This window comes from Halopseudomonas sp. (assembly GCF_041579695.1).
Classification (GTDB): domain Bacteria; phylum Pseudomonadota; class Gammaproteobacteria; order Pseudomonadales; family Pseudomonadaceae; genus Halopseudomonas.
In genome coordinates, this window is the sequence record NZ_JBFGFI010000018.1 from 1 (window position 1) to 48210 (window position 48210).

At 57.7% G+C, this 48210-nt stretch carries 47 protein-coding genes, 3 tRNA genes and 1 pseudogene; 37 read left to right on the plus strand and 14 right to left on the minus strand.

From position 1 onward, the window contains the following. The 9 genes from ABYA88_RS05890 to ABYA88_RS05930 all read left to right on the plus strand — a co-directional run. On the plus strand, window positions 1–834 hold an 834-nt coding region (locus ABYA88_RS05890), incomplete at its 5' end, for a DHHA1 domain-containing protein (RefSeq protein WP_373186041.1). Between the two features lie 93 nt (window positions 835–927). Next, complete coding sequence (locus ABYA88_RS05895) at window positions 928–2169, plus strand: aspartate kinase (RefSeq protein WP_373186042.1); 1242 nt, start codon at window positions 928–930, stop codon at window positions 2167–2169. A 215-nt stretch (window positions 2170–2384) separates the two neighbouring features. Continuing rightward, window positions 2385–2570, plus strand: coding sequence for a carbon storage regulator CsrA (csrA, locus tag ABYA88_RS05900; RefSeq protein WP_092386879.1), 186 nt, complete (start codon window positions 2385–2387; stop codon window positions 2568–2570). 60 nt (window positions 2571–2630) lie between these two features. After that, window positions 2631–2722: transfer RNA gene (locus ABYA88_RS05905), tRNA-Ser, on the plus strand. A gap of 96 nt (window positions 2723–2818) precedes the next feature. Continuing rightward, window positions 2819–2895: transfer RNA gene (locus ABYA88_RS05910), tRNA-Arg, on the plus strand. Window positions 2896–3081: 186 nt separating this feature from the next. Then, a complete protein-coding gene (gene mgtE, locus ABYA88_RS05915; protein WP_373186043.1) occupies window positions 3082–4512 on the plus strand; it encodes a magnesium transporter in 1431 nt (476 codons plus the stop codon). Between the two features lie 178 nt (window positions 4513–4690). Further along, window positions 4691–4945, plus strand: a complete 255-nt coding sequence (locus ABYA88_RS05920; protein WP_373186044.1) for an OadG family protein — start codon at window positions 4691–4693, stop codon at window positions 4943–4945. Window positions 4946–4994: 49 nt separating this feature from the next. Then, window positions 4995–6779 carry a sodium-extruding oxaloacetate decarboxylase subunit alpha gene (oadA, locus tag ABYA88_RS05925; protein WP_373186045.1) on the plus strand — a complete coding sequence of 595 codons (1785 nt, stop codon included), beginning with the start codon at window positions 4995–4997 and terminating at the stop codon, window positions 6777–6779. 10 nt (window positions 6780–6789) lie between these two features. Next, on the plus strand, window positions 6790–7926 hold the full coding sequence (locus ABYA88_RS05930; protein ID WP_373186046.1) for a sodium ion-translocating decarboxylase subunit beta: 1137 nt from the start codon (window positions 6790–6792) through the stop codon (window positions 7924–7926). 115 nt (window positions 7927–8041) lie between these two features. Here ABYA88_RS05930 and ABYA88_RS05935 read toward each other — a convergent pair whose 3' ends face one another. Further along, a complete protein-coding gene (locus ABYA88_RS05935; RefSeq protein ID WP_373186047.1) occupies window positions 8042–8365 on the minus strand; it encodes an Arc family DNA-binding protein in 324 nt (107 codons plus the stop codon). Between the two features lie 340 nt (window positions 8366–8705). On the opposite strand from ABYA88_RS05935, the gene ABYA88_RS05940 reads away from it, so the two are divergent. Beyond that, a tRNA-Arg gene (locus tag ABYA88_RS05940) sits at window positions 8706–8782 on the plus strand. Window positions 8783–8853: 71 nt separating this feature from the next. Here the strand turns inward: ABYA88_RS05940 and coxB are convergent. Next, window positions 8854–9864, minus strand: coding sequence for a cytochrome c oxidase subunit II (gene coxB / locus ABYA88_RS05945; protein ID WP_373186048.1), 1011 nt, complete (start codon window positions 9862–9864; stop codon window positions 8854–8856). A 420-nt stretch (window positions 9865–10284) separates the two neighbouring features. Between coxB and ABYA88_RS05950 the strand changes: the two genes are divergently transcribed. From ABYA88_RS05950 to ABYA88_RS05970, 5 genes are all read left to right on the plus strand, one after another. After that, window positions 10285–11313, plus strand: coding sequence for an amino acid ABC transporter substrate-binding protein (locus tag ABYA88_RS05950; protein WP_373186049.1), 1029 nt, complete (start codon window positions 10285–10287; stop codon window positions 11311–11313). Window positions 11314–11407: 94 nt separating this feature from the next. Next, window positions 11408–12592 (plus strand): amino acid ABC transporter permease, encoded by a 1185-nt coding sequence (locus tag ABYA88_RS05955; RefSeq protein WP_373186050.1) that lies wholly within the window; start codon window positions 11408–11410, stop codon window positions 12590–12592. A gap of 9 nt (window positions 12593–12601) precedes the next feature. Beyond that, window positions 12602–13696, plus strand: a complete 1095-nt coding sequence (locus tag ABYA88_RS05960) for an amino acid ABC transporter permease (protein WP_373186051.1) — start codon at window positions 12602–12604, stop codon at window positions 13694–13696. A gap of 10 nt (window positions 13697–13706) precedes the next feature. Beyond that, window positions 13707–14471: an amino acid ABC transporter ATP-binding protein gene (locus tag ABYA88_RS05965; protein WP_373186052.1), complete on the plus strand. Its 765-nt coding sequence runs from the start codon at window positions 13707–13709 to the stop codon at window positions 14469–14471. 211 nt (window positions 14472–14682) lie between these two features. Further along, window positions 14683–15741 carry a GGDEF domain-containing protein gene (locus tag ABYA88_RS05970; protein WP_373186053.1) on the plus strand — a complete coding sequence of 353 codons (1059 nt, stop codon included), beginning with the start codon at window positions 14683–14685 and terminating at the stop codon, window positions 15739–15741. 42 nt (window positions 15742–15783) lie between these two features. Here ABYA88_RS05970 and ABYA88_RS05975 read toward each other — a convergent pair whose 3' ends face one another. Continuing rightward, window positions 15784–15930 (minus strand): hypothetical protein, encoded by a 147-nt coding sequence (locus tag ABYA88_RS05975; protein ID WP_373186054.1) that lies wholly within the window; start codon window positions 15928–15930, stop codon window positions 15784–15786. After that, window positions 15917–16435, minus strand: a pseudogene (locus ABYA88_RS05980) (hypothetical protein). Before ABYA88_RS05980 ends, ABYA88_RS05975 begins: the two are co-directional and overlap by 14 nt. A gap of 208 nt (window positions 16436–16643) precedes the next feature. Between ABYA88_RS05980 and ABYA88_RS05985 the strand changes: the two are divergent. Beyond that, window positions 16644–17231: a YqaA family protein gene (locus ABYA88_RS05985; protein ID WP_373186055.1), complete on the plus strand. Its 588-nt coding sequence runs from the start codon at window positions 16644–16646 to the stop codon at window positions 17229–17231. 245 nt (window positions 17232–17476) lie between these two features. On the opposite strand, the gene ABYA88_RS05990 is transcribed toward ABYA88_RS05985, so the two are convergent. Next, window positions 17477–18310 (minus strand): inositol monophosphatase, encoded by an 834-nt coding sequence (locus ABYA88_RS05990; protein WP_373186056.1) that lies wholly within the window; start codon window positions 18308–18310, stop codon window positions 17477–17479. Window positions 18311–18478: 168 nt separating this feature from the next. Here ABYA88_RS05990 and ABYA88_RS05995 point away from each other — a divergent pair, with 168 nt between their 5' ends. The 3 genes from ABYA88_RS05995 to ABYA88_RS06005 are packed head-to-tail and all read left to right on the plus strand — an operon-like array spanning window position 18479 to window position 21681. Then, on the plus strand, window positions 18479–19666 hold the full coding sequence (locus ABYA88_RS05995; protein WP_373186057.1) for a porin: 1188 nt from the start codon (window positions 18479–18481) through the stop codon (window positions 19664–19666). 9 nt (window positions 19667–19675) lie between these two features. Next, on the plus strand, window positions 19676–20101 hold the full coding sequence (locus ABYA88_RS06000; RefSeq protein ID WP_373186058.1) for a hypothetical protein: 426 nt from the start codon (window positions 19676–19678) through the stop codon (window positions 20099–20101). 11 nt (window positions 20102–20112) lie between these two features. Further along, complete coding sequence (locus ABYA88_RS06005) at window positions 20113–21681, plus strand: diguanylate cyclase (RefSeq protein WP_373186059.1); 1569 nt, start codon at window positions 20113–20115, stop codon at window positions 21679–21681. 19 nt (window positions 21682–21700) lie between these two features. Here the strand turns inward: ABYA88_RS06005 and ABYA88_RS06010 are convergent, their stop codons facing one another. From ABYA88_RS06010 to ABYA88_RS06025, 4 genes are all read right to left on the minus strand, one after another. After that, the gene (locus ABYA88_RS06010; RefSeq protein WP_373186060.1) at window positions 21701–22429 is read right to left on the minus strand and encodes an ROK family protein; all 729 of its coding nucleotides are present in this window, start codon (window positions 22427–22429) and stop codon (window positions 21701–21703) included. Between the two features lie 34 nt (window positions 22430–22463). Next, window positions 22464–22715, minus strand: coding sequence for a hypothetical protein (locus ABYA88_RS06015; RefSeq protein ID WP_373186061.1), 252 nt, complete (start codon window positions 22713–22715; stop codon window positions 22464–22466). Between the two features lie 36 nt (window positions 22716–22751). Further along, window positions 22752–23261, minus strand: coding sequence for a hypothetical protein (locus ABYA88_RS06020; RefSeq protein ID WP_373186062.1), 510 nt, complete (start codon window positions 23259–23261; stop codon window positions 22752–22754). A gap of 151 nt (window positions 23262–23412) precedes the next feature. Further along, window positions 23413–25053, minus strand: a complete 1641-nt coding sequence (locus tag ABYA88_RS06025; RefSeq protein ID WP_373186063.1) for a histidine kinase famiy protein — start codon at window positions 25051–25053, stop codon at window positions 23413–23415. 304 nt (window positions 25054–25357) lie between these two features. Between ABYA88_RS06025 and ABYA88_RS06030 the strand changes: the two genes are divergently transcribed. After that, the gene (locus tag ABYA88_RS06030) at window positions 25358–26680 is read left to right on the plus strand and encodes an MFS transporter (protein ID WP_373186064.1); all 1323 of its coding nucleotides are present in this window, start codon (window positions 25358–25360) and stop codon (window positions 26678–26680) included. Window positions 26681–26697: 17 nt separating this feature from the next. On the opposite strand, the gene ABYA88_RS06035 is transcribed toward ABYA88_RS06030, so the two are convergent. From ABYA88_RS06035 to flgA, 4 genes are all read right to left on the minus strand, one after another. Beyond that, window positions 26698–27447, minus strand: coding sequence for a flagellar brake protein (locus ABYA88_RS06035; protein WP_373186065.1), 750 nt, complete (start codon window positions 27445–27447; stop codon window positions 26698–26700). Between the two features lie 67 nt (window positions 27448–27514). After that, the gene (locus ABYA88_RS06040; protein WP_373186066.1) at window positions 27515–27967 is read right to left on the minus strand and encodes a flagella synthesis protein FlgN; all 453 of its coding nucleotides are present in this window, start codon (window positions 27965–27967) and stop codon (window positions 27515–27517) included. Between the two features lie 77 nt (window positions 27968–28044). After that, window positions 28045–28356, minus strand: a complete 312-nt coding sequence (gene flgM, locus ABYA88_RS06045) for a flagellar biosynthesis anti-sigma factor FlgM (protein WP_373186067.1) — start codon at window positions 28354–28356, stop codon at window positions 28045–28047. A gap of 143 nt (window positions 28357–28499) precedes the next feature. After that, a complete protein-coding gene (gene flgA, locus ABYA88_RS06050) occupies window positions 28500–29210 on the minus strand; it encodes a flagellar basal body P-ring formation chaperone FlgA (RefSeq protein WP_373186068.1) in 711 nt (236 codons plus the stop codon). 118 nt (window positions 29211–29328) lie between these two features. On the opposite strand from flgA, the gene ABYA88_RS06055 reads away from it, so the two are divergent. The 13 genes from ABYA88_RS06055 (at window position 29329) to flgL (ending at window position 42302) form a co-directional block, all read left to right on the plus strand. Further along, window positions 29329–30255 carry a chemotaxis protein CheV gene (locus tag ABYA88_RS06055; protein WP_373186069.1) on the plus strand — a complete coding sequence of 309 codons (927 nt, stop codon included), beginning with the start codon at window positions 29329–29331 and terminating at the stop codon, window positions 30253–30255. 45 nt (window positions 30256–30300) lie between these two features. Then, window positions 30301–31128, plus strand: a complete 828-nt coding sequence (locus tag ABYA88_RS06060; RefSeq protein WP_373186070.1) for a protein-glutamate O-methyltransferase CheR — start codon at window positions 30301–30303, stop codon at window positions 31126–31128. Between the two features lie 225 nt (window positions 31129–31353). After that, window positions 31354–31758, plus strand: a complete 405-nt coding sequence (flgB, locus tag ABYA88_RS06065) for a flagellar basal body rod protein FlgB (RefSeq protein WP_373186071.1) — start codon at window positions 31354–31356, stop codon at window positions 31756–31758. Window positions 31759–31761: 3 nt separating this feature from the next. After that, a complete protein-coding gene (gene flgC, locus ABYA88_RS06070) occupies window positions 31762–32202 on the plus strand; it encodes a flagellar basal body rod protein FlgC (RefSeq protein WP_373186072.1) in 441 nt (146 codons plus the stop codon). A 16-nt stretch (window positions 32203–32218) separates the two neighbouring features. Continuing rightward, window positions 32219–32905, plus strand: a complete 687-nt coding sequence (gene flgD / locus ABYA88_RS06075; RefSeq protein ID WP_373186073.1) for a flagellar hook assembly protein FlgD — start codon at window positions 32219–32221, stop codon at window positions 32903–32905. A 35-nt stretch (window positions 32906–32940) separates the two neighbouring features. Next, entirely contained in the window at window positions 32941–34296 is a 1356-nt protein-coding gene (gene flgE / locus ABYA88_RS06080; RefSeq protein ID WP_373186074.1) for a flagellar hook protein FlgE, read from the plus strand. 202 nt (window positions 34297–34498) lie between these two features. Beyond that, a complete protein-coding gene (gene flgF, locus ABYA88_RS06085; protein ID WP_373186075.1) occupies window positions 34499–35239 on the plus strand; it encodes a flagellar basal-body rod protein FlgF in 741 nt (246 codons plus the stop codon). 43 nt (window positions 35240–35282) lie between these two features. Continuing rightward, window positions 35283–36068 carry a flagellar basal-body rod protein FlgG gene (gene flgG / locus ABYA88_RS06090; protein WP_373186076.1) on the plus strand — a complete coding sequence of 262 codons (786 nt, stop codon included), beginning with the start codon at window positions 35283–35285 and terminating at the stop codon, window positions 36066–36068. Between the two features lie 71 nt (window positions 36069–36139). Continuing rightward, window positions 36140–36760 carry a flagellar basal body L-ring protein FlgH gene (gene flgH, locus ABYA88_RS06095; RefSeq protein WP_373186086.1) on the plus strand — a complete coding sequence of 207 codons (621 nt, stop codon included), beginning with the start codon at window positions 36140–36142 and terminating at the stop codon, window positions 36758–36760. An 11-nt stretch (window positions 36761–36771) separates the two neighbouring features. Beyond that, window positions 36772–37872, plus strand: coding sequence for a flagellar basal body P-ring protein FlgI (locus ABYA88_RS06100; RefSeq protein ID WP_373186077.1), 1101 nt, complete (start codon window positions 36772–36774; stop codon window positions 37870–37872). A 14-nt stretch (window positions 37873–37886) separates the two neighbouring features. Beyond that, window positions 37887–39041, plus strand: coding sequence for a flagellar assembly peptidoglycan hydrolase FlgJ (gene flgJ / locus ABYA88_RS06105; RefSeq protein ID WP_373186078.1), 1155 nt, complete (start codon window positions 37887–37889; stop codon window positions 39039–39041). A gap of 2 nt (window positions 39042–39043) precedes the next feature. After that, window positions 39044–41044: a flagellar hook-associated protein FlgK gene (gene flgK, locus ABYA88_RS06110; RefSeq protein WP_373186079.1), complete on the plus strand. Its 2001-nt coding sequence runs from the start codon at window positions 39044–39046 to the stop codon at window positions 41042–41044. Between the two features lie 13 nt (window positions 41045–41057). Next, window positions 41058–42302 carry a flagellar hook-associated protein FlgL gene (gene flgL / locus ABYA88_RS06115; protein WP_373186080.1) on the plus strand — a complete coding sequence of 415 codons (1245 nt, stop codon included), beginning with the start codon at window positions 41058–41060 and terminating at the stop codon, window positions 42300–42302. Window positions 42303–42309: 7 nt separating this feature from the next. On the opposite strand, the gene ABYA88_RS06120 is transcribed toward flgL, so the two are convergent. Then, entirely contained in the window at window positions 42310–44055 is a 1746-nt protein-coding gene (locus ABYA88_RS06120) for a potassium/proton antiporter (RefSeq protein ID WP_373186081.1), read from the minus strand. A gap of 114 nt (window positions 44056–44169) precedes the next feature. Between ABYA88_RS06120 and ABYA88_RS06125 the strand changes: the two genes are divergently transcribed. The 4 genes from ABYA88_RS06125 to ABYA88_RS06140 all read left to right on the plus strand — a co-directional run. Next, on the plus strand, window positions 44170–44823 hold the full coding sequence (locus ABYA88_RS06125) for a thiopurine S-methyltransferase (RefSeq protein ID WP_373186082.1): 654 nt from the start codon (window positions 44170–44172) through the stop codon (window positions 44821–44823). A gap of 78 nt (window positions 44824–44901) precedes the next feature. Next, a complete protein-coding gene (locus ABYA88_RS06130) occupies window positions 44902–45828 on the plus strand; it encodes an AEC family transporter (protein ID WP_373186083.1) in 927 nt (308 codons plus the stop codon). 207 nt (window positions 45829–46035) lie between these two features. Further along, window positions 46036–46314: a hypothetical protein gene (locus ABYA88_RS06135; protein WP_373186084.1), complete on the plus strand. Its 279-nt coding sequence runs from the start codon at window positions 46036–46038 to the stop codon at window positions 46312–46314. A 313-nt stretch (window positions 46315–46627) separates the two neighbouring features. Then, a partial coding sequence (locus ABYA88_RS06140) for a methyl-accepting chemotaxis protein (protein WP_373186085.1) occupies window positions 46628–48210 on the plus strand: 1583 nt, incomplete at its 3' end.

Genomic DNA, 48210 nt, shown 5'->3' on the forward strand with positions numbered 1-48210 from the left:
AGTCATTTCGAGTCGATCAGCGTCGAGCAACTGCGCGAGCTGGAGGATATGGTCAACCAGCAGATCCGCCTGAACACGCCGGTGGCTATAGAGGTAACCGACATCGAGACCGCTAAAGGTAAAGGCGCGATGGCCCTGTTCGGCGAGAAATACGGCGATCAGGTTCGCGTTCTGACCATGGGCGATGGTTTTTCGGTCGAGCTCTGTGGTGGTACCCACGTCAGCCGCACCGGTGATATCGGCCTGCTGAAAATCACCAACGAAAGCGGTATTGCCGCCGGTGTCCGGCGTATCGAGGCGGTTACCGGATCGGTAGCGCTTGAGTACATGCGCGAGGACGATGACCAATTGCGTCAGATCGGGCAGGTGGTCAAGGGCGGTCGTGAAAATCTGCTGGACAAGGTTGCTACCCTGGTAGAGCGTACCCGGCAACTGGAAAAGGACGTTGAGCAGCTCCAGGCAAAACTGACCAGCGCAGCGGGTAACGACATGGCCACCCAGGCGCAGGAAGTGGCCGGAATGCAGGTGGTGGTCAAGCGCGTCGACCGCCAGGACGGCAAGGCCCTGCTGGGCCTGGTCGACCAGCTCAAGAACAAGCTTGGCTCGGCAGTGGTCCTGCTCGCCGGCGAACAGGACGGCAAGGTGGTGCTGGTCGCAGGCGTGACCAAAGATCTGATTGGTCGGGTCAAGGCCGGCGACCTGATTCGCAATGCGGCTGCGGTCGTCGGCGGCAAGGGCGGCGGTCGTCCAGATATGGCCCAGGGCGGCGGTACCGATCCGGCCGCGATCGACAAGGCGCTCTCAGAGGCGGTTGACTGGCTGGGTCAGCAGTAGGAAGCACAGTAGAGTAACAAGGGACGGCTTCCGACTGGAAGCTGACAGAACTGTCGGGCAACCGATTTCTCATAGGGGTCTGGTGCAAACAAGATGGCACTCATCGTCCAGAAGTTTGGTGGTACCTCGGTTGGCAGCGTTGAGCGCATTTGCCAGGTTGCCGAGAAGATCAAGGGTTTCAGAGCCAGAGGGGTAGATCTGGTTGTCGTTGTGTCAGCCATGAGTGGCGAGACCAATCGGCTGGTCGCGCTGGCGCAACAGGTTCAGGCCGAGCCTGACGCGCGCGAGATGGATGTGATCCTGTCAACAGGTGAGCAGGTGACCATCGGTTTGCTGGCCATGGCTCTCAAGGCGATCGATGTGCCCGCAGTGTCCTACACTGGATCGCAGGTCCGCATCGTGACCGACAGCGCGCACAACAAGGCACGCATTCAACACATCGACGATGCCAATATTCGCGGTGAACTGGCCGCTGGTAAGGTGGTCATCGTGGCTGGCTTTCAGGGTGTCGACGAGCACGGCAACATCACTACGTTGGGCCGCGGTGGTTCCGATACGACCGGCGTTGCACTTGCGGCAGCGCTCAAGGCAGATGAATGCCAGATCTACACTGATGTCGATGGTGTCTATACCACCGACCCTCGGGTGGTCGAGAGTGCCCGTCGGCTCGAGCGCATCACGTTCGAAGAGATGCTCGAAATGGCCAGTCTAGGTTCGAAGGTGCTACAGATAAGGGCGGTGGAATTTGCCGGCAAATACAACGTGCCACTGCGGGTTCTGCACAGTTTCAAGGAGGGTCCGGGGACCCTGATCACGTTCGAGGATGATGCGTCAATGGAACAACCAGTTATTTCCGGTATTGCCTTCAATCGCGATGAAGCCAAGCTGACCATTCGGGGTGTGCCGGATGTTCCCGGCGTAGCCTTCAAGATACTCGGGCCGATAAGCGCCGCGAATATTGAAGTCGACATGATCGTGCAGAATGTCTCGCGCGATAACACCACCGATTTTACTTTCACCGTGCATCGCAATGATTTCCGCAAGGCCGAAGACATTCTTCGCCAGGTAGCTGAAAACCTCGGCGCGCGGGAAGTGGCGGGCGATAACAAGATCGCCAAGGTCTCGATAGTCGGCGTCGGGATGCGCTCGCATGCCGGCGTCGCAAGTCAGATGTTCGAAGCGCTGTCCGACGACGGCATCAATATCCAGATGATTTCAACTTCCGAGATCAAGATCTCGGTGGTCATTGACGAGAAGTATCTCGAGCTGGCTGTGCGCAGTCTGCACAGCGCCTTCGGTCTCGATGCCGATTCAGCCATCGAGGATTATCTCTGAGAGTTTGTGGTTGCGCCGAGTGCGCGGCCACGGGGGCGTGGTTTCTGGCTGTCGCGCCCCATCTGTCTTTCAGTCACTGCTTTAGACGTCGCAACAACGGGGCGAACGACTTGTCCCTTACTGTTGTCATACGGATACCGCAGCGGCAGGGTGACAGGCAACATGCCGGTTTTTTGCAGACTGCTGTGTCCTGATCATGAGCAAGGAGAAATGGAATGCTAATTTTGACTCGAAGGGTCGGTGAGACCCTAATGGTAGGTGACGAAGTCACCGTAACCGTGCTGGGCGTTAAGGGTAATCAGGTGCGGATTGGGGTCAATGCCCCCAAGGAAGTGGCTGTCCATCGTGAAGAAATCTATCAGCGCATCCAGAAAGAAAAGGATGACGAACCAAATAGTTAATTTCATTGAGTTTTTGTTTGCATTAGTGGCTGCGCGCGGTTACTATTTTGCGCGTGTTACGGAGAGGTGGCCGAGTGGCTGAAGGCGCTCCCCTGCTAAGGGAGTATACCTGTTAAAGGGTATCGAGGGTTCGAATCCCTCCCTCTCCGCCACTTATGTGGTATAGGGTTGTTACACGTTAGTTTCTGAATCAAAAGGAAAAAAGCGTTTGACAGTTAACATTCAGTCCCTATAATACGCCTCACAATGCACTCGTAGCTCAGCTGGATAGAGTACTCGGCTACGAACCGAGCGGTCGGAGGTTCGAATCCTCCCGAGTGCACCATTTAAGAAACCCACTGGTTATCCGGTGGGTTTTTTTTTGCATGCCGGTTCTGCGCAAGCAGGTGCACGCGGCAGCGGAGAATGTAACGAAAGCCTGCTAGGCTTTGCAGCAATGGTTCTGTTTACCCTTTGGTAATCCCGTCCTTGGTTCTTGTCCGCCCATTGTGTCTTTCAGGGAAGCCCAGCCATGCCAGTGCCCGATAGAAAGTCTCCCGAAAGTCTCCAGGATCGCCTTGATCAGGTAACGGCTCTGCTGCGCCAGCATGAAGAAGCCGGGCGGCTGGAAGAGGGTGCCCGCGAGCGCGCGGGTAACCTGGGCGATCAGGTATCAAGCCGGGTCGAACTGCAGGACAAGCTTGAAGAGCTGCATCCTGCGGATGTTGCCTACATCCTCGAATCCCTGCCGCTCGAAGAGCGGTTGAAGGTCTGGCAACTGGTGGGTACCGAGCAGGACGGCGAGATTCTTCTCGAGGTCTCCGATGCGGTGCGCGAGACCCTGCTTGCCGACATGGACAACCATGAAATTATTGCCGCCGCGACCACTCTGGACGCCGACGAGCTGGCAGATCTGGCGCCGGACCTGCCACGGGATGTCGTCCGCGAATTGATGGACACCCTGGACGCCCAACAGCGCGAGCGCCTCAAGTCGGCCCTGTCCTTCGATGATGACCAGGTCGGAGCGCTGATGGACTTCGACATGGTAACCATCCGTGATGACGTTACGCTTGAAGTTGTCAGCCGTTATCTGCGCCGCTTCGAAACGCTGCCCGACCACACTGACAAATTGTTCGTGGTCGACCTGCAGGGCGTGCTCAAGGGTGTGCTGTCGGTGAACAAGCTGCTGGTAACCTCTGACGACCAGCTGGTGGCCGACGTAATGGCCATTGATCCTGTCATCTTTGATCCGCGCGACGACGCGGGCGAGGCAGTGCAGGCTTTCGAGCGTTATAACCTTGTTTCAGCCCCGGTAGTCGACAGCAAGGGGAAGCTGCAGGGCCGTCTTACCATTGAACAGATGCTTGACTATATCCGCGAGGAGGCTGAGACCGAGGCGCTGAACGCGGCGGGTCTGGTGGAAGAAGAAGATATTTTCGCTTCGGTCTGGAAATCGGTTCGCAATCGCTGGGCGTGGCTGGCAGTCAACCTGTGTACCGCTCTTATAGCCTCGCGGGTTATAGGCCTCTTCGAAAACTCAATCGAGCAACTGGTCGCGCTGGCGGCGCTGATGCCCATTGTTGCCGGCGTTGGTGGCAATTCGGGGAACCAGACGATCACTCTGATCGTCAGAGGCATTGCCACCGGCCAGGTTCAGATGGCCCATGGCGAGCGCCTGTTACGCAAGGAGGCCGGGGTAGCGCTGATCAATGGTCTGGTCTGGGGCGCGGCGCTTGGTGTGATTACCTGGTTTCTCTATTACAACGCGCCTTTGTCGATCGTGCTGATGTCCGCGATGGTGCTTAACATGATGCTCGCTGCCTTTATGGGTGTAGCCATCCCGTTGCTGCGCGTGCGTATGGGCGGGGATCCGGCGTTGGGCTCGAGTGTACTCATAACCGCTATCACAGACAGCGGCGGTTTCTTTATTTTCCTGGGGCTCGCAACCGTGTTTTTGCTCTAGGTTGATGTCGCGTGGTTTGCCAAAAATGTCACATCAGGCTACATTAGCCCGGTTTTGCGAGCAGAACGGATAGTGTGCGCGTCGCAGATTATCCATTCTGTATGGCTTGCGGTTTGAAAACCCGGCCAATCTTGCCGAAGGGCGTCCGTGATGCACCGTACTTATTGCAGGAGAGAAAATGACTTCGTCCGAACTGATTATGGAAGGCTTTGAACTGATGTTGCTGGGCATGGGCTCAGTTTTCGTCTTCCTGATACTTCTGGTGGCGGTAACAACCGGCATGTCTTCGTTTCTTAGCCGCTTCTTTCCCGAAGCACTCCCCGCTCCCAAGGCGCCCAAGCGCGCCAAGCCGACAGCCGGCGCTGCCGTTGATCAGGAAACAATCGCGGTCATCGGAGCAGCCATACAGCAACATCGCAGCCGTCGCGGCTGACACACCCTTTTTGCGCGTTTTTACTTAAAACTACAAAGGCCATAACACTATGACCGATACCAAGCAGCAGCCCTTGGGCATAACGGATGTCATTCTGCGAGACGCCCACCAATCCATCCTGGCGACGCGCATGCGTCTTGACGACATGCTGCCTATCGCCGGCAAGCTCGACCAGGTTGGTTTCTGGTCGGTGGAGTCCTGGGGCGGGGCCACTTTCGATGCCTGCATTCGCTATCTGGGTGAAGATCCCTGGGAACGTATCCGCGAACTGAAAAAAGCGATGCCCAATACCCGCCAGCAGATGTTGCTGCGGGGCCAGAACCTGCTTGGCTACCGCCATTATGCAGACGACGTGGTCGAGAAGTTTGTCGAGCGCGCTGCGGTCAATGGTGTGGACGTATTCCGCGTATTCGATGCGATGAACGATCCGCGCAACATGGAAACCGCCATCAAGGCAGTCAAGGCACAGGGCAAGCATGCCCAGGGCACGATCGCCTACACCACGAGCCCTGTACACACCCTCGAGATGTGGGTTGACCTCGCCAAGCAGCTCGAAGACATGGGCGCCGAATCGCTGGCGATCAAGGATATGGCCGGTATTCTCAACCCCTACATCGCCTTCGACCTGGTTACCCGTTTGAAGGAGACTCTGAGCATTCCGGTACACATGCAGTGCCACGCCACTGCAGGCCTGTCCACCGGCGCCATTATCAAGGCAGCCGAGGCCGGCATCGATAACGTCGACACGGCTATTTCTTCTCTGTCCATGACTTACGGCCATTCGCCAACCGAATCGATTGTTTCCATCTTCCAGAACACGCCACGCGATACCGGTCTTGACCTGGTACTGCTGGAAGAATGCGCGGCTTATTTCCGTGAGGTGCGCAAGAAGTACGCGAAATTCGAAGGCAGTCTCAAGGGCGTCGATGCGCGGATCCTGATTGCTCAGGTACCGGGCGGCATGCTGACCAACATGGAGAACCAGCTAAAGGAGCAGGGCGCCGAAGACAAGTTTGACGAGGTGTTGGCCGAGATCCCGCGTGTCCGTGAGGACCTGGGCTTCATTCCGCTGGTTACTCCTACCTCGCAGATTGTTGGTACTCAGGCGGTCATCAACGTGCTGACTGGTGAACGCTTCAAGTCGATCACCAAGGAAACCGCTGGTATCCTCAAGGGCGAGTACGGCGCAGCGCCGGCACCGTTCAATAAGGAGCTGCAGGATCGCGTTCTCGATGGCGCAGAGCCTGTTACCTGTCGTCCTGCAGATTTGCTCGAGCCGGAAATGGACAGGCTGACTGCCGAACTCAAGGGTATCGCCCAAGAGAAGGGCATCACGCTTGCCAGTGATGAAATTGACGACGTTCTGACCTACGCCCTGTTTCCGCAAATCGGCCTCAAGTTCCTCGAGAACCGTGGTAATCCGGACGCTTTCGAGCCTGTTCCTACCGGCAAGGAAACCATAGTGGCCAAGCCCGGCGAGCCCGAGGTGTACACGGTTACCGTTAACGGCAAGGACTTCGTCGTCCAGGTTGCCGATGGTGGCGACATCACTGGCATCAAGCCGGTTGGCGACGGGACATCAGCGGCTTCTTCAGCGCCTGCCCCGGCTGCCGCTGGTGATGGCGAGCCGCAAAAAGCGCCACTGGCTGGCAATATCTTCAAGGTGCTGGTTGATGCGGGTGATCACGTGGAAGAGGGTGATGTGGTGATCATTCTCGAGGCGATGAAGATGGAAACCGAAGTGCAGGCATTCAAGGCGGGCACCATCGGCAATATCAATGTCAAGGTAGGCGACGCAGTGAATGTCGGCGATACCTTGCTGACCATCGGCTGAGGGGAATTGAATGGATAATCTTCTTCAGCTTTGGCACAGCACGGGTATCTTCAAGATGGAGCCTGGCCAGGTCGTCATGATCCTGATCTGCCTGGGTATGATCTATCTGGCTATCCGCAAGGGCTTCGAGCCCCTGCTGCTGATACCGATCGGTTTTGGCGGCATTCTGGCGAACCTGCCGGTGGCGGGTATGGCTGATCCGGGCGGACTGCTCTACATGATCTACCAGGTAGGTCTGCCGACCACGGTCTTTCCGTTACTGATCTTCATGGGTGTCGGGGCGATGACCGACTTCGGTCCGATGCTGGCCAATCCGCGTACGTTGCTGCTCGGTGCTGCCGCACAGTTCGGTATCTTCGGCACGCTGCTCGGCGCATTGGCGCTGACTGCCTGGGGTATTCCGGGATTTGAGTTCTCGCTCAAGGAGGCTGCCTCGATTGCGATCATTGGCGGTGCAGACGGTCCGACCTCGATCTTTGTAACGTCCCAGTTGGCGCCGCAGTTGCTTGGCCCAATCGCCGTCGCAGCCTACGCTTACATGGCATTGGTTCCAATGATTCAGCCACCGATCATGCGGGCGCTGACCAATCAGAAAGAACGAGCGATCGTCATGACGCAGCTGCGCCCGGTGAGCAAGACCGAGAAGATCATCTTCCCGATCCTGCTGCTGCTGCTGGTCGCCATGCTGCTGCCTTCGGCTGCGCCGCTGGTAGGTATGCTGTGTTTCGGTAACCTGATGCGCGAAAGCGGCGTGGTCGATCGTCTGACCGACACTACCCGTAACGCGTTGATCAACATTGTGACACTGGGTCTGGGTCTGGCGGTAGGTTCCAAGCTGTCCTCGGAGTCCTTCCTACAGCTGACCACTCTGGGTATTCTGGTGCTGGGTATGGCGGCCTTCTGTGTCGGCACTGCATCCGGTGTGTTGATGGCCAAGCTGATGAACGCTGTCAGCAAGCAGGCAATCAATCCCCTGATTGGTTCCGCCGGGGTATCCGCGGTACCGATGGCTGCCCGGGTATCCAACAAGGTAGGCCTGGAGGCGAACCCGCAGAACTTCCTGTTGATGCACGCAATGGGACCGAACGTGGCTGGTGTTATCGGTTCGGCGGTTGCGGCGGGTGTACTGCTCACCTTCGTTGGCTGATCCGGAGTAATCTGCGCCCACAAAAAAACCGCTCTCGATCGAGAGCGGTTTTTTTTGCCCGAAGTGATGTGCTAACTGATCCTACACCCCCTCAATCATTCGATGAGGGGCCAGCTCAGGATGCGACTTCTTCGCCTGGAAGCAACGCCAGAAGTGCATTTTGCTGGCGCCGGCTCATTTCCCGGAATCGCAAGAGCAGTTCACGCTCGGGATGGCTCAGATTATCCATCTGTTTGTCGTTGAGCATCTGCCGTGAAGGTTGCGCTGGAAGCGTCGGCAGATCAAGCAGGCTGTGTTCGAGCCTGGCGATGATTTCGGAGTTCATGCTCCGGTGATGTTGCCGCGCTACCTCGGCGATATGCTCGCGCATACCGTCGGGCAGCCTGACGACGAATTTGTCGGCGGTGCGGCTGGTGTACTGTTGAGCTGCTGTTTTCATAATGGGCAACTTAATCGTCTGAGAGGGTGAACGCTACTGGCCGGTTGCACTACGCCAGATTGCCGAGTGCCAGTATAGCGTGAATGCGGCGTATCACAGGCTGTTACCGGCTTAACCGCTCAATTTTGATATTTCCTAGATCTGTTTTTTACCGGTACTTTCAACTGATGTCAAAATAATGCCTCAGTTTTGTGACGTAATTCCGACAGATGGCCATTTGCAAGCATTCCTACCGACTTGGGTCACGCTGGCCAAGGCCATGATCGATCAGGTAACATGCGCCGCTCCAGGCTACTCCTTGGTTGGAGAGCATGGCATTGAAGTAGTTCCTCCTTTCAGTGCGCTTGTAGCTCAGCTGGATAGAGCGACCGCCTCCTAAGCGGTAGGTCCCGGGTTCGAATCCCGGCTCGCGCACCATCTCGACCTTTCGGTGTTTACACTAAGCTCTGATCACAAAGGCGCGTCCGCAAAGCTGTGTCTGCGCAGCGTCATTCCAGTCCGCTCAGATAGGCCGCCAGGGCATCGAGCTTGTCCTCGCCGAGGACCGCGAACGGCGGCATATCTGCGCCGGGCTTTATATTCCGAGTGTGGTCGATCCAGCTAACGAAGCTTGCCGGCGCCATGGGTAGCGTGCCTGCAGCCAGGCTCAGGCGACTGCCGACATGGGTCAGATCCGGGCCGAGTCGGCCACTGGCGTCTGTGCCGCGTATTGTATGGCAGGTGGCGCAGCCATTGGACATGAATATCCGCAGGCCTTCGCTGGCGGCGGCGGTTGCTGGTGGTCTGGCAGGTTGCGCCTGATGGGTGAGCCAGTGCTCGAATGCTTGCTGCTTCATCACCTGTACCCGAAACCGCATGAAGGTATGGGAAGTGCCGCAATACTCTGCGCATGCGCCGCTAAAGATACCTGTGCGAGTAGGCTCGAGCAGCATTTGATTGGTCCGCCCGGGAATCATGTCAACCTTGCCACCCAGGGACGGAATCCAGAACGAATGGATGACGTTGTCACTGGTGAGGTTGAACAGCGCGGATTTGTCGACCGGCAGGCGAATTTCATTTGCCAGTTCTACCACCTCGCCCTCGGTGGTCTCGTATTGCACTCGCCACCACCATTGTTCGCCCGCAACGTTCACATTCAGGTCGGCTTGCTCGTTCAACCGCGAGTGGGGCATCAGCGAGAGGCCATATACCAGTAGTGCCGACAGTACAGCGGCCGGAAACAGAATGCCGCCGCCGACGATCAGCCACTGGTCCTTTCGGACCTGGCGCTCCCCGGGCTGTACCTTGATGACATAGAGGGCGGCCGCCACTACCAGTATCCATACCAACGCTCCGCCGCCGAACATCCACCAGAACAGCTTGGCTATGCTTGCTGCCTGCATGCCAGCGGGCTCCAGTATGGATTGGCTACCAGCACAGGCACTCATCGTCAGCGAGCAGGTGGCGAGAGCGCCGCGGCAGAACTGCCGCCGACGCTTGGCTGTCCAGGTCCAATCCATGATCCGGCCTTTTTAACGATTCAGTCAGGTTCGACAACACTCCAAGCGAAAAGTTGGCGGCGAGGGAGAGTGCTCCGCGCCTGCGGCAAAGCCGATGCATGGATTCGGTGCGTGCAGCCTGCGGGCATGCCCGTTTCCGGGCGCCATAACGGTGTCAATAAGACTATCGAGAAACTTTAATGTCGCAATTAAGACCATATTCGCCTGAAAAATTGCGAAGTATGCACTTAACTGTACTGGTACAGGCTTTGCAATGACTTGCAGGACTGTGGACTGGCGACATGCCAGCTGTCTCGCGTGGGACGTGAGATGTTCTCCTTTCCAGCATGACGGTTTTACTGTCATTGTGTCCCATGCCCGTAACGGGCAAGACAGGGAGAGTGAGACTCCATAATAATTATTCCAATCTGGAGATTTTCAATGAAGACGGTGAAAACTACCCTTGCAATAGTCGCTACTGCTGCTGCCATCGGCGCAAGCAGCTTCGTCCAGGCGGGCGTGACGCTTGATGCGGTGAAGAAAAAGGGCTTTGTCCAATGCGGTATCAGCGATGGTCTCCCCGGTTTCTCCTACGCGGACGAGAAGGGCAACTATCTTGGTCTGGATGTAGACGTATGCCGTGCCATGGCAGCAGCGCTGTTCGGCGACGCGAGCAAGGTGCGCTACAGCCCGCTGACCGCCAAGGAGCGCTTTACCGCGCTGCAATCGGGTGAGGTAGATGTGTTGTCACGCAACACCACCTGGACCAGTTCACGCGATGCCAGCCTGGGCCTGAACTTCGCAGGCGTTAATTATTACGACGGCCAGGGTTTCCTGGTGAATAAAAAGCTTGGCGTCACCAGTGCCAAGCAGCTCGATGGCGCTACCGTATGTATTCAGGCGGGCACCACCACCGAGTTGAATGCGTCCGACTATTTCCGTAGCAACGGTATGAGCTTCACCCCCATCACCTACGACACCTCGGATGAAAGCGCCAAATCGCTGGAATCCGGTCGGTGCGACGTGCTGACCTCGGACCAGTCACAGCTCTATGCCCAGCGTATCAAGCTCGCTTCGCCAGATGATTACGTAGTGCTGCCCGAGGTGATCTCCAAGGAGCCTCTGGGGCCGGTGGTACGCCATGGTGACGACGAGTGGTTCGACATCGTCAAGTGGTCGCTCTTTGCAATGCTCAATGCAGAGGAAATGGGCGTTACCTCGGCCAACGTCGATGAGATGGCGAAGAACCCGAAGAACCCCGATGTCGCCCGTCTGCTTGGTGTTGAAGGCGAGTACGGCAAGGAACTCAACCTGCCGAAGGACTGGGCTGTGCAGATCGTCAAGCAGGTGGGCAACTACGGTGAAAGCTTCACCCGTAACGTTGGCGCCGAAAGCGAGCTGAAGATTGAACGTGGCCTCAACGCTCTGTGGAACAACGGGGGCGTGCAGTACGCACCACCAGTGCGCTGACACTCCGGGCGATCAGCCCTGGTGGCTGATCGCATTGCTTCGCTGATGTAAGTTCCCCGCCTGCGTGGCGGGCGGGGCTTGCGAGAGGGTTTACATGCAAACTGCTGCAAAAGCGCCACGCCCAAAGGGATCGGTCTGGACCGATCCAAAGGCGCGGGCCTGGATTTTTCAGCTTATTGCCATTGTCGCTGTCGTGGCCATGGGCTGGTTTTTGTATAGCAACACCATGATCAATCTGGAAAAGCGTGGCATTACCACTGGTTTCGCTTTTCTGAACAATACCGCAGGCTTCGGTATTGCCCAGCATCTGATCGACTACACCGAAACGGACAGTTATGGCCGGGTGTTTGTCATCGGCCTGCTGAATACTTTGCTGGTATCGGTCATCGGCATTGTGATGGCGACCCTGCTGGGTTTCGTGCTGGGCATCGCACGACTCGCTCCCAATTGGCTTGTAAGCCGGCTGGCCACCATTTACATAGAGATATTCCGTAATATCCCGCCGCTGCTGCAGATACTCTTCTGGTATTTCGCGGTGATGCTCTCGTTGCCCGGGCCGCGGCAGAGCCTGGGCATTTTCGAGAACTTCTATCTCAACAGCCGCGGCTTGTACATGCCCGCGCCGAGCATCTCGGATATCTTCGGGTTGTTTCTCGCTGCGCTGGCATTGGCGATTGTTGCGATCATTGTGTTGGCCCGATGGGCCAAGGCACGGCGCGAGGCAACCGGCAAGATCTTTCCCGTGACGCTTGCATCCATAGGCATCCTGCTGCTGGTGCCGGGCCTGGCGGTGGTCATCGCCGGTAGTCCGATTGACTGGACTGCTCCCAAGCTGACCGGTTTCAACTTCACCGGCGGCTGGGTACTGATCCCCGAGCTCATTGCGCTGACGCTGGCGCTGACCATGTACACGGCTGCGTTCATTGCGGAAATCGTTCGCGCGGGAATTCAGTCGGTCAGTCACGGCCAAACCGAGGCCGCCAGCTCGCTGGGTTTGCCTCCGGGGAGGATCTTGCGCCTGGTGGTTATTCCCCAGGCCTTGCGAGTGATTATTCCGCCGCTTACCAGCCAGTATCTGAACCTGGCGAAGAATTCGTCGCTGGCTGCGGCGATTGGTTACCCGGAGATGGTCTCGCTGTTTGCCGGTACCGTGCTCAATCAGACCGGGCAGGCGATCGAAGTCATCGCTATTACCATGAGTGTTTATCTGGCCATCAGCATCAGCATTTCCATGTTGATGAACTGGTACAACAAGCGCATCGCGCTGATCGAGCGGTAAGGACAGCCCATGCAGACTCATGATTTCAAACCTGATCTTCCACCGCCACGGCAGAGTATCGGCGCCATGGCCTGGCTGCGGCAGAACCTCTTCTCCAGCTGGTTCAACAGCCTGCTTACGCTTGTCGCGCTGTACCTGCTCTGGCTTATCGTGCCACCGCTGCTGCAGTGGGCATTTCTCGATGCCGACTGGGTGGGTGATACCCGGGCTGACTGCGACAGCGGGGGCGCCTGCTGGGTGTTCATCAAACAGCGGTTCGGCCAGTTCATGTATGGGTTCTATCCCACAGAACTGCGCTGGCGGGTAGACCTGACGGTGGTTCTCGCCATTGTCGGCGCGGCGCCCTTGTTCATTTCGATGATGCCGCGCAAGGCGCTCTACGGTATCTGCTTTCTGGTTGTCTATCCGCTGGTCGCCTACTGGCTGCTGCATGGCGGCCTGGGACTTGAAGTGGTGCGGACCAGCCAGTGGGGCGGGCTGATGCTGACTTTGGTGATTGCCGCAGTGGGCATCGCTGGCGCCTTACCTCTGGGGATCGCTCTGGCCCTGGGACGTCGGTCAGATATGCCGGCGATCCGGGTTCTGTGCGTGACCTTCATCGAGTTCTGGCGCGGTGTACCGTTGATCACCGTATTGTTCATGTCCTCAGTCATGCTGCCGCTTTTTCTGCCCGAGGGAATGAGCTTCGACAAGTTGATCCGTGCGCTGATCGGGGTAATCCTGTTCCAGTCAGCCTACATTGCCGAGGTGGTGCGTGGGGGTCTCCAGGCAATCCCCAAGGGGCAATACGAGGCTGCAGAAGCTATGGGCCTGGGTTACTGGCGGATGATGGGTCTGGTGATTCTGCCCCAGGCGCTGAAAATGGTGATTCCGGGTATCGTCAATACGTTTATTTCACTGTTCAAGGACACCAGTCTGGTCATCATCATTGGACTGTTCGATCTGCTCAACAGTATCAAGCAGGCGACTACCGACCCCGCCTGGCTGGGAATGGCTACGGAGGGGTATGTATTCGCTGCCCTGGTTTTCTGGATTTTCTGTTTCGGCATGTCCCGCTACTCCATGCATCTGGAGCGCAAGCTGGATACCAGCCACAAGCATTAGGAGCAAGAACGTGAGCGAAGCAAAGGCAGAGCCAGTCATCAAGGATCGCATGATCGAGATGGTGGGCGTGAACAAATGGTATGGCACCTTCCACGTGCTCAAGGATATCAATCTGAACGTGCGGCAGGGTGAGCGGATCGTGATCTGCGGACCCTCCGGTTCTGGTAAATCCACGACGATTCGTTGTATCAATCGTCTCGAGGAGCATCAGCAGGGGCGCATCGTCGTTGACGGTACTGAGCTCACCCATGACCTCAAGCACATCGAGGCGGTGCGGCGCGAGGTGGGCATGGTGTTCCAGCATTTCAACCTGTTCCCACATTTGACGGTGCTGCAGAACTGCACACTGTCACCCATGTGGGTACGGCGAATGCCCAAACGCAAGGCTCATGAGCTGGCGATGCATTACCTCGAGCGGGTCAAGATTCCGGAGCAGGCGCACAAGTTTCCGGGCCAGCTCTCCGGCGGTCAGCAGCAGCGTGTTGCGATCGCCAGGGCCCTGTGCATGCAACCAAAAATCATGCTGTTTGACGAGCCTACCTCATCGCTGGATCCAGAGATGGTCAAGGAAGTGCTCGATACCATGGTCGGTCTCGCTGAAGACGGTATGACGATGCTCTGCGTTACTCACGAGATGGGCTTCGCCCGCACAGTGGCAGACCGGGTGATCTTCATGGACCGCGGCGAGATAGTGGAGGAGGCCGAACCGAATACCTTCTTCACCAGCCCGGTGAACGAGCGGACCAAGCTGTTTCTCAGTCAGATACTGCACTGACCCTGGCCTTCCCACCACTGGCACCATGCAGGTGCCAGTGCTCATGCGCCCGTGTCCACATTCGGCTGCTTCATGCAGCCTGATTGATGATGTCAATTGGCCCACCCAGGCCAGAACCAATCGGTCACATTTGGGTTATACTTTTGCCATCGTCAGCGTTGCGTCCTTGGAGGCCTTGCTGACCAGACCCCATGGAAGGAGTGGTTTGTCGATGGACAAGGCTAACATAGCGGGCGGGCAGGGTAGTGGCAGGCCACAATTCTGGCAGCTGGCCAGGTGTTGCTGCCAGCTGGCAGCGTCGGTTGATGTTGCGTTCTTCTTTCTCTTTCACCTGCTTGGCTCGCCGATACTCGCCTGGATCAACGTGGTCAGTGTGGCGATATATATGCTCGCCTACTGGCTGCTGGGTGCACGTTACAACGGTCCTGCGATCATCCTTATCTGGATTGAAGTCATCATCCACGCTGCGCTTGGCACGCTGCTGATCGGTTGGGACAGTGGCTTCCACTATTTCCTGTTGATGTTCATACCCGCGTTATTTGCCGGTATGTCGCGACGCAACGCCTGGTTCGCAGTGGGTGCACTCTGGGGCTACTACGTGGGTCTTTACGCGGTAATGTGGTTTGTCGAGCCGCTACAGCCTATTTCTCCCGCCGGTCTTCTCGGTGTGTTCCTGTTCAATCTGACGGTCGTATTCTGCATGTTCAGCTATCTTTCACTGTTCTATGTGTCGACGGTTTCTGCGAGTCAGCGCGCACTGCGCCGGATGGCGACCATTGACGCGCTGACCGGTCTGTTCAATCGGCGGCACATGTCAGATCTGGCGGAGAAGGACATCGCCCGCCATGGCCGCAATCCCGGAGAGCTGAGCTTCCTGCTTCTGGATATCGACCATTTTAAGCAATTCAACGACCGCTATGGGCATGACACAGGCGACCGTGTTCTCAAGCGGATCAGCACGGTGCTGGCGCAGACATTGCGTGATCAGGATTATATTGGTCGCTGGGGCGGCGAAGAGTTTCTTGTGGTATTGCCTGGCACCGACAGGGATCAGGCGATCCGGACTGCCGAGCGCATTCGTTGCGCTGTCGAAATCCATGCCTGGGTTTTCGAGGATCTGCATATATCTGTCACAGTCAGCATCGGCGTGACCCAGTATCGCGCCGGGGAGAACCTGGGTGCGGCCATTGCGCGTGCTGACATGGCACTTTACGAGGGTAAACGGTTGGGCCGGAACCGGGTCGAAGTCGGTGCTATCGAGGCCAGCTGATAAGGTCGCGATTTTACAGGCTTGCACCCGGATCTGCGGGCTTCAGTCCTCACCATTCACACCGGCATCGTCCGGGAGTGCTTCGGGCTCTTCTTCATACTGCTTTTCTGTTTCGACGTCGTCCGGGCTATCCAGTGGATCCTGATCATCACCGCTCATTTGCCAGGTTGTCTGTTCAGCTTCGCTCATGATCTGTCTCCATTACCCGCTCAATGGCTTTCACATCATTGAGGCTAGCAGCTGGATTACAGCCTGCCAGGGACAGATCATCCCGCAGGGAGAGTGCGGCAGTGATCAGACCTACATGACTTTGGCTGCAGATATTGTCGGCGTCATTGACGTCGTAGGGTTCGGACGCCAGCTTGGCGAAGCCCTGTTCATAGAGATAAACGCGTAGCGGTTCGATCGAGGCGATCAGCACATAAAGACGCAGTACATGCTTGCGGTCTCGCATGGTGTGCGGCTTTTCCAGATATTGCTGCACCATTCACGGCGCCTCGACCGGAGCAGTGGCCACGTCGGTCAGCACGCGAATGCCGCGGCGGCGCAAAGCATTCGCGGGCTTGAGGATCCAGTGCTTTGCAGGATTCTGCGGTGCGGCTTCCTGCAACGCGTGGTAATCCTCCGGTCTTGCGCTCGGGACTCGCGCGACGGAATACCCCAGGTGCAGGCATGCCGGTGTACCAGCAAGCATCCCAGGTCTGTTTGTCGCCCTGTTTCCGCAGAGCCGGATTCAGCGCCTGTTGGAGGCACAAGATCCGGGTTTGTTATAGTGAATTTGGCCGGGGGCGCCAATTTGGGCGTTGTGGCTGAATTAGTTGGCTTGATACGTGTCTTGAGTGGGTCTTCGCACATCTCTTGCTCACAGGTAGTTCATCATCTGACGGAAATGGCCTAAAGCTATGCCGCGTTTCAAACAACTTTCGGCGCAAACCTGGCTGGACAGACTGGACCAGTCTGCATGGGCGCTGCCAATGTTGTTCGGTCTTTCGATGGCGGAAACATTGATCATGCCAATCCCCATCGAGACCATCCTGATTCCCTGGATGCTCAGCCATCCGCATCGCCGCTGGACGATCGCTACGGTGGCGTTGGCCGGAAATATCACCGCTGCGGCATTGGGCTACTGGCTCGGCGTATTGGCGTGGGAGCAATGGGGTGACATGTTGCTCGGTCTGGCAGGCAACGGCGAGACCTTTGAAGACTTTGCCGACCAGGTACGCGAGAAGGGTTTTACTGCGATATTGGCGGTGGGTGTAACGCCTACCCCATTGCAGATAGCGATGCTGGCTGCCGGTGTTGTCGGCTATCCGTTTCTGCTCTTCTTACTTGCCGTGACATTATCGCGTTCATTGCGTTACTTCGGCCTGGCGCTACTGGTGCATTTCGCCGGAGACGCGGCACTGCGCCTCTGGCATCGTTATTCGCTGCAGATAGGTTTGTTGCTCCTGGTGCTTGCGGCGGCCTGGCTATGGCTCGCGTTTAGCTGACCACGGAACCGCCGAACTGGACCTGGGTCATACCCGGGTTGAAGCCCCTATCGGTGGTATTGCGGGCCGCACGGAAGGGACCGTCGGTGCGCTGGTACGGTGCACGGAGGGTGCCTTGCTTACCCGGGTTGAACAGCTTGATCCGGTGTATGTGAACTTCTCCCAGTCGAGCTCCGGTCTGCTCGAGTTGCGGGCCCAGATAGCGGCCGGCGCTGAAAACGGCTAGTGGCGACTACGCTTTTGGGTCAGTCCTGGTCCAGGGAAGGCCCGATCATCTCGGCCAGATCGTCATAGACACCGGGCGCTGCAACCAGAAAGGGGTTGCCGTGCAGCAATCCATCGCCGCGCAGGAAGTTGTTGCGCCGGCCGCCTGCCTCGGCCACCAGTACGAGACCGGCCAGGCAGTCCCAGCTTTTCAGGTGGGTCTCGTAATAACCGATCAGCCGGCCGGCTGCGACATAGGCGGTGGTGAGGGCGCCGGAACCGTTGCGTGTGAACATTCCGCCGTGGTCGAGCAGCTTTTGCAGGAACGGCAAAAAGTGCTCCTTGCCCTGCGGATGAAAAGTGCCCACACCGGTCAGCCCGTCGTTTACGTTGGTTGCCTGACTGACGCTTAATGGCGTCTGGTTGACGAATGCGCCGCGGCCGGTGCAGGCATGGAAAAGCTCGTCGTGATTTGGATCGGCGATCACTCCCAGGCAGGGCACCCCATCGACCAGCATCCCGATGGATACGCACCATGCGTGGAGTCCGTTGACGAAGCAGGCGGTTCCGTCAATCGGATCCACCACCCATACGCAGCGAGCATCCAGCCGGGCTGAGCCGCTTTCCTCACCGACAAATCCATCCTCCGGAAAGTCCTGCTGCAGGGCTTTGCGGATCAGTTCTTCCAGTCGCCGATCGACGAAGCTGACCACATCCTGGAGATCCTCACCTTTGTGCTCGACGGTCAGTTGCGAGCGTTCGCGGTAGTGGTGCATTCCTTCTCTGGCAGCCTGCAGAGCCAGATCCTGGGCAAGCTTGTAACGTCCATCCAGGTCAATCTGGCTGAGGTCGGGGGTTCTGGAAGATTCCTGCATGCTTATTCCACTTGTCCGATTGATTCGGTCTGTATGCCTCGGGGCGACCAATATTTAATTGACGGCATTTATCCGACGGAATGCAGTCAATTGGCCATCACGGTCATGGTCTTTGTTCGCTGCACTCATTAAGATGTGCCACCAACATAACAGTAGACATTGAAAGTTATGAAGTTTTCCCGCTTTTGTCTATCCGGGCTCGCCCTTGCATTGATGGCTGCGGGCGACGCCGTGGCGGTCGATTACCTGGACGGCCGTTTGTCCGTTCGCGGTTTTGGCACCCTGGGCACGACTTACAACGCTACCGGCGACGCCGAATTCATTCGCGATATCAACCAGCTGGATGGCCCCGCCAACAGCTGGAGTCATGACGTCGACAGCCGGGTCGGACTGCAGCTGGGTTGGCGCTTCAACGACAAGCTTGACGCGGTGGTGCAAGGTGTCAGTCGCTATAACCATCGCGGCCGTTATGATCCGCAGCTGACCTGGGCGTTCCTGCGCTATGCCCCGGACGCAGGCAAGCAGTTCCGCCTGGGCCGCGTAGCGCTGGACATGTACATGCTCGCCGACTCGCGCGATGTCGGCTACTCCTATCTGTGGGTACGACCGCCGGTCGACTATTACGGTGTCCGCCATATAACCCACATCGATGGTGGCGATATTACGCTCAAGCGCCCCCTGGGGCCGGGCCTGTTGTGGGGCAAGCTTTACGCTGGGCGCGCCGACGAGAAGATATCAGCCGGCATCGACGGCGTTGTGCTCGATGCAGAGGGCACGCGGGTCTATGGCGGCCATATCAACTATCAGTGGGATGCATGGCATCTGCAGTTGGGCTCCACCGAGCTGCAATATGAATTCGACGCCTCCAGTGAATACATGAATTCGATCCGCTTCGCTGAATTCTTCGACCCCGCGCTGGCAAATGTATTGAAGGACATTATCGAGCCGGTACACATGCAGATGACCTCCCTTGGGCTCGCTTACGATAGGGGGCGCTTTTATGTGCAGGCGATGGCCAGCCATCTGAATCGACCCGGTGACGAGTTTGATGTCGATTCTGCCTTCGTCACGGTGGGCTATCGGATGGAACCGTTTACGCCCTACGTTTCGCTGTCTGGCTCCCGCACAGAGGGTGTCACGTATCGTGAACTGGGCCTGAACTTTGATGGCGAAACCGGTATCACGCAGCAGGCCCTGTCCTTTGGCGCGCGATATGACTTCTCGCGCAACCTGGCTCTGAAAACCCAACTGGATTTCATCAACGTCGACCAGGCTGGTTTTCTCTGGCGCAATATCCAGCCGGACTGGGATGGGCGGACGCAGGTATTGAGCATCAACCTGGACTTCGTCTTTTAGGATGCCGACATGAAAAGAGTATCGGCCGTCCTCATCTTGCTGGTTACGCTGGCCTCTCCGCTTGTGGGTGCGGACCTGGCCGTGGTGGCGCACCCGGACAGCCAGGTGGTCACCCTGGATCGCGCTCAACTAATCAATATCTACATGGGCCGCTACCGTCAGTTTCCCACCGGGGAGTCAGCGTTACCGGTCGATCTTTCTCCGCTCAAGGAGCGATTTTATCGGGCCCTGGTGAGCAAGGATCTGGCCGAGATCAACTCCTACTGGGCGCGCCTGGTATTCTCGGGACAGGTCTCGCCACCGCTGCAGCTTCAATCAGCGGAAGATGTGCTGGAGTACGTGCGGCGCAATCCGGGTGCGTTGGGTTTTGTTGATGCGGCCGAAGTCCCGGCGGATATCAAGGTGGTTGCCAGGATTGCCGAGGTAGCCCCGTAGTGAGGTTGGCAATGCGCCCGTTCCGCACCCGGCTCGCGCTGCGCAGTGCAGCGCTGACCTTGCTGGCCGTTGCCGGACTGGGCGCGTTGTCGCTGGTCGGAGCGCTGTTGATCAGTGAAAGCCGTGAATCAGCGAAGCAATACCAGCGCCTCAGCGAGCTGCTGAATACGGTAGAGCAAACCGTGCAGGTCGCCTGCTTCCTGGATAATAGCGAGCTGGCTGGCGAGGTGGCTAATGGTCTGCTGGCCAACCGGATCGTCGCCGGGGTGCAGATATTGCAGCGTGATACGGTACTGGTCCGGCGCGGTCAGGTAACGACGAGTCCCTCTGCCGTCCCGCTCGAGCGGATTGTGGTTTCGCCCTTTATTCCGGGCGAAGAGGTGTGCCGTATCGTCCTGACCCCGAACACGGACGAGATCCGTAGCGCTGTGCTGGAAGCGTCCCTTTTTACCGCAGCGATTCTGACCTTGCAGTTGTTCGGCATCGGCATCGCAGTGGTGCTGGTGATCATCAGGGTAGTGACCCGGCCGATCAAGACCCTCTCCCACGGCATCCGCCTTCTCGCCGCAGAAGACGGTCACAAGCTCGAGATGCCGCCGGGTAACGAAGAGGATGAGTTGGGCCGTTTGGTAAACAGTGTGAACGTCATGATTGATCGTCTGGTATTTTCCCTGCGCAGTGAGCGTGAGCAGCGGCTGCAGCGCGAAATGGAGGAGCGTAGGTATCGGACCATTTTTGATAACGTTGAGGCGGGCATTTTCGAACTGGACCCCGATGGGCGGCTTGTTTCAGCCAACCCAGCATTTCTGCGAATGTTCGCCCTGGACAGGGCAGTGGATCTGGACGAACGCGATCTCTACTTGCGCGACCTGACGGGTGAGGCTCAGGTGCAACTGGATAACGTTTTGCAGTGTCTGCAGGCCGACAATACGCCGAGACAGCTCGATGTGAAGCTGGAGGGCTCAGAGCGGCCCCGCTGGCTGAGTCTGTTATTCAATCGGTTCGAGGAAGGGCGCATGCAGGGGGTGGCCAACGATATTACCGAGCGTTATCTGGCTGCCAATGCGGCGGAAGAAATGGCTGTAACCGATTCGCTGACCGGGCTGGGTAATCGCCGCGGCCTGTCTCGTCGGCTGCAGGCTGCGGTGCGGGTGTATCAGAGTGATCCGGGTTATCGCTGCACCCTGGTCATGCTCGATCTGGACCGCTTCAAGCTGGCCAACGACACCTTTGGTCATGCTGTAGGTGATCTGGTCCTGCAACATGTGGGGGGGCTTCTGACGGAAATGGTGCGCAAGGCTGACTATGTTGCGCGTCTGGGCGGAGACGAATTCGTGGTGTTGCTGGATGGTCCGGTGCGTCGTACAGACGTCGAGCAGATCGTCAGTCGTTTTATCAAACGCGTCAACGAGCCTTTTGTCATCGACCAGGAAACACAGGTAGGTATCGGCGCCAGCCTGGGCATCGCGGTTCTGGGAGAAGATGCCGGTACCGAGGATGCTCTGCTGCATATGGCAGACAGTGCGATGTATCGCGCCAAACAGGCGGGACGGAACTGCTACCGCTTTCATCAGCAGTAACGCCAGCGTTGCCATGTTATCAGCCAGAAAACAGCTCTGACAGCTGATTGTCTTCACGCCACAATGCGGCGCCACCGGCGATACCGATAGCATCGGGCATTATCTGCGCATTGGGTGGAAGAGCGACATCGATATTGCGCGCGTTGCCACCACTCAGGAGTATGTGATCCGGGTGAAAAAGCGTATTGAGCAGTCCCAGCGCATGCCCTATGCGATCATTCCAGTGCAGTTTGCCAATGCGTTTGAGTTCGGCATCGCCTAGGTACTGGTCGTAGGTCCGATTATCTGCGACCGGGTGATGAGCCAGTTCCATGTGAGGCATCAGATCACCGTTACGAAACAATGCGCTGCCAAACCCGGTGCCCAGGGTGACCACCAGTTCGATGCCCTGGCCGGCAATCAATGCAAGACCGATCATGTCGGCATCGTTGAGTATTCTCGCCGGACAGCCTCCCAGTCGCGCGGACAACGCCTGAGCCAGGTCGTAACCGAACCATTTTTCGCTTTGCAGGTTGGCGGCCGTGAGAATGCGGCCTTTGCGGATGACCCCCGGGAAACCAATCGAAATACGCTCAAAGGCCGGCAGATCTTGTACCAGATCGGTGACCAGACTGACCAGCAGATCGGGAGGGCAGGGGTGAGGGGTCGGAACGCGCAAGCGCTTGCTAAGCAACTTGCCCTGGGAGTCGAGTACTGCGGTTTTGATACTGGTGCCGCCTATGTCGATGGCGAGAATGTCTGCGGCCATGCGTTTGTCCTCCGAGCTGTCTCTGCGCTTGACGTCAAGTCCCGGCCACCCGCAGAACAGCCTGCTGGGCCTCCTCTTCGGTCATGTCGGTGCGCGAGACCAGTACGTTGATAAGTGCTTCCCTGTCTGCCGCGTTCATCTTCTCGCGCATCTCACTCTGAATGCGATTTAGGATCTGCTGGATCTGCTCATTAGCATCCTGCGGGGTTCGTGCGACCTGTTCTGCAGTTCGGGCGACTTCCTCTCTGAGCTGCTCGGTTTCCTGTTCTACCTGTTCGGCTTGCAATTCCTCCGCCTCCGCATCCTCGAGGATGGCGCGTGCCTAACGGCGGATCGCTGCCATATCGATATCGATATCCGCCTCGCGCATCTGTTCACGCAACTCCTCGGCGACGGGCTGCATTACCGCAGTAGCTGCCTGTCCAATTTGACCCAGGCCTGTTGCCTCGATGTTTGCGGTGCCACCAATGACTCGACCGACCGCCTTGGTCAGCGGCGCGAAGGTCATGATGGTGACGACAGCCCAGATAGTGAGGCCATGTAGTGTGCGATCGCGTCGATCCTGAACCGGTGCCGGGGACCCGGCAGTAAAACCAACGGCAAAAAGAGCGATGATCGCCACCACAATCATGTAGATCGCTGAGCCTAAACCGATACCTTCTACCGGATTGGTTTCCTGCAATGGGTCGATAGTGCCGACACCGATAGCCATCCCCAGGATACTAAGCACCAGATGGACCACCACAGCGACCGCCACGCCGGCAAAGATAGCGCCCCACGAGAAGCGCATGAGAGCGGGCGCGGCGGTAGTTGTATCTGTCGCGTGAGCCATGTCTTTCTCCTTTTATTTGATTAGCGCGGCAGGTCATGCGAAATGACCGGCTGGAACTGCTGTCTGCCGGGAGCATTAGCGATGCGTTGCTGCGCCTACATGATTGACTTGCCCCCCTGCTGAACGTTCATTTTTTCCGCGATGGTGAAGCTCAATCTATTGCTGGCTGCTGAGCCGGGCCGCTGCCGAGCAGCGCCCGGACCCGCCGCCCCAGTTCACGTGCCAGATAGGGCTTGGCCAGCACTGCGAACCGCTGACCGGCACAATCAGTGCATTCAATGGTGTTGTCGGCGAAACCAGTGGTCAGCAATACCTTCGTTGCCGGGTAGTGTTGGCCAATTTTTCGCGCTAGCTCGACGCCGTTCAATTTGCCTGGCATGACCACGTCACTGAACACCAGATCGTATTGCTCACCGTCCGTCAGCCGAACCCATGCGTCATCACCGCTGCGAGCGATTTGCGGTTGGTAGCCATAGTCTTTCAGCACGCTGCGAGCCAGTTCTGCAACATCGTGACGATCCTCGACGATCAAAATCGCCTCGGTTCCGTGCGGAGCATTGTTTTTCGGGGTGGATAGCGGCTCATCGGCCGCAGCCCCAGCGATACCGTCGGCCCAGGCCGGGAAGTAAAGCCTGACGGTGGTGCCCACGCCTTCTCTGGAATAGATCCGCACCGTCCCCCCCGATTGCAGCGCAAATCCGTATACGGTGGAGAGTCCAAGACCGGCACCACGACCTTCACCTTTGGTACTGAAGAACGGGTCAATCACCCGGTCCAGAATCGATTCAGCTATGCCCGTGCCATTGTCGGATATGGCGACGCTGACGTAGCGCCCGGGTAGCAGGCCACCCCAAGCGGGCATGCCGGGTGGACCCTGGATAGCTACGTTTGCGGTCTGTATCCGGATATTGGGGTTCGGTCTGTCCTTCAGCGCGTCACATGCGTTGGAAAGGATATTGTCCACGGCTATTTCTGTCTGAACCGGATCGATATGGCTGTTCCACAGGTCAGGCGCCAGCTCGGTCTGCAGCCTGATGTCGCTCGTAACATGCTTTCCGGTGCGGTGGGCCGCGACCACGACGTCATTGAGATTGAGCGATCTGGCTTCGAGTCTTTGCTTGCTCGAGAAAGCGAGCAACTGGCGGGTGAGCATGGTTGCCCGCTCCGCTGCCGTCCTGGCACTGGCTGCGCTGAGCGAAATGCTTTGCAGATTGCAGGCGGGCCGGGATGCGTTGCGCTGGATAATGTCCAGATAACCACCCATGACCTGCAGCAGGTTATTGAAGTCATGGGCAATCCCGCCGGTAAGATCCCCTAGTGCCTGCATTTTATGCATCTGCTCCAGAGCCTCATTGGCAGCCCGTTGGTGGGTAATGTCCTTTTGCGAGGCAAAGAAATGCGTCAGTTCATGTGTATCGTTGAACACCGGGGAAATCGACATTTCGTTCCAGAATGGCGTGCCGTCCTTGCGGTAGTTGATCAGCTCGACGCGGACCTCGCGCCGTTGCGTCATGGCCTGGCGGATACAGGCGATCGCTGTCGGGTCGGTTTCCGGCCCCTGCAGAAACCGGCAATTACGCCCGAGTATTTCTGCAGCGCTGTAACCGGTCAGGTTAACGAAAGCCTTGTTGGCGTAAATTATCGGATTGTCCGCCTGGTGGGGATCGGTAATGAGCATGGAGGTCTGCGAGGTATCCAATGCCAAGCGAAAAAGCGATTCGTTGGGAGTAACTGTAAGGCTTGCGTTGTTCGCGTTGCCCTGTAGAGGCCTGGCACTTGTGGTCGTAGGCACGATCATTCCCGCCGTTGTAAACAGGTGAATGAATGGATCAATGCTATGACAACGTAACTGGTCGGGGATTCCTCTTAATGCATTTTAAAAATGCTTGTCGCCAAATCGGTCGGCCAGGGGCCGTTACATTATTTCTTCACTGATGCCCATGGGAAGAACTCGATCCAGCTGCTAATATGCGCGGTCCTGGAGGTGATATCGATCCTGCAGGCCCACGTTTCCGTGTATTTCATATCGTTCTTCTAGATTGTTCATCAAACGCCATTGCACCCACTACCAGACCCACCTCGAATGCGGAGCTTGCATGCCCAGAAGTATCATGGCCTTTTCTTCATTGTATTTTGCCACCTTTCTGATGCTGGCCGGCAGCGGCCTGCTGGGCACCTATCTGGGTCTGAGGCTGGCGGCAGAGGGTGTCAGCGAGATCTGGATTGGTCTGCTGATGACCGGCTATTACATCGGCCTGGTAGCCGGCGCCTCGGTCGGGCATCGGCTGATAGCCAAGGTTGGACACATTCGCGCCTTTGTCGCCAGTGCAGGCGTGGTAACCGCCTCGGTGCTGGGGCATGCGCTGACGGCGGATGTACAGATATGGCTTGTGTTACGAGTCATAGTCGGCGTGGCAATGATGTGCCAGTACATGGTTCTGGAAAGCTGGCTTAACGAGCAGGCAGAGCCTCACCAGCGCGGCATGGTGTTTGCCAGTTACATGTCGGTGACCTTTCTTGGCCTGGCGATGGGCCAGGGTGTATTGACCGTGCTGCCCGAGCTCGACCTGAGTCACCTGCTGATCGTTTCCATGTGCTTCTCGCTCTGCCTGGTGCCGGTCGCGGTGACCAATCGTATTCACCCGGCACCGTTGCATCCGGCGCCAATGAAGGTGCGTATGTTTGTTGCCCGGATTCCGCTGGCATTGACTACGGTTGCCGTTTCGGGGCTACTGCTCGGTTCGTTCTACGGCATGGCCCCTGTGTTCGCCACAGGAGTGGGGCTGGCGACATCGGAGGTGGGTATCTTCATGGCGGTCACCATTGGTGCCGGGCTGGTTGCCCAGTGGCCTGCCGGCTGGCTTTCCGATCGTCTGGATCGCAGTCGGATGATCCAGATCAATTCCATTGTGCTTACCGGGGTGGTGTTGATCATTGCGTTAGTGCCTTTACCTCCTTTCGGGCTGCTGGTGATGACGAGCCTGTTCGGCTTGTTGGCGTTTACGCTGTATCCGCTTGCCGTGGCGCTGGCGAACGACCACGTTGATCCGGAGGATCGCGTGGCATTGTCGGCCATGCTGCTCGTGACGTTCGGGCTGGGTGCCAGTTTCGGGCCCTTGCTTGCATCAGTGCTGATGACACTGCTCGGCCCGAATATGCTCTACGTATTCATGGCGCTCAGCACTCTGATACTGGTCATGCGAATAAGGCCCGAGCGTGTCACCGGTGAACATCTGTCGCTCGATGCGCCGATCCACTTCCTGCCTGCGGGCGGTAACCTGGTGACGTCCTCGCTGGCCGCGGCTATGGATCCGCGGGTAGACGAACAGCAGGTGGAAGAACAGATGCGTGACGACGGAGCGGCACAGGGAAGTGCCGCTGATCTGGATGAGGATCAGGACGATCACCGGCCGGGTTAATTGACAATTTGCTCCGGCTAGAAGAGGTCTTCCTTTTCCAGCCGGCGCGCCTCGCGCTGCAGAAAATTGACGAAGCGGTCAATTTGGCGCTGGGCGCCTGCTGCGGGGTTGTGGAACATCAAACCGACCTGGGTTTCATTGCTGTCCGGGCCATAGTGAGCATGCCGTATCTCTATGCCAGTACTGAGTCGGCCGGTTTCCGGAAGCTCCAGCCAGCTGTGTTCGAACAGGTCGCCGGGCGGCAGTTGCGAAGTACAGTCTCCGGAAAATCGGGCCTTGCAACCGGTTGCTGAAATATCCACCAGCGTTCCGTCGAGCGAGACGTCGCGCTTGGCATGGCCCAGATGCAAGCCGAGCTGCATGCCTCGTTTGACGGCTGCCCGAAAGGCGCCGCGCTTCTGGTGATATATCATTTCTTCCGGGAGGGGAGCGCAGTAGGTTGGCACGCCCTCAAGCATCAGCCGCTGTGCCCCGGCGCAATCCCAGCGCATGTGTACACCTTCGTGCCAGGCATCCACGCGAAATGCTTCCCCGGCAGTAGCATAACGATCGCCGTCACGTGGAATCATCTCGTCTATCCAGAGCATTTTCGTTGCGGTATCAATCTGCACGATAAAGCTCTGGAATTTCTGGGTACGCTCTGGAAAAGTGACGCGCAGCGGGTCGCGGCGTTGCTGAATATTCTTCAGCAGGGAAAGGATTTCGATAGGCGACCGGACGTCGCGTGGGGGCTGTGGACCAGCTTCTTGGTTGAATAACGTGGACACTGAAAGCTCTCGAATTCAAAAAGACATGTGTATAACTATACAGCAAGCCGTCTTTTCGGGATGCCTCTCAGACCTTGGTCAGATTACGCTGGGTTCCGGAGCGGCTGGCAAGCCCTTGCCGGTCATAGACGCTCTGACTCGATTCGCCCTGATTGCGCAGGAGATCGAGGAGATGACCAGTCGCTTGCTGGTTATGGCGGACCAGTCTGGCGTTACGCAGATTCGCGGCCTGACACCGTTTCAGTGCATCCTGGAAAGCCATGTAGCGTTCTGACAGGGCAGGGGAGCCGGAGGTTTCGATGTAATGCTGCAGACTGTCGCCGGGTGCAACACCGATTTGGGTGCACCAGGCCCTGATGGCATGGTCATGGTGTGCGAGGGCGTTGACCAACGGGGTTTTGGCGGCGAGCAGGGTTTCCAGTTCAGCCATGTTGCGGTCGATTAGAGCCTGCTGCTCCTGGTCCAGAAGCTCGGCAAAGGCTTCGCAATCAAGCTGCGCCTGGGAGAATACATTTTCCATGTGTTCCATCCGCTCCTTCCGCCTCCGATTGCCTGAGCAAAGTCACCGGATGCCCGTCCGGCAGTGACTCCGGATTATTACTCCAGAGCCAGCAGTTTGTCCGCGATGCGGCCACTGTCCACCTGATAGGTGCCATCGCTGATGGCTTGGCGAATCTGCGAGACGCGCTCGCTGTCGACTACCGGCAGTTCACGCAGGCGCTCTTCAACCGCCTGCAGTTGCTGGGCCTGGGCACTAAGCTGTACCTGTGCCTCAGCTGTGGGCTTGTTCTGCGCTTCTCCCTGCGCGGCAGGTCGTGCGCCTTCGGCGGCCGCATCGCGCTTGACCGCAGCGGCGCCTGTCTGGGCGCTGCGGTTGGCACTGTTTGATGCATTGAAGTCAATAACCATTCTGTTTTTCCTCAGAACCTGAATGCTTTACTAGCACCTGTAACGGCCGATGCAGTCAAAACTTTAGGAAAAATAACTGTGAATCCGGTCACGTTTTTCAGCGGTAGCAATTACCGCGATTATAGAGCAAATCCGGGATAACTTCACATCGCAACCTCGACCTGACCCGGTCCGGTGACTCGCCCTTTGATTACTCGGCCGGAGCGGGTGTTGCGTACCCGTACCTGACTGCCGAGATTGCCGTTCTCCAGTGCTTCGCCGGGCATACGCACGGAGACCTGTGTGTTGGCCGCACTGATGACCACCTTGTCACCGCGCTTGACCACTTCCTGTTGTTCTAGCTGATTGGGTGCCAGCACCGTATCGGCCGCGACCTGTCGGCGCAGGCGCAGGCCGGTTACCTGGTTCAGATCGGTCAGATACGCGTTGTTCAGCAAGCCGACGTCGCGCTCGAGCATGCTGACGTCCTGCGCTGTGATCACGCTGTGGCGCGACAGCGGGCGGGTGGTAACCAGTACCTGCTGATACAGGCTCACCTGAGCGGGAACAAACAGTCGCCAGCGCACTTCGCTATCGCAGCTCAGGCGCACGGTGACTCGGCCGACGGGTTCTGCCGGACTCTCCAGTTCGGCGTTCAGCGCGTCCTCGGGGCACAGCGGTAGACGCAGCCGGTTATCCAGACGATTGACCTTGACCTCGTAGCGGGCATCGCGGGCACTGCGCTGCAGATGACTTTCAACTTCCTGCTCAAGAAAAACAGTAGTCGCGCCGATAAGCTGATCGATCAGTGGATTGGCGGATACTGCTGCGCAAAAAAATAGCGGCAATAACGCGCACCCTGTGAGAAAACGCATACAATGAACCTTGATGGCGAGTGGGTTGGCGCATGTCAAAAAAACGCCGTAACGAGTATTACCCAAACGATGAAGCAAGATATATGCCGCTTCATTCTATATATATGAGGAGTTGCCCATGGCTGGCGTAATGGACTCGGTCAACCAGCGTACCCAGTTGGTCGGGCAGAACCGTCTGGAGCTTTTGCTGTTCCGGCTCGCCGGCCAGCAGCTTTACGGAATCAATGTTTTCAAGGTCAAGGAAGTCCTGCAGTGTCCGAAGCTGACCATCCTGCCGCGGCTCAACCCCGTGGTTCGTGGGGTCGCGCATATTCGCGGCGGGACGCTGCCGATCATCGACCTGAACAAGGCCACAGGTGGTCCGGGACTGGATGACTTGAGTACCGCCTTTGTGATCATCACCGAGTACAATTACCGCGTGCAGGGTTTTCTGGTGCGTTCCGTGGAGCGGATCGTCAACATGAACTGGTCCGATATTCATCCGCCGCCAAGGGGGACCGGACGCGATCATTACCTGACAGCTGTGACGCGGGTGGATGACAAAATGGTCGAGATCATTGACGTAGAGAAGATTCTCGCCGAAGTAGTGCCGACCGTAGAGACGATCAGCGAAGGCGTGATCGATGAGGTTACGCACACCGAGGCTCTGGCGCGCAAGGTATTGATCGTCGATGACTCCTCGGTTGCCCGCAAGCAGGTCGCACGCTGTCTTCAGGAGGTCGGCGTCGAGGTAGTTGCACTCAATGATGGGGCCCAGGCTTTGAAGTGGCTTCGCGATCTGGTTGAAAACGGCGAGGGCGTATCCGACCTGCTGATGATGGTCTCGGATATCGAGATGCCGGAGATGGATGGCTACACTCTTACCGCCGAGGTGCGCAATGACCCGCGCATGACCGGCCTGCATATCCTGTTGCATACGTCGCTTTCCGGGGTATTCAACCAGGCAATGGTAAAGAAGGTAGGTGCAGATGACTTCCTGGCCAAGTTCAAACCGGATGAGCTGGCTCAGCGAGTTATCGACCGGCTGCACGCGCTGCGTGAATAGAGCACCGCATGAGGAAGCAATTCAATTGATGATGGGATGGACTGCGTGACCTCGGCAAATCAAGATTTTCAGGTGTTCCGGGAATTTCTGGAAAAAGCGTGCGGCATTGTGCTGGGCGATAATAAGCAGTATCTGGTGGCGAGTCGCTTGAATCGGCTGCTCGAGCAACAGGGCATAAAGAGCCTGGGCGAACTGGTAACGCGAATACAGAGCCAGCCGCGCAGTGGATTGCGCGAGCTTGTCGTCGACGCGATGACCACCAATGAGACGCTCTGGTTTCGCGACGCCTATCCATTTGAGGTATTGAAGAACCGGTTGTTGCCTGAGTTCATCAAGGCCAATCCCGGCCAGCGCCCACGGATCTGGTCCGCGGCCTGTTCCTCGGGGCAGGAACCCTATTCTCTGAGTATGGCGATTGACGAATTCGAGCGCAGCAATCCGGGCCAGTTGCGTGGCGGCTGTCAAATTGTCGCCACGGACCTGTCCGGCGGGATTCTCACTGCGGCCAAGTCGGCCGAATACGATAGCCTGTCGATAGCTCGGGGGCTCTCTTCCGAGCGCCTCGCGCGCTATTTCGATCAGACTACTCCGGGTCGCTGGACGGTCAAGCAACCCATCCGTAGCCGGGTCGAATTCCGTGCGATGAATCTGCTCGACAGTTACTCGATGCTCGGCAAATTCGATATTGTTTTCTGCCGCAACGTGCTGATCTACTTCTCGGCAGAGCTCAAGAAAGACATCCTCACACGGATACACGGCACCCTCAAGCCGGGCGGTTACCTGATGCTGGGCGCCTCAGAGGCGTTGAACGGTCTGCCTGAGATGTATCAGATGGTCCAGTGCAGCCCCGGCATCGTCTATAAGGCCAAGTAACTCCTGGCAGCAAGCCTCGGGCCTCAAACCCCACGCATTCCGGAGTACCCTTCAGCGGGGTGCCGCCCAACGGAACGCCGCCCAACGGTAATTCATTGCCGCTCTGGATATTCTTCCTTCCCAAGTTGCTGAAATAAAACGATTTGAAGTTCTGGCATGGAAACTGCTTTGTTATTGCGCAGAGAGAACTGTGTGGCCAATTATTGCCACAAGAGGAACGCGCCAATGACAATCAGCTTCGACAATGCCCTGGGCATACATGAAAAGGCACTGACTTTCCGCGGTCAACGCGCGGCGGTCCTGGCGAATAATATAGCCAATGCCGAAACGCCTAACTACAAGGCCCGCGACCTGGATTTCTCGGCAGTACTCGCCGCCCAGCAGACCGGAACCGACACGAGTTTTGCCACCAACACTACGCATTCCCGGCACATCAATGGCGAAAGCCTGCTCGATCAGGCGGCGGGTCTGCGTTTCCGCACGCCTCTCCAGCCGGCCTTGGACGGCAATACGGTGGATGCCGATGTCGAGCAGAGCGCGTTTGCCAAGAATGCCATCGAGTTGCAGGCCAGCTTTACCTTTCTCAACAGCAAGTTCAAAGGGCTTATGACAGCCCTGCGCGGAGAATAAGCCATGTCCCTGAACGACGTATTCAATATTTCCGGATCGGGCATGAGCGCTCAGTCGCTGCGCCTGAATACCACGGCGAGCAATATAGCCAACGCCGAGACCGTCTCCAGCAGCACGGGTGAGACCTATCGTGCACGGCATCCGGTATTTGCCACCATGTATGCAGAGCAACAGGGCATGGGGCAGTCTCTTTTCGCTTCCCGCGAGCAGGCGGGTCAGGGTGTGGAGGTGCTGGGCGTGGTGCAGTCGGACGCCGAATTGCAGTCACGCTACGAGCCGGATCATCCGATGGCGGATGAGCAGGGCTATGTATTCTATCCGAACGTCAACATCGTCGAGGAGATGGCCAACATGATGGCAGCTTCGCGTGCATACCAAACCAACGTTGAAATCATGAACGCAACCAAGACCATGTTGCAGCGCGTTCTCACACTGGGTCAGTGACAGGAGCTTTACGACCATGAGTATTACTAGTGCACTGAGCGTGGGTGAAAGCGTTCTGGATCAGTACAAGGTGGACCAGAGCCGTAATGCCAAGGGTGGCGAACTCGGCAAGAACGAGTTTCTCAAATTGCTGGTTACGCAGATGAATAACCAGGATCCGCTGTCGCCCCAGGAAAATGGCGAGTTTATCGCCCAACTGGCGCAGTTCAGTACAGTGGAAGGCATCGAGACACTGAACACGTCGATGGAATCGCTGCTCAACGGCTACCAGTCATCGCAAGCGCTGCAGGCCTCTTCGCTGGTCGGGCGTACGGTAATAGTCCCGGCCAACCAGGCAATGGTTGATACGGAAAAGGGGCTCAAGGGTCAGCTGGCCCTGCCCAGCGCCAGCAATAACGTCTACGTGAACGTAACCGATGCGGCGGGCAGCGTAGTTACCCGTCTCAACCTGGGCAGCCAGCCCAGCGGCATGCATGACTTCGTCTGGGACGGCAAGGACAGCAGCGGCAATCTTATGCCGCCTGGCCGCTACAAGTTCGAGGCGCAGGCAGCCGTCGGGGGGGGGAACAAGCAGCTTGCTACCTTGCTGCCGGCCAACGTGGACAGTGTTTCACTGGGCAATGGCAAGGGCGGCGAAATGATGCTCAACGTTGCCGGTCTGGGCAGTATCAGTCTTTCAAATATCGTTTCCATTGGTCAGTAACAGTCGTCCGATCTACATCGGCTAGGAGAGTAACCATGTCTTTCAATATCGGTCTGAGTGGTATCCGGGCGGCGTCATCCGATCTGGACATTACCGGCAACAACATCGCTAACGCCGGCACGGTCGGCTTCAAGGGCTCGCGCGCAGAATTCGCCGACGTTTACGCGGCATCCATTCTCGGTTCCGGTAGTAACGCCCAGGGTAGCGGGGTGCTGCTGGGCAACGTGGCTCAGCAGTTTACCCAGGGCAACATAAATTTCACCGAGAATAGTCTGGATCTGGCCATCAACGGCAATGGTTTCTTCGTTACGAGTAACGATGGGGCGCTGAGCTATACCCGTGCCGGTTACTTTGGTACCGACCGCGAAGGTTTCATCTCCAACAACTTTGGCGATCGCTTGCAGGGATTTGGTGTAAACCCGGTGACTGGTCAGATCAATCAAGGCGTGCAAACCGATCTGCGCGTCGACACCCGCTCAGCGGATCCGAGAGCCACTACCGTGGTGGATGCAACGTTGAACCTGAATTCGACCAGCGTTCGTCCAGCAATCTGGCAGCAGGCTTATAATGCGGAAATCACCGCTGGCGGAACTCCGGCTGATGCGCTCGAGGCCGGCAGGGACACCTTTGATCCAACCAACTCGGCCACTTACAACAGCTCCACTTCGGTCAATGTCTTCGACAGCCTGGGCAACCCCCATACTTTGACCAAATACTTTGTCAAAACTGACGGTAACCAGTGGGACATGTATACCTTGATCGACGGCCGCCAGGTTTCTGCCAACGCCGCAGCCAACAACGCATTGCCGACCGATGCCGCGTTTGATCCCCAGCCGACACCGCTTACCTTCAATACCGTAGGTGAGCTGACCACGCCGCAGCCAATGGGCGTGGTACAGAACTGGGTGCCGCTTGACAGTTCCGGCCAGCCAACTGGTGCCGAGTCGCCGGCCGCCTTCGATGTCGATCTGGCTGGTAGTACGCAGTTTGCAGCCAGTTTCGCGGTCACTGCTGTGGTACAGGACGGCTTTACTACCGGTGATCTGGCAGGCCTGGAAATCGATGATGCCGGTTTGCTGGTGGCGCGATACACCAACGGTCAGACCCGTATCCAAGGCCAGGTGGTGTTGGCCAACTTCGCCAATCAGCAGGGCCTGACTCCGCTGGGCAAGACTTCCTGGGCTCAGTCCTCGGCATCTGGGGAGCCAGTGGTGGGTGCGCCTGGGACTGGTACGCAGGGCAGCATTCAGTCCGGTGCACTGGAGCAGTCGAACGTGGACCTGTCGGAGCAGCTGATCAATCTGATCATCTCCCAGCGTAACTACCAGGCCAACGCGAAGACCATCCAGACCGCCGATGCGGTAACCCAGACGATCATCAACCTGAGATAATTCCGGCACAGCCCGCTTCAGGCAGAGCGGCAATATTGGCGAGCGAAAGTTTGCCGATGTTGCCGCTTTTTGTTTTGTATAATTATCCATCTCTTTGTTTTTTATAGACAATCCAGCAATACCCTGTATATGGCATGATCCATGCTTTATCTATCCCTGATAGCAGCAAAGCGGCAATTCCTTGTCGCAACGGGAGTACAGCGTGGACAAATCACTTTTCATTTCCATGACCGGCGCCAGTCAGAACATGCTGGCCCAGCAGGCCCATGCCAACAATCTGGCGAACGTTAGCACCACAGGTTTTCGCCGCGATTTCGAACAGGCCCGCTCCATGCCGGTCTATGGCGAGACACATCCGACCCGTGCCTATGCAATGACCGAGAGACCGGGTACCGATATGTCCTCTGGGAGCATGCAGGAAACCGGTCGCGAGCTGGATATCGCTGTGGAAGGGCAGGGCTGGATTGCCGTGCAGGCGCCCGATGGAACCGAGGCTTATACCCGTGCAGGCAGTCTGAAAATTGACGCTTTCGGTTTGCTGCGTACCAGTAGCGGTATGCCGGTGCTGGGCAATGCCGGTCCGATCGCACTGCCACCGGCTGACAAGGTAGAAATCGGTCAGGACGGTACCATCAGTATCCGCGCCGAAGGTGAAGGCCCCAACGTGCTGGCGGAGGTGGATCGTATCAAGCTGGTCAACCCGGATCCGGCTGAGCTGCGCAAGGGTGAGGATGGCCTGATGCGCGTGCAGAACGCCGTCGAGCAGCCCGCCGATGGCGGTGTGAGGGTAGCCTCGGGCTTCCTGGAAAGCAGTAACGTCAATGCGGTGGCGGAGATGACCGCCATGCTGTCCCTGGCGCGTCAGTTCGAGCTGCACATCAAGATGATGCGCACGGCCGAAGAAAACAGTCAGACCACCAACAAGATTCTGCAAATCAGTTGAACCTGATCAGCCGCATCGCCTGCCGATGCGCTAGGAGAAGAACATGCACGCAGCACTTTGGGTAAGCAAGACCGGCCTGTCCGCACAGGACACCATGCTGACCACGATTTCCAACAACCTGGCCAACGTGGCGACCACCGGCTTCAAGCGCGACCGTCCGGAATTCGAGGACCTGCTATACCAGATCAAGCGTCAGCCCGGTGGTCAGACTACCCAGGACACGCAGTTGCCGTCGGGTTTGCAGCTGGGCACCGGTGTTCGCGTTGCCGGTACGCAGAAGATCTTTACCGAAGGCACGTTGCAGACCACCGAGCAGCCGCTGGACCTGGCGATCAACGGCAAGGGTTTCTTCCAGATACTGATGCCCGACGGCAATATTGGCTATACCCGTGATGGCAGCTTTCATCTGGACGCCGATGGCCAGATCGTGACCTCGAACGGCTTTCCGCTGGAGCCGGCCATCCAGCTGCCCGACGATGTTCAGTCCTTCACCGTGGGCGAGGACGGTACCGTGAGTATTTCCGTTTTCGGTGACCCTGCTGTCCAGCAGCTGGGCATCCTGCAGACTGCCAACTTCGTCAACCCGGCCGGACTGCAGTCGATCGGTAACAACCTGTTCCTTGAGACTGGTGCCAGCGGCGCGCCCCAGGCCGGTAATCCCGGGCAGAATGGACTGGGCACGGTGCTGCAGAACACCCTGGAGAATTCCAACGTCAGCGTGGTGGAGGAACTGGTCAACATGATCACCACCCAGCGCGCCTACGAAATGAATTCCAAGGTGATCTCCACTGCCGACCAGATGCTGCAGTACGTCAGCCAGAACCTCTAAGAGGAATGATTGAGATGAAATCCCTGCGTCTTGCTCTGGTTCTTTTTCTCCTGGCTACCCTGACGGCCTGCATGCAGATGCCGCCGGCGCCCAATGACCCGTCGTATGCGCCGATCATGCCGCGCACACCGGTACCCCAGGAACGCAATAACGGCGCCATCTACCAGTCGGGTTTCGAGACCACGCTGTATGACGACCGCAAGGCCAATCGTGTCGGCGACATCATCACGATTACGCTGCAGGAGCGGACGGCCGCGCGCAAGAGTGCAGACAACGAGATCAGCAAGGACAGCTCAACGCAGATTGCCAACCCCACTCTGCTGGGCAATGTGGTCGGTGCCAAGGGATTGAATCTGGGAGTCGACATTTCCGGCAATCGCACTTTTGCCGGTGATTCCGAAGCCAACCAGACCAACAGTCTGAACGGCTCGATCACGGCGACCATATTCGAGGTACTGCCCAATGGCGTGATGCGCGTGCGCGGCGAGAAATGGATCACCCTGAATAACGGCGATGAGTTGATCCGTATCTCCGGCCTGGTGCGCAGTGACGATATCGGCCCGGATAATACCGTGCCCTCCACGCGGATTGCTGACGCGCGGATTGCCTACTCGGGTACCGGCGCCTTTGCCAACGCAAGCAAGCCTGGCTGGCTCAGCCAGTTCTTCCTCAGTCCGATGTGGCCCTTCTAGGAGTAATGAGCATGCGTAGCCTGCTGCTGTGCCTGTGTGTAATGCTTGCTGCGCCGATGGCCCATGCCGAGCGGTTGAAGGATATCGCCAGTGTTGCCGGTGTGCGGAGCAACCAGTTGATCGGTTACGGTCTGGTGGTGGGTCTGGTCGGCTCTGGTGATCAGACCAGCCAGACGCCGTTCACGGTGCAGACCTTTAACAACATGCTGACCGAATTTGGCATTACCGTGCCGCCGGGAACGCGTATCCAGACCAAGAACGTCGCAGCAGTGGCCATCCATGCCGAATTGCCGGCGTTTTCCCGTCCTGGCCAGACGATCGACATCACCGTTTCCTCTATCGGTAACGCCAAGAGTCTGCGCGGCGGTAGTCTGCTGATGACACCCCTCAAAGGCATTGACGGGCAGGTGTATGCGATTGCCCAGGGCAATCTGGTGGTGGGCGGTTTCGGCGCCGAGGGTGCCGATGGCTCGCGTATTACCGTTAATGTGCCGAGTGTGGGCAGGATCCCTGGCGGCGCTACTGTCGAACGCGCGGTCACCAGCCCCTTTGCCAGTGGCGATCACCTGGTATTCAACCTCAATCGGCCGGACTTCACCACCGCCAAGCGGGTGGTCGACCGGATCAACGACACCTTTGGTGAAGGTGTAGCCCAGGCCCAGGATGCCGGCTCGATCACCGTGCGTGCACCGATCGACCCCAACCAGCGGGTTGACTACATGTCGATGGTCGAGAATCTTGAAGTGAATCAGGGCAATGCCGCTGCGAAGATCGTGATCAACTCGCGCACCGGCACCATCGTGATTGGTCAGGATGTGAGAGTGCAGCCCGCCGCGGTAACCCACGGCGGCCTGACCGTGACCATCAGCGAGAATTTCCAGGTCAGCCAGCCTGACGCACCCTTTACCGACGGCCAGACAGTGGTGACGCCCAGCTCGCAGATCAATATTGAAGAGGGCGATAGCCGCATGTTCGTGTTCAATCCGGGTGTGTCGCTGGACGAAATAGTGCGTGCGGTCAATCAGGTGGGAGCCGCTCCCGGCGACCTGATGGCCATTCTTGAAGCCCTGAGACAGGCCGGCGCATTGAACGCCGAGCTTGTGATCATCTGAGCGAGGACGCGACCATGAGCCCGAATGGCATCAGCTACACCGATCTCAACTCCATGAGTGAGTTGAAAGCCGGCTCCAAGGCCAACAGCCCGGAGAACATGGAGCGCGTCGCCGAGCAGTTCGAATCCTTGTTCATGAACATGATGGTCAAGAGCATGCGTGATGCGAATCAGGCCTTCGCCGAAGGCAATCCGCTGAATACGCCGCAGACCCGCTTCTACCAGGACATGTATGACAATCAGATGTCGGTGCATCTGTCCGAGAAACAGGGGCTTGGCCTGGCCGACGTAATGATGCGGCAATTGTCACCGGAGAAGACGCCTGCTGCCTCAAATACCTCGCTTGAGCGTCCAGTGCTGAAAACCGATCTGCCGGTAGAGTCGTCGAAAGGCAACATGACCGGCGGCGTACCGGATCACTCGGCGCTGCTGGCCAAGCGTCGTCTGGGCTTCTCCCTGGGGCATGGCGCCGCGCAAATGGCTCTGGCCGCTAATGTACCAACGCCCGCGTCTGCGCCGGTGCAGGCCGAACCTGCCCAGGCATGGCAGCCGCTGCGCGCTATGCAGGGCGTGGCACGCAGCCAGCCAACTACCGCTGATGCGATTGCACAGGGCGCTCGCGTTTCCAGTGCCGGGCCGTCGCGTTTTGCCGATTCCAGCGAATTTGTCCAGGCAATGCTGCCGATGGCAGAGAAGGCCGCAGCGCGTCTGGGCGTTGATCCACATTATCTGGTGGCTCAGGCTGCACTGGAAACCGGCTGGGGCAAATCGATCATCAAGCAGCCTGACGGCAGCAACAGCCATAATCTGTTCGGCATCAAGGCCCATGGGGGCTGGCAGGGCGAGTCTGCTAATGTGACAACCCATGAATATCGCAATGGCGTTAAGGGCCAGGAGCGCGCCAACTTTCGCAGTTACGCATCCTTCGAGCAGAGCTTTGACGACTACGTAAATTTCCTCGAGGGCAACGGCCGCTACAAGCAAGCACTGGCCCGCACCGAGAACCCGGACACCTTCTTCCGTGAATTGCAGCAGGCTGGTTACGCTACAGATCCCCAGTACGCCCGTAAGGTTTCGCAAATCGCCCGTCAGTTGTTGAGCGACGCCGGTACCTCGCAGGCTAGCCAGGTTGCCCAGACCGGCGACAGCTCCAGCGCGGGCAGGGCATAAGCATGGCAGATCTCTTCGGCATTGGACTCAGCGGACTCAAGGCCAGCCAGACCAATCTGGCGGTCACCGGGCAGAATATAACCAACGTCAACACGCCCGGTTATAGCCGTCAGACCGCCGTGCAGGCTGCCCGGGACCCTAGTTTCAGTGGCGCCGGTTATATTGGCAATGGCACGAATATCGTCGATGTACAGCGCGTTTATAACGAATTTCTTACCAATCAGGTCCGCAGCAGTACCGCGATCAATTCTGAGACCAAGGCCTTCCAGACGCAGATGGAGGAGCTCAATACCCTGCTTTCGGGCACCGCAACCGGCATCACCCCCGGCCTGCAGAACTTCTTCGACGCGCTGCAGACCTCGGTTGAAGACCCCGCCAGTCTGCCGGCCCGCCAGTTGTTTCTCTCCGAGTCAGAGGGTCTGGCGTCGCGTTTCAATACAGTGCAGACGCGGCTGTCGACTCAGACCGAATTCATCGGTCAACAGATGGGCACCCTGACCAGCCAGGTGAGCCGACTGGCTGAGTCGGTTGCGAAGTTCAACGATTCTATCAGCCGCGCGGTGGCCAACGGTTCGGAGCCCAACGATCTCCTGGATGCCCGGGAGGAGGCTGTGCGCCAGCTCAGCGAGCTGATTGGGGTGACTGTCGTCCCACAGGATAACAACATCATCAATTTGTTTGTTGGTTCAGGACAGCCGCTGGTAGTTGGCAAGGAAGCGTCCAGCCTGCAGGTGGTGCGCGGCACAGCCGATCCGTCACGTGCGGAGGTGCAACTGGTCAGTGGTGGCTCCGCCCAGGGCATTACCAGCCTGATTAGTGGCGGTCAGCTTGGCGGTCTGATTCGCTACCGTGAGGATGTGCTCGATCAGGCGCTGAACTCGGTAGGTCGTCTGTCTTTGTCGATTGCCGATGAGATCAATAGCCAGCTGGGACAGGGCCTGGACATTAATGGCCAGGCCGGTGGCCAGTTGTTCAAGGACATCAACAGTCCGGACCAACTGGATCTGCGCAGCCAGGCGCGGCCGACAAACAGTGACCCGAATACAAAACTGAATGTATTCATTACCGATACTTCCGAGCTTAGTACCTCCGACTATGAGGTGCTTTTCAGCAGTGCTACCCAGTACAGCATTCGGCGGGTGAGCGATAACCAAGTCACCGGTCCGCTCACGCTTGATACCAATCCACTGCCACCCGTAGGGGCCGAGCCTGCGACTACGGTGGACGGCTTTGCCATTACCCTGCCGGCCGCTGGCAGCGTTGCCGCGGGAGACCGCTTTCTTATTACCCCAACACGCTATGGGGCCGGCGGCATGGAGTCGGTGATGCAACAGCCCGAGGAGCTGGGTTTCGCAGCGCCTGCGAATGCTGACACCAGTCTGAATAACCGTGGGACAGCCAAGATCACCCAGCCGACGCTGGTAGATGGGCCGCAACCGATTAATCCCTCTGATATGCAAGGCTTCCTGCCGATAGTGATGAAGTACAACGGGGTCAGCGGCGAGCTGGAGCTCAGCAACGCCGCGAGTACCGTTACACCAGCTACTATCGCGATCACGCCTGGGCAGACCAATACTCTGGAGTGGTCAGTTGGCGATTACCAATTCAGTATGAAGATGACGGGCACACCGCTTCAGGACGATACCTTTGATATCAGGTTCAACTTGGGCAAGTCGGATAACCGTAATGCGCTGGCGCTGTCAGAACTGCAGACGAAGGCGGTGCTTGGTCAGGCCGACGGCCGTGCCGGTTTCTCTTTTGTTGACGGCTACGGCGATCTGGTTCAACGAGTGGCGACCTTTACCGCTCAGGCGCGTTCGGACAGTGATTCCAGTCAGGCCGTACTCAAGCAGGCGACCAATAATCGCGATTCGGTATCGGCGGTCAATCTGGATGAGGAAGCGGCGAACCTGATCAAGTTCGAACAGTATTACAATGCTTCTGCACAGGTACTACAGGTTGCACGATCTTTGTTCGATACACTGATAAACAGCATCCGCTGACAGGTGACAGGCAATGCGTATTTCGACGATACAGGCATTCAATAATGGCAATCAGGGTATCCAGGACAACTACGCCAAGGTAACTCGCACCCAGGAGCAGGTCAGCTCCGGCAAGCGTCTGCTGTCGCCCGCCGATGACCCGGTCGCAACGGTGCGGCTGCTGCAGCTCGACCAGGAAGCCGGACGCCTGGAGCAGTTCAAGTCCAACATGAGCGCCGCGACCAACAGCCTGAATCAGGAGGAAGCGACGCTCAATTCGGTGACCAATATCCTTCAGCGGGTACGCGAGATCACCCTGCAGGCGGGCAATGGTGCGCTGGATGCTTCTGACCGGCAGGCGCTGGCCCAGGAGCTGAACGAGCGTGAGGAAGAACTGTTCGGTTTGTTTAATAGCCGCAACGCCCGCGGTGAATATCTGTTTGGCGGATTCCAGAGCCAGACGCCGCCCTTCGTTCGCGCGCCTGACGGAACCTATAGTTACGAAGGTGACCAGGGCCAGCGCTCGATTCAGATTGCCGGCTCCAAGCAGCTGGCAATCAACGATAACGGCAAGAAGCTATTCGTTGATGTGCCTAACGTCAATCGTGTGGTTACCGAGACGACTAGTGGTGGTGCGCGAATTTCACTGGGGGTAGTCGAGGACAAGCAAGCCTATGACACCGCTTTCTATCCTCTCGAAAATGTCACGATTCAGGTAGCTGCGGACGGCAATAGCTATCAGATTTTTGAAACTGCGAATCCGGCTAATGTATTGGTTAACAACCAACCGATCGAGCCGAATGAGGACAACAATCTGCAGATACGCTTTGCCGGTGTAGTTGTTGATATCGACGGTGCTCTGGCGGGCAGTGAGACATTCACCATCAAGCGCGGTGATACCGCCGATACCGGTGAAAAGCGCAGTATTCTTCAGAATATTGCCTTCTTACGCGAGACGCTGGAGAACACTGGGTCTTCGCCGGAAGACAAGCTGGTACGCCGCGACAAGCTGGCTATCAGTCTGGAAAATATCGATAACGGGATGAACAGCGTGCTTAGCGTGCAGACCAGCATCGGTGCACGGCTCAATGTCATCGAATCCACCGGTAACGAGAATGCCGAGGTGTCGCTGATCAATACCAAGGTGCAGGCGGAGCTCTCCGAGCTCGATTATGCTGAGGCGCTAAGTCGCCTGAGCCTGGAGTCGGTGGTCTTGCAGGCGGCGCAGCAAAGCTACGTAAAGATAAGTGGTCTGAGTCTGTTCAACTTCCTGCGATAAACGGACCCTAAAAACCCAGGGGCAGACGCGGCTTGCCGCCGCCAAGCTTCAGGCCCACCTTCAGAATGGTGTCATTGTCTACCGCAGCGACCACCCAGGTATGGCCCTCCCATTCGAGCTTGTCACCGACCACCGGATGGCCGCCGAAGCGCTTGCCGAGAAAGGCCGCAAGGGTAAGCTCGCGAAGCTCCTCAGGCACACCGAATCCGTAGAAACGGCCTACCGCACCTAGTTCGGCATCGCCCTCTAGAATAAAGTCGCCGAAGAATCGGCGATTTTCCAGATAACTTGCTGCATGGGGCTTGCTGAACAGCTTCGACAGGGCCGGCAGGTCCCGGGGTCTGCCTATGATGCACAGCACATCATTCAGCGCCAGGGTAGTACTGCCGCGTGGATGCAGCAGTTCGCTGCCACGAAATACCGCCGCAATGCGTGAGTTGTCCGGCATCGCCAGTTCCCGCAGGCTCACACCGACACACCAGTTGGCATGCTCCAGCTGATAGATCATCACCTCGTATTCGCCATCCACTGCCACATCCAGACTGGTGCGTTGCAGCGGCTCGGGCTGCGGCGGGATCTCTACCTTGCACAGACGGGCAGCCAGCGGCAGGCTGGAGCCTTGTAGCAGGAGCGATACCAGCACGACGACGAATGCGACATTGAACAGCAGCTGGGCCTGCTCCAGGCCTGCAAGCAGGGGAAAGATCGCCAATATGATCGGTACCGCGCCGCGCAGGCCCACCCAGGAAATGAACAGCCGCTCACGCCAGGAAAAGACGAAGGGTGCCAGGCATATCAACACTGCCAGCGGCCGGGCAATGAAAATCAGGAAAAGTGCAATCAGGATCGCCGGTCCGGCGATCGGCATCATCTCGCTGGGCGTGACCAGCAACCCGAGCATCAGGAACATGCCGATCTGGCTCAGCCAGGCCATACCGTCCTGCACATGCAGAATATTCTGCAGGTTGTGTACGCGGCGATTGCCCAGCACTACCCCGGTCAGATAAATGGCCAGAAACCCGCTACCACCGATACTGTTGGCGAAGGCGAACACCAGGATCGCGCCACTGGTGATCAGCAACGGGTAAAGACCGGTCGCCAGCTTTACCCGGTTGACCAGGCTTGCAAGCAAAACACCGCCTGCCAGCCCGCACAAGCCGCCAATGCCGAATTGCTGGACGAAAGCAATGAGGAAATGCCAGCTGAAACTTTCCTGGCCGGAAGCGAGCATTTCCACCAGTGTGATGGTGAGAAAGATCGCCATGGGATCGTTCGACCCGGATTCGATCTCCAGTGTCGCGCCTACCCGCTGTTTCAGGTTGAGCCCCTTGCCCTGGAGCAGCGAAAACACGGCCGCGGCATCGGTTGAGCCGACAATTGCACCGAGCAGCAACCCCTGTAGCCAGTGCAGTTCGAGCAACCAGGCGGTGAGTACGCCGGTCAGGCTGGCGCACACGATGACACCGATACTTGCCAGCGACACCGCCGGCCAGAGGCCGACGCGGAAATTCTCTACACGCGTACGCATGCCCCCATCGAGCAGGATAATTGCCAGAGCCAGACTGCCAATCATGAATGCGGTATCGGTGTTGTCGAAAGCGATGCCGCCGAATCCATCCTCGCCGGCGAGCATCCCGATGATCAGGAATATCAGCAGCAGGGGTATTCCCAGCCGCGAAGACAACGAGCTGGCGAGAATGCTGGCGCACAACAGCAGCGCGCCGATAAGAAAAAGCGTGTTGATGTAATCCATGCCGCAGGGCAGCCTTGTTGAGGTATCGTATCGAGTTCTACTATATAGGCTGGTTCTGCGGCGTTGGAGAAAAAATGCCTAATTGTCAGTTGATTGCGACTGAAGGGGATGATGATGGATGCGGATTTCTGGCGTGAACGCTGGCAACTGGGTCAGACCGGTTTTCACAAGTCGCGGGTCAATCCCTTGTTGCAGCGCTGGTGGCCCGAGCTGAATGCGCAAGCCGGGACTACCGTGTTCGTTCCGCTTTGCGGCAAGAGTCTGGATATGCTCTGGCTAAGCGAGCAGGGTTACCCGGTACTTGGCGTGGAGTTGTCGCGGCTCGCGCTGGAAGACTTCATTGACGAGCATGCGCTGGAATGTCAGTGGCACAGTGATGACAGTTTTGCGGTTGCCGAATGTGGTTCATTGACGCTTTTGTGCGGCGACTTTTTTGCGCTGACGTCTGAGCACTTGCGGGACACCAGTGTGATATACGACCGGGCAGCGCTTATCGCGTTGCCGCCACCCATGCGTAAGCGCTATGTGGCACATTTGCGCGAAAATCTGCCTGGTGGTTGGCGGCTCTTGCTGATCACACTCGATTACCCGCAGTCCGACCGCGCTGGTCCGCCTTTCAGTGTCCCGGACGCCGAAGTCAGAGAGCTGTTTGCGGGCTCCGCGATATCGGTATTACACCAGAGTGATGTGCTCGGTGACCATCCGGTGTTCCGTGATCAGGGTATGACCAGTCTGGCTGAAAGGGTGTATCTGATCAGCGATTGCTGAACCCAGCGACTGTTCCACCAGTAGGCCGGGGCTGCGCAACACTGCTAATATCCGGTCTGTTCCCCACCCGGAGTAGCCATGACGGCCGCCCTTGCCTTGTTGTTCAAACTCCTGCCGCTCTACATCACCGTCGGGCTTGGGTGGATTGCCGGACGATTCCTGCAGGCCAGTGGAAGCCATATCGCTGGGATGATGTTGTACATCGTCACGCCTTCAGTCGTGTTCTCCGGCGTAATGAATGCACCGCTCTCGGCCAGCGTCATCCTGCTCCCCTTTGTGGTATTCAGCTTTTGCTCCGTTGTCGGTCTGGCGCATCTGGCGATAGCTCGTGGATGGCTGAACAACGCCAGCGCCAACATTATTCCGCTCTCGGTAGGAACGGGTAATACCGGCTATTTCGGCATCCCGGTAGCGCTTTTGTTGTTCGGCGAGCAGGGGTTGAGTATTTATATTGTCTGTCTGCTCGGCACAACCCTGTATGAGAATTCGGTGGGTTTTTATCTTGCTGCACGTGGGCGGTTCGGAGTTCGCGATTGCCTGCTGAAGGTGGCGAGACTGCCCTCGATCTACGCGTTCTGCCTTGCCGTGGTCCTTAACCTCTCGGGAATCGATATCCCCTCGGTGCTGATTCCGCTGTTTGATAACCTGCGCGGCGCCTACAGCATTCTCGGCATGATGATTATCGGCATGAGCATCCTGAGTTTTCGTGGTCTGGCCGGTGATCTGCGTTTTACCGCTCTGGCATTCTTTGGCAAGTTTGTATCCTGGCCGCTTCTGGCACTCGCATTCTGGTGGCTCGACAGCCAATGGCTGCATATCTACAACCTTGCGGTATACCAGGCGATATTTCTTATATCCATAACACCGATTGCTGCCAACACGGTGGTTATAGCAACGCTGCTGGATACCGAGCCGCAACAGGCCGCGGGCACTACGCTGCTCAGCACAGTCTTTGCGCTGATCTATATTCCGTTGATGGTATCTCTCGTGATTGTCGGGCGCTGACTGCATTTTGCCTGCATGCAAACTGCCTGAGGGAAAAAGGTCTCGTCATGCAAAATGCAATGTCAGAAAAATTGGATGATTTTTAAGTTTATGATTTAAAACAATAAAAAATACAATCAATACTGGCACGTCCCCTGCAGTATCCCCCATATAGGCGATGCCCCGTCTGCTGCAATAACGCTTATTGCCACCGTGAGGGAGTTCAGAATGAAAGCTCGAGATGTTGCTTTTTTTGTCAGTATTCAAGGACTTTTACTGGGCGGGGCATTCCTGCTCTCCTCGGGCGATACGGAAATTCAGAACCCCACCAGTCAGCATCGCCAGGCCACCGAAATCCAGAGCTGGATAGACAACAACGCTACTGCTCAGGCAGCAGCGAAACCGATGAATATGCCCGGTGCCCGCAGACTCGAGCAGGTCGGACAGACCGATTCCGTCGTCGTGGCTCTGGAGCGCGCACGCCATCAGCGCAGTTGGGTTTTCTAGGCGCCGCGCTGGCGCTTTGAGCCGCATTCTCGGTATTAGCCGACGATCACTCAGGATAATTACACCGCACCCGCACCCGCACCCGCACCCGCACCCGCAGGTTTGCAGATTGCACGATTTCTTCTTTTCTCTCCTTTTATGTCTTCTCACCGGTATGGCCGTTGGTCGTTCCGGGACGGTTTGTTGCAGACTTTTCTAATGTTGCGCGGTCGGTGGCCGATATGACGGTTAATATGTCAGAAAGCTCTTTTTTCTGAATGCCAATTGCTCGTTGCGGGTTGTCACAGCCCGCAAACGGCACGAGGAGACTTAAATGATCGCATCGTTACGTAATATGGGCTTTCGCTGGAAACTGACCCTGCCCATGCTGGTGCTTGCCGGCTTTTTCTGTCTGTTGGGCGCAGTGGCCCATATCGGCATGAATGAACTGTCCTCGAGGATGGAGCGTTTCTCCTCGGGCCTGCTACCGCAAGCGACCAATTTGCTCGAGGCGGACCGGGACATGTATCAGGCATTGCTGGCCGAGCGCGCTCTGGTCCAGGGGGTACCGCGCAGCGAGCGTGCGGCCCTGGCGGCGGAACATGCGGGCAATCTGCAGCAGGCGGCGGACAGGGTAAGAATATCCTCGTCACTGGCTGTATCTGCCGAAAATCAGGCTTTGGGGAGCGAGTTTGCCCAGGTCTTTGAAGATTGGAAGCGCGCCACGCTGGAAGTGGTCAGGCTGGCTCAGAGCGAAGCGTTTCAGGACAAGGGAGAGGCCAATCAACTCAGCTTCGGCGAGTCCGCCGCCTTATTCGGCCGCGCGCGCGACCTGATTGATCAGATGACCCAGCTCGTCGATGCCAACGCTGCCGCCGAGTTGCAGGAGGCCGAGCGTGTGACTGCTGCCAATGAAGGCTTTCTTGCGCTGGTGGTAGTGCTCGGATTGATCGTGTGCCTGTTGACCATCGTAGTTCTGCCTACGCTTATCGTCCGTCCGATCCAGGGCATTCTGGCCAGGATACGTGATATCGCAGGTGGCGGTGGCGACCTGACCAAGCGAGTCGAGGTTGCCTCGGCTGATGAAGTGGGCCAGCTGGGGGAGAGCTTCAACTCGTTTCTCGATCAACTGCAGCTACTTATTCGCGAAGTGGCCGAATCAACCTTGCTGGTCGCTTCTGCATCCGAACAGATGAGTGCGATCGCAGCGAATCAGGATCAGCTGGTCAGCGACCAGCATCTGGCTATCGATCAGGTCAGTACTGCGGCGACCGAGATGACCGCAGCCATTCACGAGGTCGCCGACAATGCGCACAGTACTGCCGCCGCCGCCAGTCAGGCCGATCAGCAGGGTCAGGCGACCGCCCAAGTGGTCGGTCAGACCATGGACGCCCTGCGTCGCCTGGCCAAGGATGTGGCAGAAGCCGCAGGTGTGATCAACCGCCTGGAGCAGGACAGCGACAAGATCGGCGGTGTCCTCAGCGTGATTCAGGCTATCGCCGAGCAGACCAATCTGCTGGCGCTCAATGCCGCTATCGAAGCCGCCCGGGCCGGTGAGCAGGGTCGTGGGTTCGCCGTGGTGGCGGATGAGGTTCGGACACTGGCGGCACGCACCCAGGACTCAACGAGGGATATTCAGGAAATGATCCAGAGCCTGCAAACCGGTAGCGCCCAGGCTGTAACCGTAATGCAGAGGGGTGCCGCATTGGCCGCCGAGAGCGTCGATCAGGCCGAGGGTGCCGAGAAGTCGCTTAGCGATACCGCGCAGTCGGTTGTACGCATCAACGACATGGCGGCGCAGATTGCCTCTGCTTGCGAAGAGCAGACCCAGACGACGGAGGAAATTGCGCGCAATATCAGCGGCATTCGGGACCTTTCCGATCAGGCAGCGCAGAACTCGGGTGAAAGCCGCCAGGC

Coding starts and splice junctions, on each gene's coding strand:
- ABYA88_RS06005 (WP_373186059.1), top strand. CDS start 20,113: ATGCGCCCGTTCCGCACCCGGCTCGCGCTGCGCAGTGCAGCGCTGACC.
- ABYA88_RS06135 (WP_373186084.1), top strand. CDS start 46,036: ATGAAAGCTCGAGATGTTGCTTTTTTTGTCAGTATTCAAGGACTTTTA.
- flgL (WP_373186080.1), top strand. CDS start 41,058: ATGCGTATTTCGACGATACAGGCATTCAATAATGGCAATCAGGGTATC.
- ABYA88_RS06030 (WP_373186064.1), top strand. CDS start 25,358: ATGCCCAGAAGTATCATGGCCTTTTCTTCATTGTATTTTGCCACCTTT.
- ABYA88_RS05975 (WP_373186054.1), bottom strand. CDS start 15,930: ATGAGCGAAGCTGAACAGACAACCTGGCAAATGAGCGGTGATGATCAG.
- flgG (WP_373186076.1), top strand. CDS start 35,283: ATGCACGCAGCACTTTGGGTAAGCAAGACCGGCCTGTCCGCACAGGAC.
- ABYA88_RS06130 (WP_373186083.1), top strand. CDS start 44,902: ATGACGGCCGCCCTTGCCTTGTTGTTCAAACTCCTGCCGCTCTACATC.
- coxB (WP_373186048.1), bottom strand. CDS start 9,864: ATGGATTGGACCTGGACAGCCAAGCGTCGGCGGCAGTTCTGCCGCGGC.
- ABYA88_RS06040 (WP_373186066.1), bottom strand. CDS start 27,967: ATGGAAAATGTATTCTCCCAGGCGCAGCTTGATTGCGAAGCCTTTGCC.
- ABYA88_RS05955 (WP_373186050.1), top strand. CDS start 11,408: ATGCAAACTGCTGCAAAAGCGCCACGCCCAAAGGGATCGGTCTGGACC.
- ABYA88_RS05990 (WP_373186056.1), bottom strand. CDS start 18,310: ATGCAGGAATCTTCCAGAACCCCCGACCTCAGCCAGATTGACCTGGAT.
- ABYA88_RS05895 (WP_373186042.1), top strand. CDS start 928: ATGGCACTCATCGTCCAGAAGTTTGGTGGTACCTCGGTTGGCAGCGTT.
- flgH (WP_373186086.1), top strand. CDS start 36,140: ATGCAGATGCCGCCGGCGCCCAATGACCCGTCGTATGCGCCGATCATG.
- ABYA88_RS06100 (WP_373186077.1), top strand. CDS start 36,772: ATGCGTAGCCTGCTGCTGTGCCTGTGTGTAATGCTTGCTGCGCCGATG.
- ABYA88_RS05995 (WP_373186057.1), top strand. CDS start 18,479: ATGAAGTTTTCCCGCTTTTGTCTATCCGGGCTCGCCCTTGCATTGATG.
- flgC (WP_373186072.1), top strand. CDS start 31,762: ATGTCCCTGAACGACGTATTCAATATTTCCGGATCGGGCATGAGCGCT.
- flgB (WP_373186071.1), top strand. CDS start 31,354: ATGACAATCAGCTTCGACAATGCCCTGGGCATACATGAAAAGGCACTG.
- ABYA88_RS05985 (WP_373186055.1), top strand. CDS start 16,644: ATGCCGCGTTTCAAACAACTTTCGGCGCAAACCTGGCTGGACAGACTG.
- ABYA88_RS06055 (WP_373186069.1), top strand. CDS start 29,329: ATGGCTGGCGTAATGGACTCGGTCAACCAGCGTACCCAGTTGGTCGGG.
- ABYA88_RS06120 (WP_373186081.1), bottom strand. CDS start 44,055: ATGGATTACATCAACACGCTTTTTCTTATCGGCGCGCTGCTGTTGTGC.
- ABYA88_RS05935 (WP_373186047.1), bottom strand. CDS start 8,365: ATGAAAACAGCAGCTCAACAGTACACCAGCCGCACCGCCGACAAATTC.
- flgA (WP_373186068.1), bottom strand. CDS start 29,210: ATGCGTTTTCTCACAGGGTGCGCGTTATTGCCGCTATTTTTTTGCGCA.
- flgE (WP_373186074.1), top strand. CDS start 32,941: ATGTCTTTCAATATCGGTCTGAGTGGTATCCGGGCGGCGTCATCCGAT.
- ABYA88_RS06000 (WP_373186058.1), top strand. CDS start 19,676: ATGAAAAGAGTATCGGCCGTCCTCATCTTGCTGGTTACGCTGGCCTCT.
- csrA (WP_092386879.1), top strand. CDS start 2,385: ATGCTAATTTTGACTCGAAGGGTCGGTGAGACCCTAATGGTAGGTGAC.
- flgM (WP_373186067.1), bottom strand. CDS start 28,356: ATGGTTATTGACTTCAATGCATCAAACAGTGCCAACCGCAGCGCCCAG.
- ABYA88_RS06125 (WP_373186082.1), top strand. CDS start 44,170: ATGGATGCGGATTTCTGGCGTGAACGCTGGCAACTGGGTCAGACCGGT.
- ABYA88_RS05930 (WP_373186046.1), top strand. CDS start 6,790: ATGGATAATCTTCTTCAGCTTTGGCACAGCACGGGTATCTTCAAGATG.
- flgD (WP_373186073.1), top strand. CDS start 32,219: ATGAGTATTACTAGTGCACTGAGCGTGGGTGAAAGCGTTCTGGATCAG.
- ABYA88_RS06020 (WP_373186062.1), bottom strand. CDS start 23,261: ATGGCTCACGCGACAGATACAACTACCGCCGCGCCCGCTCTCATGCGC.
- flgK (WP_373186079.1), top strand. CDS start 39,044: ATGGCAGATCTCTTCGGCATTGGACTCAGCGGACTCAAGGCCAGCCAG.
- flgJ (WP_373186078.1), top strand. CDS start 37,887: ATGAGCCCGAATGGCATCAGCTACACCGATCTCAACTCCATGAGTGAG.
- ABYA88_RS05960 (WP_373186051.1), top strand. CDS start 12,602: ATGCAGACTCATGATTTCAAACCTGATCTTCCACCGCCACGGCAGAGT.
- oadA (WP_373186045.1), top strand. CDS start 4,995: ATGACCGATACCAAGCAGCAGCCCTTGGGCATAACGGATGTCATTCTG.
- ABYA88_RS06010 (WP_373186060.1), bottom strand. CDS start 22,429: ATGGCCGCAGACATTCTCGCCATCGACATAGGCGGCACCAGTATCAAA.
- ABYA88_RS05970 (WP_373186053.1), top strand. CDS start 14,683: ATGGACAAGGCTAACATAGCGGGCGGGCAGGGTAGTGGCAGGCCACAA.
- ABYA88_RS05920 (WP_373186044.1), top strand. CDS start 4,691: ATGACTTCGTCCGAACTGATTATGGAAGGCTTTGAACTGATGTTGCTG.
- mgtE (WP_373186043.1), top strand. CDS start 3,082: ATGCCAGTGCCCGATAGAAAGTCTCCCGAAAGTCTCCAGGATCGCCTT.
- ABYA88_RS05950 (WP_373186049.1), top strand. CDS start 10,285: ATGAAGACGGTGAAAACTACCCTTGCAATAGTCGCTACTGCTGCTGCC.